The following is a 57,671-nucleotide window of genomic DNA, read 5'->3' on the forward strand; positions in this document are numbered from 1 at the left end:
TTTACCTGCAATCACAGGATTGAACTCATAGAACGTCTTCCCCGGAAATCTATGGCACAATTTAACCTGGATAAAAATGACGACGATTCCAAGCAGAGTTGCCAGCAAAAGTCCCTGCCACACGTCGGGCGTTTGCGTCTTCTCTGCAATGGTTCTTGGTAAACTGACAATACCCACAGCATACACGGTCGAAGTGACGGTAAATAAGGCTTGTATTGTGGATATTTTTTCATGTTTCATGGAAGGTATATTAGACATTATTCACCCTCTCCTTTTGTATAAGCACCAGTTCGCTCTATCTGTACTTCAGCCTTAACATCGATTGGTATTTGACTGAATGTATCTTGCCAATTTTCCTTTACCCGATCCCAGTAAGCGGGATAGTTCACTTTTACTTTTGTGCCAAAACCGACCACATCTGCTCTCATTTCTTTCTGGAGTGTGTTTAGCGATTGGGATACGTTATATTTGATTTCATCCTGCGCCTCTTGTTTAGCGGTTTGAATGAATGATTCCTTCAGGAAGTCTTCAGAATTAACCGTGCTTTCGTTTAGTTTAATATCTGCTTTAATACGAACTGTGAATGAGAGGTCCTGCCCGTTGAGGTGAGGAATAAGTTTAGTGTGGACATCCTCAACTTCAAACACCACGGATTGATTTGACTTTGAGCTCTCAATTCTAATAATTGAGCCCTTCGTTTTTCCCAGCATCCAGTTGATTCCGATGACATCCTCTTCGTCCAGCCAATAAGCAAATTTCTTCGTTTTGCCGCTGATCAGAGCTGCGCCAGAGAAGTGGTTGCCTCCATTGGTTTTTATGCCTTGAACGAGGAAGTCAGCTCCTTGTGAGATATGCGTAGAAATTTCCCCTAATGTTATTCTATAAGGTATTTTTGAGTTTAAATTGCTGTTTTTAGCCATTGCTTCAAGGTCAATAGAAGGGATCTCTTGATGTTTACCGATCTTATTGAGCGCTTCTTTCGCATCGCCTTTTATGATCATAACAAGTGATTTTCGACTTGGTTTATAGGAGCGAGTAAATGTATCTAACAACTGGTCGATTCTTCTTTTTTGTATAGCTTGGTCACTAATCAAAATCAGGCGAATAAAACTATATAAAGGAGCACGGGATACCTGCTTGGCCTGTTCCCTGGAAGCAGACTGGATGGAATCCTTGTTAAAGGTTGTTACGTTGCTGTACATATTTTTTCTGGATTTCTGCGCGATTAAGTGCTGATAGGTAAGTTCCAGCATATTCTGCTGATCCATATCAATGGCGACACCTTGAATAATACTCAAGTTATCGATCTCTCTGCTATCCCAACAACCGGTGAGGAGAGCACACACGATCCATGCGGCAAAGCATTTTTGCACCCAGAGGGTGCGACGAAGCAGAAAGGCGTAAGAAATCATAGGTTTACTTCCTTTTCCGGTTAGAATGTGTTTCGTCCTGTGTTTTTAGCATCATAGGACGCTTTCTGAGGTATTTAAAAGGAACCCGTACCAAGGTGTCTTGTTGATCTCTTAGCCGAACAGGGGCTAGGGGTGACATGTAAGGAACTCCAAAGCTTTTGATCTGGACCATGTGTACGCCTAAACAAATAAAGGCTAAAATTACTCCATAAAGCCCATAAACCCCCGCGATCATCATAATGGGAAAACGAAGAAGCCGGATTCCGATACTGCCGCTGTACTGCGGGCTTGCAAAGGAAGCAATGGCAGTAAGACCAACAACAATAATTAGAAAAGCACTTACAACCGCCGCCTCGACAGCTGCTTGTCCAATAACCAGGCCGCCTACAATCCCAATAACCTGTCCTATCCCTTTGGGTAGCCGCAGACTTGCCTCACGTAATATTTCCAATGCCACTTCCATAATCAAAGCCTCCACAAAAACGGGAAAGGGAATCCCTTCCCTTGAGGCAACGATAGATATGACCAGCTCAGGCGGGATTAATCCAGGATGGAAAGAAATGAGTGCAACGTACAACGAAGGCAGGAATGTTGCAATGAACAAAGCCATTAAACGAAGCATACGGAAAAATGTTCCTAAAGGAAAACGCTCATAATAATCCTCTGGGGATTGAGCCAGCATCCAGAAGGTCATGGGAGCAATTAGGACAAAAGGGGTGCCATCTAGCATAATGACAACCCTCCCTGACATTAAGGCCGTTATCGCTTTATCCGAGCGTTCAGAGGCTTGAATCTGGGGAAACGGAGACCATGGATGTTCCTCGATCCATTGCTCAATAACCCCGGTATCAGAAGCATCATCCACATCAATCGTCTCGACTCTTCGCTTCACTTCCTGAACTAGCTCCGGATTTGCGATATCCGATATGTACAAGATTGCTAATTTACGGGAGGATCTCCTTCCTATGGTTATTTTGTCTATTCTGAAACTAATATCTTTGATGTGCCTTCTAACCATTGCCAGGTTACTTTCCAAATCCTCAATAAAACCTTCCCTTGGTCCTCTAACCAAAGTTTCGGTGCTGGGTTCATCAACACTTCGCGAAGGAAATTTGCCTGTAGAAGCAAAAAAAACATCATCCGTTCCTTCGATCAGCAGACAAGTATATCCCGATAATACTTTGCTTACACACGTCTCAAGGTCTGTCCCTTCTGTCATATCGATCGTAAATGCTGTCTGCTGTATCAACTCCTCCTTTATTTTCTCAGGATTAACTGGGGAGTGGTTTTCACGGACTCCAGTTAAAATGAGCGGCTTGACGATTTGTTCGTTAATCATACTTGTATCCGCAATACCGGAGAGATAGATCATAATGACATGAATTCCCGTTTGGCCTACATTCATTTTTTTGAAGACGACATCAGGAAGATGACCCAGGGTCTTTTTTAGATGGTCCAATTTCGCCTCGAGTGGTCTTGCCAATGACGTTTCCCCCTTCAAAAAACTTAAGCATGATATGCATGTAATATGTGTAAAATAGTGATAAATATTCATGAATCCTTTTGTACAGTACAAGAAAAAAACGAACACCTAATGGTGTTCGTCTCTAGTCATACATAACGTCATATGAACTTAATCAGAATGAGATCATTTTTTGAACTCGTAAAAATGTTCCTCCAGCATACTCAAAGAAAGCTCGGCTGTAGTGGCTACCACGATATCCGCACCTTGCATTTGCGAAGGCGTTCCTACACCAACTGCGAACATCCCGGCGCCCTTGATCGCCTGAATGCCGGCCTGTGCGTCTTCTATGCCAATACAATCGGCAGGCTGAACGCCCAAATTCGCAGCTCCGGCGAGGAAAATTTCTGGGTCAGGCTTGCCATTCCGAATGGACGTAACATCCACCACACTGTCAAAATAGTGTGCTAGCTCCAGCCGATCCAGTATAAACGCTGCATTTTTGCTCGCAGAGGCGAGCGCGATGCCGATTCGGGCTTCACGAAGCTCCTTCAGAAGCGCTTTAATACCGGGAAGAACGTCTGCGGGAGTTAAAGCTGAGATAAGCCGCTGATACTCGGTGTTTTTTTGCATGGCCAGTTCTTGCTTGCCTTCTTCTGATAACGTATCGGACAGGTTACCACGCACTAGTATTTTTTCGAGTGATTCCGTACGGCTGATTCCTTTTAACTGTTCATTAAATTCCCGATCAAAAGGGATGCTGAGCGCTGCCGCCAAGCTGCCCCATGCCTGAAAATGATATTCAGCCGTATCTGTAATGACTCCGTCCAGATCAAAAATAACTGCTTTCATATGCTTTCCCCCTGTCTGGTCCATTTATGAAGCACTGTTCGCCATTAACGATTGCCCACTGGTAATGTGCGTTGGCTGTCCATACAGCTCCAGCGTCAGCGGTTCTCCGTCCAGCAGGGTAATGACTACTTCACCCTCCTGTACGAGAATACTTAGCAAGCGGCCGCGATAGTTGATTTTAAACGTATATTTGTTCCAGTCCTTCGGTAGAAAAGGGGAAAAGCTGAGTGTTTCATTATAGGTTCTCATCCCGGCAAATCCCTGTACAATCGCCAGCCAGCTTCCTGTCATAGAGGTGATATGGAGTCCGTCTTCGGTGTCGTTATTATAGTTATCCAGATCCAGACGGGCCGTCCGTTTATACATTTCGACTGCCTTATCCTCCATTTTGAGTTCAGCGGCCAGCACGGCATGAATCGAAGGAGACAGACTGGATTCATGAACGGTCATTGGCTCGTAAAATGCAAAATTGCGCGCTTTTTCCTCCAGCGTGAACTGGTCTCCAAAGAAATAGAGCCCTTGCAGCACATCTGCTTGCTTAATGAAGCAGGAACGCAGGATTTTATCCCATGACCATTTCTGATTAAGTGGCAGATTGCTAGGATGCAAAGTGGATACAGGCTGCAAATCCTTATCCATAAAGGTATCGTGCTGTACGAAGACGCCTCGCTCTTCATCATACGGATAATACATGTTGTTGATGATATCTTGCCAATGTGCAAGCTCATCAGCTGTAACTGCCAGGCGCTGCGCTTTCTCAGTCGAAATTTGAGGCAAGACCGATAATGTATATTTCAGAACCCACGCAGCCAACGTATTGGTATACCAGTTGTTATTGACGTTATTCTCGTATTCGTTCGGCCCAGTAACCCCGTGGATCATATACTGCTGACGACTGTTGGAAAAATGAACCCGATCGGCCCAGAAGCGGCTAATTTCGACCAGTACATCGATTCCGTAGTCATGCAGATAGGTCAAGTCCCCCGTATAATTGGTGTAATTGTAAATGGCATAAGCAATCGCACCGTTACGATGAATTTCCTCGAAGGTAATTTCCCATTCGTTATGGCATTCCACGCCTGTAAAAGTGACCATAGGGTACAATGCCCCTCGAAGCCCTTGCTGGGTTGCGTTATGTTTGGCACCCTCCAGTTGTTGGTGACGATACAGCAGCAGGTTTCGTGTTACATCTGGGTCTGCAAGTGCGAGGTACATAGGTACGGCATATGCTTCTGTATCCCAATAGGTGGCACCGCCATATTTTTCACCCGTAAAGCCCTTCGGTCCGATATTCAGACGGGCATCTTCACCGTAGTATGTAGAGAATAGCTGAAAAATGTTAAAGCGTATTCCCTGTTGGGCCTCCGTATCCCCCTCGATTTCGACATCTGCCTTGTCCCAGCGTCTGGCCCAAGCGTCGATATGCTCTTGCTTAAGAGAGGTGTAGCCTTTGTTCACAGCTTCTACAGCGATGCGTTCACCTTGCGGAATCAATGCATCCTTTTCCATATCGCGTGAAGTGGTGACGGCTACAATTTTTTGCAGTTGGATACGGTCCCCTGGTGAGACGTTATATTGATAGTGGCGTGCAGCATACAAAAAGCCCTCTTCCGTCGTCTGCTCATCTTGTCCCTCGGTTACAATACCCATGGTAGCGTTTACGGTAAAGCGCGGAATACCGAAGGGATTATCTATCGTCGTTGTGGACAGGCTGATGAATTGCTCTTGAACCTCACGGGCCTCTTCCAGCCAAAATACCTCGTCATAGTTGGTGTCCTCATTTTTCGTATTGCCGTCCAAATAAGGAACAAGCTCAATGCTTAAAGGCTGATCGCTTATATTTTCGACCTGATAATCAATCAGGCATAATTCACGTGTGGTAATGCTCAGAAAACGCTCTGTAGTGATACGAACCTGGTCGTTCACAGTACAAGCGCGCCGCAGGATTCCCTGCTTCATGTCCAGCTCCTGCACAAAATCGCTGATCTGTGCCGTAAATAAGTCCACTTCCTCTTGGTTTACAATCAGACGGATGCCGATGAAATTCATAGCATTGATGACCTTGCCAAAATATTCAGGATAGCCGTTCTTCCACCAGCCTACCTTTGTTTTGTCAGGGAACCATATACCGGAGATATACGTCCCTTGATGATGATCCCCTGAATAAGTTTCTTCAAAATTGCCGCGCATGCCCATATAACCGTTGCCTATGGACGTTAAGCTTTCCTGTAATCGCATGTGTGTGCTATGTAGAGTGTGTGTTGTCAGCTTCCAACTATCTACGTCAAATAATCGGTTGTAAACCATGATTGCGTACCCCTCTCGGAAAATGAGATCGTTGTTTTAACGGAACCAATATATGAGCGAGTTCAGTATATAGTGCAACCGTTTGCCCTGTCAACGCAAAAAAACTGATTTTATGAATATCCACAAAATCAGTTCTTGTTCATTTCTTAGAGATTCATAGTGTCTGGCTTGATTTGCGCTCTACAATTCGGTGGGGAACAATGATGTGCTTGGTCAATTCTTTCGGGTCTTTAATTTTTTCGATCAGACTTTTGGCAGCCTGATAACCAAGGCTGAAGATATCAATATCCACGGAAGTAAGAGGGGGATTCATCAGCTCAGCCAGCATCAAGTTATTAAAGCTCACCATGGAAAGCTGCTCTGGCATGGATACGCCTAACTGAGCAAGCATTTTCTGTACGGCCATGGCTACAAGGTCATCGCTAACGATCATCGCTGTAGGTGGCGGGGAAGCCTGTAATAACGTGCGCATGTCCTCCAGATTAAAGGGCTCCCTAACCACGTATTCTTTTGGTAGAGGCAAGCCAGCCTCTCGTAGCGCATCTTGGTAGCCTCGGAGTCTTTCAAGATTTACGATGTGTTCCTGATCACCGCCAACATAAGCAATGCGCTCATGCTTCAGCCCCGTCAAATAAGTGACCACATCTTTGGCAGCCTGGTAGTTATCGTTGTCTACATGGGTAGTTTCACTGACAAACTGCTGAGGCTTGCCGATGACGGTATAGGGGATTTTCTCTTTATGAAGATACTCCACGATGCTGTCCTTTTGCTTGGAGTACAGGACAATGTAGCCGTCAACGCGTCCGGTCCGGGTCATCAACTTTACGCGGGATAGCAATTCATCACTCGTCTTGCCTGTGACAATCGACAGTGTATAGTTGTGCTCGTTTACCCATTCGCTGATCCCGCGTAGGCTTTCCGGAAAGAAAGGATTCTGAAAGATCGCCACGTCCGATTCAGGCATAATAATGCCTATCGACTGTGTGACACGGTTAGCCAGGCTTTGAGCGGAATAGTTGGGTTCATAGCCAAGCGCCTTCATTTCTTTGCGAACGCGTGCCTTGGTGGCTTCGCTGATTTTGGGGCTGTCTTGAATGACACGGGATACGGTGGAAGTAGCAACTTTAGCACGTTTTGCGACATCTTTGATGGTTACTGCCATCGTCTTCGTCTCCTTTTGCTATCTCAAGCAGAAAATATTATGTTCTATCATACGATATTGCTCCAATTTCAACAAATTAGCGGCTTTTTCGAGTATTTCTATCATCATTAACCAAGATATTTATAACTAGGGTATTGCCAATAGAAAGCGATATCATTATAATAATCGTGCAACCGATTGCATAATATTTTTTATTGAGCACTACCCATGCTATACATACTATAAGGGATGGAGACTGAACGAGCATGAAAAAACTTCTATCATTTGATTTTTGGCAAAAGCTTGGGAAGGCACTTCTTGTGGTTGTTGCTGTCATGCCAGCAGCCGGGATTATGATTTCACTTGGTAAAGTAGTGGCGATGTTGGCTGGCGATATTCATTTCTGGGTGACTGTCGGCGGGGTCATGGAGAATCTGGGCTGGGGCATTATCAACAACTTACACATCCTGTTTGCCGTGGCGATTGGTGGTTCCTGGGCTAAGGAACGAGCGGGCGGGGCTTTTGCGGCTCTAATTGCCTTTGTTCTCATCAATATTTCAACAGGAACGATTTTGGGCGTATCCTCGAAGATGCTAACCCAGGAAGGAGCAACCACTCATACCCTCTTCGGTGCAACGATTCCGGTTAGTGGTTATTTCACCTCTATTTTGGGGGCTCCTGCACTCAATATGGGTGTGTTTGTCGGTATTATCTCCGGCTTTGTCGGGGCCGTGGTGTTTAATAAATACTATAATTATCGCAAGCTCCCCGATGCTCTAGCCTTTTTTAACGGTAAGCGTTTTGTTCCTTTTGTCGTGATTTTATGGTCTGTAATCGTTAGTTTGATCATGTCTGCTGTCTGGCCATTTGTCCAAGGAGGGATTAACCAATTTGGCGTCTGGTTGGCGACTTCGGGGGAGTCGGCTCCTTTTGTAGCGCCGTTTGTCTATGGTACACTAGAAAGACTGCTGATTCCTTTTGGTCTTCATCATATGCTGACCGTTCCTATTAACTATACTCAACTTGGTGGCGTTTACACGGTGCTCACGGGTTCTGGAGCAGGAAGCGTTGTTGCTGGGCAAGACCCGCTGTGGCTGGCTTGGGCTAGTGATCTCAGTGCGCTTCGTGGTACGGATCCGGCAGCCTACAACAGCTTGCTGGGAGACGTAACGCCTGCCCGCTTCAAGGTAGGACAGATGATCGGCGGAGCGGGTATCCTTATGGGGCTGGCCGTGGCTATGTATCGCCGCGTAGATAAAGATAAACGCAGCAAGTACAAGTCAATGATTTTCTCTGCAGCAGCAGCCGTCTTTTTAACAGGGGTGACGGAGCCGCTGGAGTTCATGTTTATGTTCGTAGCGCCCGTGTTGTATGTAGTTTATGCTATTCTTACCGGAATCGCGTTCGGAATGGCTGATATCATACATCTGCGTTTACATTCATTTGGTATGATTGAACTGCTGACTCGATTGCCATTGTCTATAAATGCGGGGTTGGTACAGGATATAATCAACTTCGTGCTGACTTGTGTTGTGTTTGCGGTAGCAACCTACTTTATCGCGTATTTTATGATCGGTAAATTCAAAATGGCTACGCCAGGAAGACTGGGGAACTATACGGATGAGGAGCCCCAAGCGACTTCCGAGGCAGAGAGTACATTAACGGATGGTGTGGCAGCGGTTTCAACTCAAAATCAATTGGCTGCGGATATCATCAAGACACTTGGGGGTGAGCAGAACATTGTCGAGGTGGATGCTTGCATGACCCGTCTGCGTGTGACGGTGAAGGATACAGAAGCTGTCGGGGATGAAAAGACGTGGAAAGCGCTAGGCGCCTTGGGCTTAATTAAAGTAGATAATGGGGTACAAGCGGTTTACGGACCAAAGGCCGATGTGCTTAAATCAGATATACAAGACATACTCAATAGGTGATTAGCTTGAAATTGTTAACCTTAAATGCACATGCTTGGATGGAAGAAAACCAGCACGATAAGCTAAAGCAATTGGCTGCTTTTATTGATGAACAGCAGTTTGATGTCATTGCTTTGCAGGAAGTGAATCAGTCCATGAAAGAGACTCCTTTGTCAGCGGACGATTTGGGCGCGTACTATAGTGCAGATCCTGAAGTTGTCATTAAACGTGATAACTATGCTTATGTGCTGAATGGGCTATTGTCCGATGCCTATCACTGGACGTGGGCTCCTGCGCATGTGGGTTTTGCCAAATATGACGAGGGTTTGGCGATTCTGTCCAAAGCACCGATTACAGCTACGGTGAACGAATATGTTTCCTCGGTACAGGACTATGACAACTACCGCTCGCGTAAAATTGTGGGCATTCAGACTGTGGTGGACGGAGTGCAGGCCTGGTTTGTCAGTGGGCATTATAACTGGTGGAATGATGAGGAATCCTTCCGCGGACTATGGGATCGTACAATCGAAGTGCTCGCTCCTTTAGCTCCGGCTCCTATGTTTGTGATGGGGGATTTCAACAACGCGGCTGAAGTGCGCGGAGAAGGATATGACTATGTATTGCAATCCGGTTGGTCAGACACCTATCCGAATGCAGTAGTACATGATGCAGGACACACGGTCATCAAAGCTATTGCAGGCTGGGAAAGTAATGCGGAGCCGCTCCGTATTGACTATATCTTTTCCAATAAGACAGTACAGGTTCAATCCTCAACGGTCGTACTGAACGGGAAAACAGGACCCGTTGTATCCGATCATTTCGGCGTTGCAATCGAGTTGGAACTGTGATGAACACAAAGGAGGCCATTTGCTTATGCAAGTGGCCTTTTTCTTATGGATTTTGATTTTAATCGAATAACATATTGAATAACAATCGCAATCAATACTAACATCATATTGTAATAAAAGGGGGTATTGAGGCTAAAACGGTCCATGAGCGCGCCTGCAATGATTGGAGACACAATGGCCCCCACTTCGGACAAAGATACGACGTTGCCGATAAATGAGCTTCTATTGTCTTCAGGAATAACATCTCCTAGCTGCGAGTAAAAGGAATCCAGATAGCTGGCTCCTCCTATACCTCCGATGAACATCCCTAAGTATACGATCCACGGTTCTGTGAACCACAGAAATAGGATGATTTCCATCATGATCAACAATAGACCGATGATACATAGCAGCAAGCGATCCTTGAGTATATCAGATATTTTGCCAATAAAGGGTGCTGATACAAAGGTTGATATGCCGATGATTGTAAAGGCTACGCTGATTTCTGCTGGATTCCAATGGAGCTTGTAGGTCGCATATACTGAGAAGTATGTTAAAAATATAGCAAATGCACTCATTTCAAGAAAATGAACGGTGGAATAAAGCAACAACTGTTTCGTTAATTTGATTCTTCTCTGCGATTTTTGAAAGGGGGGATGCTGTGGCTGTGGCTTTAAGAGAGAATTAGCGAAAGTCATTCTTGAAACGGCAACGAAGGATATACAGGCAAAAAAAGCAACGAAATAGAATGGAAAGGATAAAGAAAAATAAGAAACGATAACTCCACTTATAAGAGGGCCTAAAATCATACCAGCACCTTCACTGCTGCTGATATATCCATTGAGCGTGCCTCGATTCTCTGCGGTGCTCATATGGTTGATCGTGACTCTGACGAAGACGGTTAGCCCTATAGCCACCAAGCCTTGAAGAAGTCTAAGTATAGATAAAACAATGAAGCTTCCTGCAACCGGGAACAGAAGCATACAAACAATTTCGGCGATGAGTAAGCTCAACCCCAAGCGTTTTGCACCGATCTTTTCATATATTTGTCCTGCCATGCCTCCACCAAGAAATCTTCCCACATAAAACAAAGAAAATAAAATGCTCATGCCAAGTGAAGATATCCCGGATTGCTCTACATAAATAGCAAAGAGTGGAAGGATCATGCTTCCACTCATGTTAGCAATAAGGCTGATCACGATCATACAGGCAATATTACGATTTAAATATAAGTGTTTTACCATATCCTCGGAGCCTCTCTTTGAGCTTGCATTATGGGAACCGTTATTCGGTTTACACCTGATTACGGATGAACGGCTTCAAGTCGAGTTAGTCGGTTCCCATATAGAGTACGCAAGTGAGTTCCTCGCGGTACCCAAATCCCAATGCATTGATGGAGGTATGAGCAGCGGATAAGAGGAATTCTTTTGTTTAATTTATGCTCTGTTCGTATGACAAGGGAGTGGTGTAGCCTTTAAGCAGGGAAGCCGCCTCCTGGTGGTGGCCAAGCTCCATAAATACGGCGCAGCAGTACAATTTCACCCAAATGATAGGAATTGTGGGAAGCGATATTTCGCAGCAATCCCGCTTTTGTTTCACCTGGGAAATGAGCCAGTGATTCATCCAGTTGCGCGGTTTCGGCAATTTGCACAGCCCGATCTACGCCTTGTAAAAATTCATTAATGACAGCCTGCCATGCCTCTTCGCTTTGCGGTCCAGTTTCTTCGGGCCAGCTTTCCATGACATTGCCCGGAAGCTGGGGCTTCCGTCCTTCCAAATGCTCCAACATAAATTGCTGCCAGTAAATCATATGTTTCAGTAGTTGATAAATGCTGTAGGGCATTTCTGCGTTTTTCTTCCCTGCTAGCTCGACGTTAATATCTGGCAAAGCCCGAGCCACGCGAATATGTCCACGTTCCCCGACCAGTGATTTAACCAGCGCTTGACCGAATAATTGGTTGGCATCCGACATGTAGGATCATCCCTTCTATGAGAGCTTGTTTCTAGCTTAGTCTTATTTTACGATTATACAATTATATTTTCCAAAATGTAAATGAATACGTGGTTTAAAGTAAAGGGCAGAAATCATTTTAATAAAGTAGTTGATAATTGTTCTCAATTAAATTACAATAATATTGTTTCAGGAGAAACAATAAACGACATTTATATGTGTTGTTTAGTATATACGGAAACGTTAAGGGGAGCTTTCTGTATATATATATTGTTTCTGTTGAAACAATAGGTGGTGGGAATAAAGTTTTTAGATAGGGGTGTGAACATGGATTACGAAGTGATTGTTGTAGGCGGCGGACCCGTTGGGATGTGGTTGGCTGCTGAGTTGGCATTGGCGAGGGTAAGCGTATGTGTAATTGAACGTTTGGAGGAGCCTATTCGCCAGTCGCGTGCGCTTACGCTACATCCACGGACACTTGAGATGTTTGATATGCGTGGATTGAAGGAGCGGTTTATGAAGCACGGCAGACCTATACGTACAGGTCACTTTGCAATGCTGGATACCCGCTTGGATTTTTCTGCGCTTGATAGTTCCTCCAATTATACATTGTTTATCCCACAGGTGATTACAGAGCAGTTGATTGAGGAGCATGCGCTCAAGCTGGGAGTTATCGTCCATCGTGGCATGGAAGTGGTATCTGTACGGGAGCAGGAGCAGGGCGTAGAAGTGGTGAGTGTACGCGCGTCTGGACCACAAGCCAATGTATCGGTGATGACTGCTGCCTATGTCGTAGGAGCGGATGGGGCCGGTAGCATCGTGCGGAAACAAGCGGGGATTGCTTTTCCGGGCACGGATACTACTCTGACTGCTGTATTAGCGGATGTAGAGTTAGCCAATCCGCCTGAAAATGGCGTACATTCCGAATATAGTAAACGAGGCGGGGTGATGATTGCCCCCGTGTCTTCAGGTATTTATCGGGTTATTTTGACTACACTTCGATTGATGGATGTCCCGAAAGACGCACCTGTAACGCTGGAAGAAGTGCGCACAGAGCTGTACGATCTGCTTGGTACAGATCTTGGCGTATCCAATCCTCGCTGGTTATCTCGATTTGGGAATGCAACGCGGCAGGCGCAGACCTATCGTAAAGGGAGAATCCTGCTAGCAGGTGATGCTGCGCATATCCACTTCCCGGCAGGCGGACAGGGAATGAATGTTGGCTTGCAAGAGGCTGCGAATCTGGGATGGAAGCTAGCAGGAGTGATTCGTGGCTGGGCTCCAGACACGCTGCTGAATAGCTATCATGACGAACGCTATCCGGTTAATACGCAGTTTTTACGGAATACCGAGGTTCAGACCCGCTTAATGGATTTTACGCCTGCTGTCTTGGCGCACCGCCAATTACATGAGGAATGGTTCCGCCATCCGGAAATTAATCGGTCTATGGCAGAGCAGATTAGTGCACTGGATGTATGTTATCCAGGGGCTGGCAATATACCGCAGCATCCGCTGAACGGGAAACGGTTTGCTGATTTTGAATTGCGGTTGCCTAACGGAGTGACATCGTATGCTTACGATCTTCTTCATGAAGGCCGATTTGTACTTCTCCATCTTGCACAGGATACTAAGGTATCGAATGAGTTTCGCCATATCTCACTTTCACATATTTCATATGTGGAGGCCATAGCTGAAGAATTGCCCGTTGGATGGAGAGATGTGCATACGGTTCTCATCCGTCCGGATGGGTATATCGCTTGGGCTGTTTCTGTGAAACAAACGGATATATTGAGTGTTATTAAGGATGCATTATCACGTTAATATAAAGGAAAAAGGTATGATCATGACCATATTGTTTCCTGCGAAACAAATGTGGGCTATAATGAAAGGAGGAGTATGCCAAAGGAGTGACTACTTGTTCGTATGGAGAAGGCGACATCGGTTCAGCATGTCTATGATTTGCTTATTAAGATGAATCACCAACTGGAGCAGCATCAGCAGAGAGAGGGCATGATCTTTCTCGAGGAAATCCGCGAGCACTTTGACGGAATGACTTCGCTCAATATGACGGATGTGCACGTTATGGATTGTATTGGGAGGCATGAGCCGATCAATGTTACAACCTTAGCGGAACGAATGGAGCTGAGCAAGGGGACCGTTTCGAAAGTTAGCACCAAGCTGCTCAAGGAAGGCTGGATTCGCAGAACCCAGCTGAACGACAACAAAAAAGAGATTTATTTTCGGCTAACCCCGTTGGGGAAAAAGCTCTTTCTTGTACATGAGCGGCTGCATGCTAAGGCACAGCATCAGTTATTTGAATTTTTAGATCGTTACAGCTCGGAAGAACTAAATGTCTTGAAGCGTCTGCTGTCCGATGGTGTAGGTTTCTTGGAAGCTATGGAGTAGCAGAAGATGAGTCTCAATTCCAAAGGACATTTAAATCATCGACAATGTGCACCTGTTTATTCTTCATGTGATAGCTACATGGAGAGATGCGGGTGCTTTTCTTTTAATGCAATAGCCGTTTTGCTTCCATATAGAGCACCTGCACGAACTTTTTCGTATTAATGCGGGCTTGAGATAGTGAAGGCTCCACATTGTTTTGCAGCTCCAACATTTTTTTGCGGATTTCTGTAAAATCAAAAAACTTGGATGCATAATTTTCGAACTTAGGATGGGTATAGTCGGTCAGCCCGAGCGATACAATATGGCTTAATGTCTGGAAAATAGCGCGGCGGACACGCTGCTCCGATGCCTTGATTTCCTTGCTTAGCTCTATTGCTGAAGCTGAGTCTCCTAATCGTTTCAACGCTATATTGGCAAATATATCCTTTAGCGAGGGAAACAGATAGGGGGATAGATTGCCTGTTTCCTCCTCATATTGGTCCAAGTATTCCAACATATCCAGTAAATCCACACTTCCGGCTTCGCCGATCATTCCCATTTCGGAGAGCAGAAACTGTCCCGAACTCACAATGTTTCGGGTCGGTTCCAGTGTCGCTGATGGGCCATTCGATGTGAACATCGACAGTCCTTGCAGTGTGCGCTGGATATCTGTAATCGATTGCTGCATACGCAGGCGTTCGGTTACTTTTTGGATAACTGCAATAATTTCCAGTCGGTTTAAGGGCTTGGCAATATAATATTCAATACCGAGTGAGTACGCCTCACCGATCATGTTTTTGGATTCAATCCGAGAAATCATAATGATTTTTCCGCTAAATTGATCACCGAGTGCACGCACGGTCTGAATGCCGTCACGAAGCGGCATCAGCAGGTCAATCAGCAATACATCAATTCGGTTCAGCTCCAGCAGGCCGCTATTCACGTAGGAACCATCCTCCGCTTCCCCAACAACCTCTCCTAAACCCTCGTCTTCAATAATGTCTGCCAGCATCGAACGAATCCCCTGATCGTCATCTACAATATAAAAACGCATCCGGGCTATCTTCCTTTCTCCGTCAGTTTCCGTAAAGGTAATATGATTCTAAAAGTGGTCTGTAATCTATCTGTATGCTCATCTTCATTCTGTAGTAGTTCAAGCGTTCCATCAAGACTCTCCGCGACTTCACGCACATAAAATAAACCCATGCCGGTCGAAGGCTGTCCTCCCTCATCATACTTGGTTGTGTATCCCGGTGTGAAGATCATTTCCCGTTTGCGCTGAGGAATACCTGGACCGTTATCGGTGACACTAAAGGATATTATATCCTCTTGTCCTGGTAGAAAATGAATGGAGACGTCAATCCTTCCACTGTCTTTCATCGCTTCTACTGAATTGGAGGTCAGGTTGTTAATCAGAGTGAGAACTGTATAAACATGCAGTTTGGGCAACAAAGGATCGAAATTCAGCGTGAAACGGATAGACTTGCCTAACGATTGGGCGTATTTGCTGTTTGTTCGGACGATCAGCTCGCCAAGTTCCTGTGAGGTCATATAATGCACGTCGCTTTCCGAATCAATGAGCTTGGACAAGCCGGCAAAAATCCGCTGGCTGTCTTTTTTAATCTCATGGACTTGTCCGGAAATACGAAGTGCCTGTCTGGCGTAATGTTCTCTATCTTTCAGAGATTCATCCTGCTGCAGCTCGCGGTATAGCTCATAGCTTTCACGGGTGATTTGCTCTGCATGTGACAAAGTTTTGCCTAACTGGACTGACTCCTCATACAAGTCCGATACCAGGAGTAAAATTCGCTCCGTTTGCTGTCTTTGTGCCTCTTCATGCTGAACAGATTGATTTAATCGAATCATATTATAGAACCCAAGCACAAAGAAGCTGCGGATCATGGCCATAAAAGCCACTTTGCTGATCTTAACAATGTCCCAGAAATCACCATCAATGCTTCGCCGGACACTAAGCTCCGCCACACTTGCGGCAACCTCAATTCCCACAGAGAGGATGCCCACACGCAGTGCGCGGTAAGGCTCAGCATTAATGTTAAGAACCTGAAAGAGCAGGCCATAAACCATATAATAAAAAAAGGTAGGTCCATGCAAGGTCATTAATTCTTCAAAGGAAGAGCCGGGATGAAGGTAATGATTGAGTGAAATACGAAATGCAACTACTGCTATCCCTGCAAATACTCCCGATAATGCAGGTGGAATATGACGTATAGATAACAGAAAGAAAAAAAATACGGGCGTACCAAAGCTGAGACGAAATGTATTATCGAACGGGTGAATATTCAACTCACCTGCTAGGGGTACAAAGATAAGCATCAGCAGGAAAAGAAGGGTATTTAGCTTCATCCATATTCACCTCCGGGTATTTGTTTCAGAAAGTCAATGTAAGATAAATTCACAGGCTTAGCATTAATACTTGTGAATTTATAGAAAAAAACAAATACATGTGTAGATAACTGTCGGTTTTTATAGTTCGGATTGTAGTATAAATAACATCATTTGAATATTAAGAGCTGCATACTGCAAAAATATACAAACCAGCCAGGGGGGACATGAAGTGAAAAAGATTAATTTAACAATGCAAATCTTTATCGGTCTGGCTTTAGGTATTATTGTTGGTGCCTTATTTTACGGCAATTCAGGGGTGGAAGTCTACTTAAAGCCGATCGGTGATATTTTCATCCGCTTAATCAAGATGATTGTCGTACCTATTGTAATCTCAACGCTCATTATTGGTGTAGCCGGCGTCGGAGATATGAAGAAACTGGGGAAACTCGGCGGGAAGTCGATTCTGTACTTCGAAATTGTAACGACCATTGCGATCCTGTTTGGTCTGCTTGTTGCCAATCTGGTTCGCCCCGGTGAGGGCGTGGACATGTCCCACCTGGCCAAGAGCGATATCCATTCCTATGTGGAGACTGCGGAAAAGTCAGGCCATAGCTTTATAGATACGATTGTGCATATTGTACCTACCAATGTTATTCAAGCCCTGGGCGAAGGAGATATGCTGGCTATTATATTCTTCTCCGTGTTGTTTGGACTAGGAGTAGCTGCGATTGGTAACAAGGGCAAGCCTGTGCTGAATTTCTTTGAAGGTGTAGCCGACGCCATGTTCTGGGTAACCAATCAGGTCATGCGCCTCGCTCCGTTCGGTGTATTTGCACTGATTGGCACGACAGTGGCCAAGTTTGGATTAGCCTCGTTATGGCCGTTATTGAAGCTTGTACTGTCAGTGTATGGCTCCATGTTACTGTTTATTGTGATTGTCTTTGGAATTATCGCCAAGCTTTGCGGTACCCGTCTCTGGACTATGGTTAAAATTTTGAAAAGTGAGCTGTTGCTTGCATATTCGACGGCCAGCTCGGAAAGTGTCCTGCCTAAGATCATGGAGAAGATGGAGAAATTCGGGTGTCCGAAGGGAATCACATCCTTTGTCATTCCGATCGGATATTCTTTTAATCTGGACGGCTCCACTCTGTATCAAGCACTGGCTGCAATTTTCATTGCCCAAATGTATGGCATTGATTTGCCGATCACGACCCAAATCACGCTGGTACTCGTGCTGATTATTTCCTCCAAAGGTATTGCAGGCGTGCCGGGCGCTTCCTTTGTCGTGTTGCTCGCTACGCTGGGAGCAGTGAATCTCCCGCTGGAAGGTCTGGCCTTTATCGCTGGTATTGATCGTATTCTGGATATGGCGCGTACGGTAGTCAATGTTTTAGGGAACTCGCTTGCGGCTGTAGTCATGTCCAAATGGGAAGGACAATATGATAAAGAAAAAGGCGAGGAATACGTTGCTTCAATTAAATAAGATACATTGAACCGAATAGTGGATACCAAGAGCACCTTTGCGAAGTAATGCAGAGGTGTTCTTTTTGTTTCCAAACTTGTTAACACACTTCCTTTTTCGACATTTTTCGATGTTTTTTGTATGGATATATAGGTATATGGACACGAAAAATAAGTCTTAATACCTATGTGATTATAGATTTATTTATAATGATTCTTAATAAAATTCCGATATTAAATTATACCGTTTTATATAACTGGCTTAGAAGGGAAGATCATATATGTTTCTCAAGAAAAATGAGTCTCAATCACTTGCTCCTTTAGTAGAAGAAAGCCGCAAACTCTCACAAAGAATACAGCAAAAGGATTATTCTGCTGCAATACAGGTTTCCTCAGCATCTCCTGAAATTCAAGAAATCGCAAACAATGTCAACCAAGCGATAGAGTCCATGAAAAATGATGCTCAACATGTTGATATCCGTTTGAAGCTTGTTACTAAGGCGATAGAGATTGGCTTATGGGACATGGAGGTCATTGCGGGTGATCCCGTCAATCCAAGTAATACGTTCACATGGTCAGAAGAATTCCGTTCTATGCTGGGATATCAGAGCGAAAAGGAATTCCCCAATGTATTGGACAGCTGGTCATCTCGACTACACCCCGAAGACTATGACAGATCTTTGGCAGAATTGTCTGATCATTTACTGGATACTACGGGAAAAACCCCTTATGACGTACAGTATCGTTTGAGGCTGAAGCATGGAGAATATCGCTGGTTCCGGGCTACCGGAACGACGATCCGTGACCAGCAGGGAGTGCCACTTCGTATTGCGGGCGCTCTGTTGGATGTGCACGATCAGAAGATTAAGTCAGAGGAGCTTCAGGCGCTAGTTACAAGATATGATCTCATCAACCGTGTTTTGGTGGAGGCGCCATATGACGTCATTCTGGCTGATGGAGACATTGAGAACCCGGATAATATATTTTGGTGGTCCCAGCAATTTCGCCATACCTTGGGCTTTAGGGATGAGCAGGACTTCCCGAGTGTACTAAGCAGTTGGAGTTCACGCATACATCCTGACGATGCCGAGCATGCGTTTAAGGCTGTAGTTGATCATTTAAATGACTATTCAGATCGTACGCCATATGATATGGTATGTCGCTTACAAAGTAAAAATGGAGAATATCGCTGGTATCAAAACAGTGGAAGAAGCATACGCGATAGCAAAGGAGTGCCTATTCGCATTGCCGGAACCATCCGTGATATCACAGTGGAAAAGGAAAAGCAGGCTGTTGCAGACGAGCTTACGCTCAAAATTCAGCATCTATCCGATTCCATTACAGAAATGGTGAACGGTGTTAACTCGGTTAGTAACCAGGCACAGGAATTGGCTACGGCTCAAGAGCAATCGACAGAGGCAGCGAATCAGGCCAAAGTCAGTGCAGAAGAGACGCAAAACATTTCGAACTTCATTAAAGAGATTGCGAATCAAACGAATCTATTGGGTCTGAATGCTGCAATCGAGGCATCGCGTGCAGGCGAGCAGGGACGGGGTTTTGCAGTAGTTGCAGATGAAGTCAGAAAACTTGCCATCCATAGTGCGGATGCGACCGGGAATATCGAGACCAGTCTGGACGAAATGAAAACACTCATCGAGCGAATTCTGCACAACATCGGGAATATGTCTACGCTGACACAAACACAAGCCGCGCTAACACAGCAAGTCAATGCATCTACGGACGAGATCAACAGTATGTCCAAAGCTTTGTTGGATTTTGCGAGAACGATGTAAGGCTTTAGACTTCATGTAAATAGTAGACCGGGCCATAGGCTCGGTCTCTTTACTGCTTTTGGTAGATGAACTATACTTTTGAGGATCAATCTAAGATGACCTCAGAGTAATTTCATGTGGAAAAGAGGAAGCGATTTGAGCCTACTTAGTTCAATATTGGTTGGAATTGTAGCGCTGGAGCACGTGTACATTTTAGTATTGGAAATGTTTTTGTGGACGACTCCACGCGCGATGCGTACGTTCGGTACCTCGAAGGAACTGGCAGGAGTGACCAAACCCTTGGCAGCCAATCAGGGGCTGTATAACGGATTTCTGGCTGCTGGATTGGTGTGGGGCTTGTTCTATCCCAATCCTGTGATCGGGCGGCAAATCGAATTATTTTTTGTCATTTGCATAGTAGTGGCTGCAGTGTATGGTGCATTAACGGCTAATAAGTCTATTTTATTAAAGCAAGGTCTGCCTGCCATCTTGGCATTAATCAGTTTGCTGGTCTTCTAAAAGACGCCCTTAACGGGTGTCTTTTTTGCTAATTCGATCACATAATGTCTGCAATGCTAATGACAAGGGGAATAAACAGTTTTTGAACGATTGTAAATCCGACTATTCCGATTTATAATATTTTTCAATACATACTTAAAGAATTTGGAGGCTAGAGCGATGCGTCGTAATTTGACAGGTATATTCGTATTCATCGTATTAATGTTGGTAGTAAGTGCATGCTCCGGCGGAAATTCGGGATCTTCGTCTGCGACGAATGGTAGTGCGTCTGGCACAGATGCAACTACAGCGGATAACGGACAGCCCAAAGATGGTGGCAGCCTGATTATCGGCGTGCAAGCCGATCCGGTGGTGCTGAATCCGAACTATGCGGGTGACCGGGTAAGTCTGACGATAGATCAAGCGATATTTGCACCTTTGTTCCAAGTGAACAATGGCAAGAAGACGTTTTATTTGGCAGATAGCCTGACTCCTTCGGCAGACAAGTTGACCTATACACTAAAACTGAAAAAGGATCTGACTTGGCATGATGGCGAGAAGCTGACAGCTGACGATGTCGTTTTCACGATTAACAAAATTTTAGATGAGAAGCAGCACAGCTTCTTGAGAAGTAATTTTATGGTCAACGGCAAGCCGGTACAGGCGAGCAAGGTTGATGATACGACGGTGGACTTCAAGCTTCCTCAGCCAGCCCCAGCTTTTGAGGCGGCCCTGGTACAGGTATCCCCGATTCCGAAGCACATTTTTGAGAATGAAGCGGATATTGAGAAAAGCACGAAAAACAACACTCCGGTTGGATCAGGTCCTTTCAAATTTAAAGAGTACAAAACTGGCGAGTACGTTACACTTGAACGGTTCGATAACTATTTTGGCGGCAAGCCGCATCTGGATTCTGTGACATATCGAATTGTTAAAGATTCGAATGCTGCCAATTTGGCCCTGCAAAATGGTGAAATCAATGTAAACTATCTCGACCCACAAAACGTAGACACCATTAAAGCGACAGATAAGTTTGACATTTTCCCTTACAGCGAAGGACGCTTGGCATACCTGATGTTTAATGAAAACAGTGATACGAAGCAGTTGAACAAAAAAGAAGTACGTCAGGCACTTTCTTATGCACTGAATCAGGATGAATTGATCCAGGTATCGTATGGCTCCAAAGATTATGCAGATACTGCAAAGTCCGCTTTGACACAGGATGTACTGTATCACACGAATGATGTTGCATTTTTCAATAATGATGTGAACAAGGCGAAGGAGCTGCTGAAATCGGCCGGCGCTGAAGGGCTGAAGCTGCGCATTATCATTCCGGGCGGCAACAAGGTACAGGAAGCACAGGCGCTGTATATCCAGCAGAAGTTCAAGGATATTGGCGTTCAGCTGGATGTGAACAGTATGGATTCCTCAGCGTGGTCGCAAAAATTCGTTGATACGAATGCCAAGGATTTCGATCTGGCGATCAGCGGCTATATCATGGGGTATGACCCTGATGCGTATCGTATTTTGTATAGCACGGGATCGTCCTCCAACTATTCGCATTATTCTAATAAAGAAGTAGATAAGTTGTTGGAAGAGGGCGCGGGTGAGTCGGATACGACTAAACGTGGAGAAATTTATAAAAAGGTACAAGAAATTTTGGCTGATGATGCGGTTATCTACCCGATTGCATACACCAAAACGATTGTGGCCTTCGACAAGCAGTATGGCGGTATTGATCAGGCTGTGTTGAAGCCGGTCGTGATTTTCGAGGATTTGTCCAAAATTTATCACAAATAAGACAGGGTTTTCAAAAAATAAGCTGGGGTAACCAGCTTATTTTTTTCGAAAACAGCAAGGGGAAGGAAAACGTATGAGACAACTCATCGCCAGAAGGTTGCTGCAAGTTATACCGATGCTATTTTTTGTGTCCGTCGTCTGCTTCGGCTTGATCAAGCTGGCTCCAGGTGATCCGGTTCTCTCTTTTGTTACACCGAATATGCATCTGGAAGATATTGAAAGAATGAGGCATAGCTTGGGGCTGGACCAGCCCGCTTATGTACAGTACATATTATGGCTTAAAAAAAGCCTGACAGGAGATCTAGGTTATTCGCTAATTAATCATCAGCCTGTACTGGATCAGATTCTCGACCGTCTCCCGGCGACAGCGGGGTTAATGGGCGCCTCCATCATACTCGCTGTGTTGATTGCAATTCCACTTGGTTTGATTGCTGCGGCCAATCGGAATCGCTGGATCGACAAGCTCATTAATCTAATGTCGTACATCGGTATTTCTGTCCCATTGTTTTGGCTTGGCATTTTGCTTATTTATCTATTTGCAATTTATTTGCATTGGCTTCCAAGTACAGGGATGCGTACGATCGGAACGGACTCGGTGCTGGATGTAATCAAGCATGGAATTTTGCCATGTTTTGTACTGGCCTTTGGCTTTCTATCTGTCTATGTGAGGTACATCCGTTCCAGCACGATTACGCAGCTTAAGGAAGAGTACGTGCAGATACAGTACGCGTTCGGATCTGGACAGCGACTGGTTTTGTTCCGACACGTGCTCAAGCATGTGCTGCTGCCCATCATTACGCTGCTTGGTATGTCGGTTGCGGATCTGGTAGCGGGAGCCATTGTGACGGAGACGGTATTTTCCTGGCCGGGTATTGGCTCGCTGGGCATGACGGCTGTAAAAGGAATGGATTATCCCGTCATTATGGGGATTACTTTATTTTCCGCTTTGCTGCTGATCCTGGGCAATCTGCTGGCAGATATCTTGTACAGCATGGCGGACCCGAGAATTAAATCAACGAGGTGAAAACATGAATCGGAGCAAATGGCGCAACATCGGGATCGAGCTGATGACGAGCAAAATGGGCGCCGTCGCCCTCATACTATTGATCGTATTCTCGCTGGGAGCGATTTTCGCATTTTTATCACCGCAGGACCCGAATAAGCTGAACGTACTGGAGCGCCTCCAACCACCGGGAGGCGCACACTGGTTTGGAACGGACGATTACGGTCGGGACTATTTTACAAGAGCGCTGTATGGCGGTCGTGTATCCTTGCTGGTGGGCTTTGCCTCTATGATTATTGCGACCAGTATTGGTGCAGTGGTAGGCATTGTGAGCGGCTATTTTGGCGGGTGGATTGACAACCTGCTTATGCGGATTTTGGAGCTAATCATGTCGATTCCGTCTTTTCTAGTTATATTGCTGCTTAGTGTGTTTTTGAAGCCAGGCGTTGGCAATATCATTGTCATTATCGCCCTGCTCATGTGGATGAATATTGCCCGGGTGGTGCGGGCAGAGACGATGACGCTGCGCGAACGGGAGTATGTGCTTTATGCCAAAGCTTCCGGACAAAGTACATTTGGCATTATCCTGAAGCACATCGTTCCCAATCTGATTCCAGTCATTATCGTAGGAGCGACGAACAATATCGCTTCAGCCATTATGATGGAATCATCACTGAGCTTTCTCGGCTTTGGTGTTCAACTGCCGAACGCTACGTGGGGCAGTATGCTGAATAATGCCCAAGGTTATATTGCACAGGCACCATATATGGCATTGTTTCCGGGACTGCTTATTTTACTGACCGTGTTGAGCTTTAATGTACTGGGAGATGTACTGCGTGTAGGCTTTGAGCCCAAATTAGTAAAACGGTGATTCACAGCATAGATCCATTAACAATGGCTCCAGGAGCGACAGGAAGGGGCGAAAACACAATGACAGAACATCTGCTGTCCGTCGAACAGCTGGAGGTCTCGTTTTTCACTCGTGAGGGGGAGAATCAGGCCGTTCGAGGGGTTAGCTTTCATATTGATGCTGGAGAAACGGTAGGAATTGTAGGAGAATCCGGTAGCGGCAAAAGCGTTACGGCGAAAGCGATCATGTCGATGATTGCCCCGCCCGGCAAGCGGCTGAACGGCGATATCCGTTACCGTGGAGAAAGTTTGACCGCGCTGACAGAAAAACAATGGCGTAAAATACGCGGTAACCAAATCGCAATGGTGTTTCAGGACCCGATGACTTCGCTGAATCCAGTCAAAAAAGTAGGCTATCACCTGGTCGAGGTGATTCGTAGGCATCGAGGACTGAGCAAGGAAGCAGCTACGCAGGCAGCTGTGGAGCTACTGCGACAGGTAGGTATTACTGAACCGGAGCGTCGAATGAATCAATACCCGCATCAATTCAGCGGAGGGATGCGCCAGCGGGTGATGATCGCAATGGCGCTCTCGTGCAGCCCGGAGCTACTGATTGCTGATGAGCCAACTACAGCGCTGGATGTGACGATTCAGGCGCAAATTTTGGAGCTGCTCAAGACGCTCAAGCAGCAATCTGATATGGCGATTGCCCTGATCACCCACGATCTGGGCGTCGTCGCTCAGGTGTGCAGCCGTGTCATCGTAATGTATGGCGGCATGGTGATGGAGGAGGGGCGTGTGGACGATATCTTCTATCGTCCTGGGCATCCATATACGCAGGGTCTGCTGCGCTCTGTACCCCAGCGTACGAACGGCTTCCGTGAGCGGCTGGTGCCGATTGAGGGCACGCCCCCGGATCTGGTGAACCCGCCATCAGGCTGTCCGTTCATGGAACGGTGCCCGCACGCGTTTGCCCGCTGTGCGGAGCGGCCGCCGATGGTGGAGCTGCGCCCAGACCAGCGAGCAGCCTGCTGGTTGAACGAGCCGGACGCCGTGCCTGCCGGAGTCTACGAGACGTCCGAAGCGGGTCGTGCAGAGGAGGGGAATGACGGTGAATGAAGCGTTGAGAGAGGCCAACCATGTGGCGGGTGAGGATCAGCCCTTGGTGGAGGTACACCAGCTTAAGAAGCATTTTGTGACCGCAAAGGATTTGTTAGGGCGCAGCTCCGAGGTGCTCAAGGCGGTTGACGGCGTAAGCTTCCACATCAAGCGTGGCGAGACGTTCGGACTGGTCGGTGAGTCCGGTAGTGGCAAATCGACAGTTGGACGCTGCCTGACACGGTTATACGATTATACGGAAGGTACGGTACGCTTTGACGGTCAGGATATTTCCAAGCTGAATGACAAGCAGCTCAAGCCGCTGCGTCGGCGTATTCAGAGCATTTTTCAGGACCCATATTCCTCGCTTAATCCGGGTATGAACGTGCTTGACCTGATTGGTGAGCCGATGGATATTCACAGATTGCATCAGGGCAGTGAGCGTAAGGATGCCGTAGTGACTTTACTGGAGAAGGTAGGGTTGAAGCGGGAGCACCTGTACCGCTATTCGCACGAGTTTAGCGGCGGTCAACGCCAGCGGATTTCCATCGCTCGTGCCTTATCCGTGAATCCCGAGTTCATCGTCTGTGATGAACCGATTTCGGCCCTGGATGTGTCCATCCAGGCGCAGGTCATTAACACGCTGGAGGATCTCCAGCAGGAGTTCGGGCTGACGTATCTGTTCATCGCTCACGACTTGTCGATGGTGCGGCATATTTCGGATCGTATTGGCGTGATGTATCATGGACGGTTGGTGGAGGTAGCTGATGCAGATGAACTGTATGAGCAGCCTGCTCACCCCTACACACAGGCGCTGCTCTCTTCCATCCCTGTGCCTGATCCGAGAGCGGTCGGCGAGCGGCAGAATAGCTTGGCTCAACCCGACGGTTCATGGGTATGGGACAAGGATAGCAACGATGCTGGCGAGCTAAAAGAAATTAGTCCCGGACATTATGTGGCGTACCCGGTTAGCCGTTAGGTTAAGATTGGTTGTACGTGTACATAACCCATAGGAGGTAAAAAACGATGACTGAATCAACGAAAAGAGTACGTATTTCCCAGTGGGACGCGCTCATGCTGGAATCTTTACGTTCATTAGGCTGGTCCCCTGAGGAACTCATCCGTCGGGTGCAGCAAAATGAGCTGCCAACGGACGGACAATTCGATTATGCGGAGCTTGCCACCGGGCTGGCGGCCAATGAACCGGAGGTGTTTGTCAGCGCGGTAACAGACGGGTATCAAATCAAATATAATACGATCCGTGGCATTCGTACGTGGATTGCCGTGGCGCTTGGAGGTGAGCCAGAGCTGTCTCTGGAGGAAGGAAGCGAAGCTGTCACATCCGAACTGACGCAGGCCGAATATGATCGGCTGGAGCAGGTGCTGTCGTTAGGTTGGGTCATTCAGGAGGTACGGCCCGCAACTGGCGATACTGCAGGATTGTACCGCATTGTGCCTGCTGCACAGACGAATTAAATTGTGAATATGGAGCAACACACTTTACCAGGAATTGAAACGAGCTGACCGGGAGGTCAGCTCGTTTTTTTAATACGATGCTTCTTCATTATTTTCATACTTTAGAAGATACGTTTACGGCTTGGCACCTCATTCACGTCCCTTCCATCTTTCCTCATATGGATATCATCAGTTGAAATGATTAGAAAGGTTACATTTTTCACCATATATGACCGATAAAAGTATAGTGTTATTTATATTTTATGGGAAATGAGGAAAGGGGACCTTTTAAATCTGATGAGTGAACAAGAAATACATGTGGGTGAACGTAAAGATGAGACGATTGCCGCCGAATCGAACGCAGCTCCACCACGTCCACAAAGAATAGTTTTGACTCTGGTTACAGGGTTTGCATTATTGATCTTTAGTTTGTTCCTGTCGCTAACCACAGGTATATTTCCTATCAGCTATGCAGAGTTTTGGGAAGTGTTGTTTTCTTCCAATCCTGATCCCCTATTGAAGGAAGTTGTATACCAAACTCGTTTGCCATTTGCCTTGGATATGTTGTTGCTCGGAGGAGGTCTGGCCGTTTCAGGCACTCTTTTACAACTACGAATAGCTAATCCATTTGCATCACCCACCTTAACCGGACTTATGCCTGGGGCAATGGTGGGGTTATGTGTTGTCCTTTTACTGGGAATGAACATAGACTCTTTTGGTGGTATGGCCCTTTGTATTGCAGGGGCGGTATTTGGGGGATTCATTGTATTTACATTAAATAGAATCCGTTTCATTCGAGGACGGTCTGCGGGAATTCATTTATTCATGATTGGTTTCATTATTGATGTAGCCCTTCGTTCAATCTCTGGATTTATTGTGCTATTTGGAGAAAATCAGCAAGAGTGGGCAATGTCTGTGGGAGGGAGGGGAATAAGAGAAGGGTCATTCACGTTTTGGCTTACCTTGGTTACACTTCTCGCCGCAGGATCTGTCTTCGCATTCCCCAAGCAGCTGAAACCGCTGTACATTCCCTTCGCAATTGTGTTGACCGCCATTACGGTGTGGGCATGTGGTACCATCGGATATATAGGGCTTATTGTGCCTTATTTCATGCGTTGTATGATAGGAAACCGTCCACGGCTTCTCATGTTGGGCTCCATCCTTTGGGGAGGCGGGTTGTTGATGCTGGCCAAAGTCATTTCCGCTAGAATCCATGAGCCGGTTGGGTTGCCCTTAACCCCAGTACTGGCCTGCATCGGCATACCCCTTTTGATCTTTATGATGTGGAGAGAATGGAGAAGAAGCGTTATGGAAATGGTAAATTCTGAACGCTATTAGCCAGAGCATCAAACTCTCTTTTTTTATGCTATATTTTATACATAAAAAAATAGAGTTGAGGTGCAGCATGACATCAATGACGATTGTCGATCCATCCGTCAAACCAGGAATAGTGGCTTATCAGGCAAGTAATGAAGATCAGGCTGAGATTCAGGAGTTAATTTTAAAGACGGCCAGATGGCTGCACAGCAAGGGTTCCACGCAATGGGGCAAATTACTAAAAGGAGAAGATGATCACAATCTGGGTGGCGCTATTGCACGCGGAGAAGTGGTTATTTTCCGAACCTCAGACGATCATCGCTTGGCAGGCGCAGTGATCTTGCAGCAGCAGCCCAGTGCTTGGGATTGTAGATTGTGGGGATTAGACGGGATGAATTCCGAGGGAGGTACCTCCGTGTATCTGCATCGTTTGGTTGTAGATCGCGATAACACGGGGAAGGGACTGGGCCGTGAGCTTATGCAGTGGATTGAGCAAGGTATCCGCTTCGCAGGCAAGGATCGAATCCGTCTGGATTGTATTGCGGGCAATGACAAGCTTAGCGGTTTTTACCAACAATGTGGCTATACTTATATAGGCGAAACAAATGGCTATAACACTTTTGAAAAGATGCTAATAAAGTCATAGAAAACGAAATCATAATTGAAGGAATACAAAAGAAGGAAGCAGGTGATCTGCATTCTTCTTTTTTTGTTGTGCAGACCTTTACGTCCTCGTGATGTCTTTCTCTTGGTTACTGTCATATCAGAGCCACTCAAAAGAAAAAAATTTATATAAAAATGAAAATGGGGATATCGCGCTTTCTCCTTCTACATATGATGATAGGGAAAGTTTTGTAAGCGCTTCAAAGAAGGGCGATATACAACCATGCGAAGCTACAGGAGGCGGTTAAGGTGGACAATTACATGAGTTGGATAAAAATTGGATTTTTCCTCAGCATTCTGTTTTTACTTGCAACGGCATGCAGCACTTCTCCCAAAATAGAGAATACAGATGGAAAAAAGGTGCGGCTTACGATGCAGGTTTGGGGTAACCCTGCGGAGGTGAAGGTGTATCAGCGGGCACTGGATGCATTTGAAAAAGAGAATCCGAATATCGAAGTTAAGCTGGTACCAGTACCGGGAGACCAATATGAGCAAAAGCTGTTGACACAGCTACAAGGAAGTCGCGGACCGGATGTCTTTTATTCATATGAGTCGACGATTGCGCGTTTGATCGGAGCAAAACAGGTGCAGCCTTTGGGTGAATTTTTAAAAAGTGAGGCAAGTGACGTGAAGGCCGAGGATTTTCCGGAAGGATTATGGGGTCCGGCCAAGCGTGATGGGGAAATCTATGGGGTCACTCCTGACTCAAACCCGATGGTCATGTACTACAACAAAAAGGTATTTAAGGAAGCAGGTGTGAAAACACCGCAGGAATACTATGATGAGGGCAAGTGGAACTGGGACGCCTTTGAGGAGGTTACATCCAAGCTGAAGGCCGCCGGAAAGCAGGGCTATATTGCGGAAAACTGGTGGGCTCACTGGTATTCATGGGTGTGGTCGAATGGTGGCCGGATCTTTGATGAACAAGGCAAGTATGTGCTGGACCACAATGAAAAGGGCAAGGAAGCGTTCGCTTTTATGTACGATATGGTGAAAAAGGGAAATGCGGTATACCTTGGCTCACTCCCAAAAGGGCAGGGGGCAGATGCCATGTTCATGTCCAATCAGGTCGGCATGCTGGCGGCAGGAAGATGGCTGGAGCCCTTGTTTAGTCAAAATAAAAGCCTCGACTTTGATTATATCTACTGGCCCTCCAACACTGGTAAAAATGAGCCTGTCGCCATCCCGGTTGCATATGTAGCTGTCAACAAAAACAGTCCGCATGTGCAAGAGGCCATGAAGCTGGCAGCCTTCTACGTCTCTGTGAAAGGGCAGGAGGCGCGGCTGGTTGAAGGTGGCAATGCCATGGGTACGCTTGCTGCCGCAGATGAGAGCATCATGAAAAAGGCGACGATTGAGCACTCGGGCTATCTGACTGAGGGACGTGATAAAGGGCATGCTTATGGTTCTGCATTGGCGTATGATGCACAGGTGCCGGGGTTGAACTCCGATATCACGGAAACCATTGACCTGATGTTCCTGGGCAAGCAGGATGCTGCGACAACCATTGAAAAGTTGAATCAGATCATATCCAAGGCGGTCAAGTAAACACGGGATGGGCCGTGACCAGGGAGGAAGGTGACAAGATGCAGAAAAAGCATCAAGCGCTGTGGGGCTATCTATTTATTGGCCCCCAGTTTCTTGGTCTGTTATGTTTTTCACTGCTGCCCTTGCTGTATGCGTTTTACTTAAGCTTTGTCAATTGGGATGGTTTTGGGGTGCCTTTGTTTGTCGGCTTGGACAATTTTAAAGGTCAATTATCTGATCCTGATTTTTGGAAGGCACTCATTAATACGGTGTACTATATGGTGCTGGTCATTCCGGTGGGGATTGTGTTGGCTCTGCTCGTAGCCATCGTACTCAACAAAGTGAAGGGCAGGGAAATCTATCGCTTGTTTTTTTTCATGCCTGTCGTAACCAGTTCGGTATCGGTGGGGGTCATCTGGATGTGGATACTGAATGGTGAATTTGGCATTTTAAACCACTTGCTGCGAGCGATTGGGATTGTAGGCCCGATGTGGCTTACCGCTACGCATTGGGTGATCCCATCGATTGCCCTACTTAGCATATGGCTGGGACTGGGATACAACATGGTCATTTTTTTGGCAGGACTTCAGGGCATCTCCAAAAGCTATTACGAGGCAGCCGAAATTGACGGGGCCAGCAAGTTCCAGCAGCTAAGGTATATCACATTGCCGCTGTTGTCACCAACAACCTTTTTTGTCACCATCATGATGGTCATCAGCTCTTTTCAGGTGTTCGATCAGGCGTTCGTCATGACAAACGGCGGGCCAGCCAAAGCAAGCTATACGCTTGTGTATCACATTTACGATCAGGCATTCATTGATTTCACGATGGGAGAAAGTGCGGCAGCGGCAATGATTTTGTTCGTGATTATTCTCATATTTACACTGCTGCAATTTAAAATGCAAAAGAGGTGGGTGCACTATGGAGATTAGTTGCAGAGGCAGGATGCTCCTGCGCCATGTGCTGCTCGCTGTCGGCTCTTTAATCATGTTTTTTCCATTTCTATGGACCATCCTCAGTTCTTTAAAGGATATCTCTCAAATTTTTGTCGTTCCGCCACAATGGATTCCCGATCCGTTTGTATGGAGCAACTATCCGGCATCGCTGGAGGCCATGCCCTTCGTGCAGGCGTACATGAACAGCTTTTACATTACGTTTATCATCGTGACAGCGACGCTGATTAGCGCATCTATGGCAGCGTATGCCTTTGCTAAAATCCGTTTTCCGGGTTCGGATATATTGTTTATTTTGTTCCTCGCTACGATGATGGTGCCTAAGCAGGTAACGATGATTCCGCTATACTTGGTGATGGATCGTATCGGCTGGCTGGATACGCATTGGTCTCTGATTGTACCTGGAGCCTTGTTTAATGCATTCGCGGTGTTTTTGCTCCGTCAATTCGTCATGGGAATTCCACGCGATCTGGAGGAAGCAGCAGTCATGGACGGGGCGGGATACATTCGCATTTACTGGAGTGTCATTCTGCCACTCATTCGTCCGGCATTGGCGGCGATCGGGATTTTCACTTTTTTGGGTGCCTGGAACAGCTTTCTTGATCCGCTGATCTATCTCAATACACCAGAGAAATTTACAGTTCCACTTTTGCTCAACAATTTCAAAGGCCTTTATACCGCCGATTGGTCACTGATGATGGCAGGTACCACCATCTCTGTCGTCCCGGTGCTCATCGTCTACATCATTGCCCAAAAGCAAATTATAGAAGGCATTACCTTAACAGGTATCAAGGGGTAGGGGCTTTTCCCTACTCCTTTTTATGTGCTTTCCGATACTGTAACGGAGTACGCCCGGTGAAATGCTTGAATACACGGCCAAAGTGAGCAATGCTGTCAAAGCCCGTTTTTTCAGCAATGGCGGTCACTTTCCAGTTTGTTTCCTTCAAATACGCCCGAGCCTGCTGGACCCGTACATCCTGAAGATACTCGACCAACGTAAAACCTGTGGTCTGCTTGAAAATGCGGCACAGATAGGTGCTGCTAATATAAAAGTGTCCTGCCAGTTGCTCCAACGATAGCTTCTCGGCATAGTGGATATGCAGATACTCAATCACCGAGTACACGCGCTGCTGCTTCTCGCTGCGCTCAGGCGCTATGGTGTCCGGAGCCGTTGATTGTATGCGGCGGATTCGTATCAGTAGCTGCAGTAGCAGGCTTTGAAGATACATATATCGGTAGGCATGCTCTTGATGGTATTCATCCAGCATTTGCAGGAACAGATGCTCCAACTCGCGTTGTTCTGCTGCAGAGGGGCGAAGCAAAAAGCTTTTTTCAGGCAATAGCAGGTGATTCTGATCGCCGGATGGAGTGACAGACGTGGACGAGCCTACAAACGCTTCATCAAAGTTGATCAAAATTCGCTCATGGCTGCCGTTCCCTTTGTTACTCGTACGGTGGAAATCATGTTTGCTAATCCAGATCAGATCGCCCTTTTGTAGTGCGTATACACGCTGATTAATGTAGTAGTAACGCTCTCCTGCCAGCAGATAATAGATTTCATGCGCTTGATGGACATGGTCAGCAGACATGCTAAATGGCACCGTCCGAAGCGCTTGCTCGATAGCAAAATGGGGAGTGGCGATCATAACGACGTGCTCCTTTATGAAAATATTCATGAGGATAATATATGCATACTTTTTGGACCGATTCACAATAAAAGCGAAGATTTCGCTCTTTCTTATACTATAAAATAGAAGTAATTCATGTAAAGGGTGTGAACCTATTGGCTAAAATCAAATATGCACTTGTGGGCACCGGAGGAAGAGCTGAATTTTTTTACGGTGAAGTTGTTACCGTTTTCAAAGATACATCAGAGCTAGTCGCGTTCTGTGACGTCAACCAGACGAGAATGGACTATGCCAATCGGCTGTTGCAAGAGAAATACGAGCACCAGCTGATTCCAACCTATAAAGCTCACGAATTTGATCGGATGATCGCGGAGGTGAAGCCCGATATCGTCATCGTCACTACCATTGACCGGGTGCATCATCGGTATATTATCCGGGCGATGGAGCTGGGCTGTGATGTCATTTCCGAGAAGCCGATGACAGTTGACGAGGACAAATGCCAAGACATTCTGGATGCTATAGAACGCACGGGACGGAAACTGCGCGTCACCTTTAACTATCGCTATGCCCCGCATAATACGAAAATCCGTGAGGTTATCATGGACGGGACACTGGGTGACATCTTATCAGTCAATTTTGAATGGCTGCTGAATACCCAGCATGGCGCGGATTATTTCCGCCGCTGGCACCGGGACAAGCGCAATAGCGGCGGTCTGTTGGTGCACAAATCAACCCATCATTTTGATCTGATGAACTTCTGGCTTGGCTCGAAGCCGGAGACGGTGTATGCGCTGGGTGATTTGAAATTTTATGGCCGGGAGAATGCGGAGCAGCGTGGCGTGACGGAGTTCTATCAACGGGCTTACGGCAGCAAGGCGGCGGAGAATGACCCTTTTGCCTTACACCTGGATCGTAACGAGCATCTAAAAAGTATGTATCTGGATGCGGAGCATGAGGATGGATATGTGCGGGACCAAAGCGTATTTGGCGACAATATCAGTATTGAGGATACGCTCAGTGTCATGGTGAAGTATCAGAATAAAACGGTAATGAACTATTCACTGAACGCTTATATGCCTTGGGAGGGCTTTATCATCGTATTTAACGGCACCAAGGGACGGATGGAAGTTCGGGTGTCCGAGCAATCCTATGTTAATTCCGGTGGCAGCAAGGCAGATGAGGGGGCGCTAAAAGAGAAAACCATCACGATCTATCCTCACTTTGCAGCACCTTACGAGGTCGAAGTAGAGGAAGGCGTGGGGGGACATGGCGGAGGAGATCCGGTCATGCTGCGGGATATTTTCGATAAGCCGGCAGAGGATCGGTTTCATCGTGCGGCCTCCCATATTGATGGCGCATGGTCCATTTTAACAGGCATCGCTGCCAACCGCTCTATGCGCACAGGTCTGCCGGTGAAGGTGGAGCAACTGGTGCGATTATAACGATGGTAAGTAGACAGCAACTTTAATAACAAGAAGCCTCCTCTAATCAGGTGAACAGAGGAGGCTTCTGTTTGTATTTAAAATGCACCTTATATCTTTATGTCTTAGGGCACTATATTTTATTATTTATCGGTCTTCAGCTCACGGGTTCCCAGCTGTTGTACAGGACGATGGTTATCGGGAAAAATGGCAGCAAACTGATTGATTTGGTCTGCGGACATTTCAATAGGCTGTTCCAATACCGTCCAATTCACATGTTCTGTACATGGCGGGGTAGTCAGTGATCCGTTGTAGCGAACGGAGTGCAGGTCTTTTGGCAGCAGTGAGGCAAGATTTATTTCTCCCTCCAAGTTCGCTTCTTGAGAGATACCCTTTGGCAGTTTGGACCAGATGCGGTTGAAGGCCTTGTTTTCTTTGCCACTTTGTATAAGAACCCCTAAGACAGCTGTGCTTCCGTTGTCGCTTTGATGAACAAAATGAAGCTCCATTTCAGCATTTTTACCGTCTATTTGGTGTTCACTTGGATGATGAAAATGGAACTGCTTTAAGGTGAATGTAGTGCCGTCCACGACAATATTATTGCTGGGACTAGCCGCATTGACTTGGACGGTATGTCCATTATTTAGTATGGATACTTTAGTGGTTGAATAATGAACCTGCAACGGCTGCTGCGTATGCGAAGCTTCCAGATGGGAATGCTCTATGTTGATGGGAGATTGTTCCTGACCGTTACCACAAGCGACAAAATCCTTTTCCAGCTCCCCCCAATGCTCCGGTCCTTCATCCCCTTCGTAGGACCAGTGCGGGCTTTTCTGAACAACTGCATGAGCGCTGTTAGCTGATGACGATGATGCGCGAGTAGTACTAGAAGTGGTGGGTGATGTACATCCTGTTACCGACAGTGCCAAGATTATGGAAAATATGCTGAACAAGCAACCTCTCCAATGTTTTTTCATGTTTCTTTATCCTTCTTCCAAATAGAGTATGTGAAACTTTTTACATTGTAAATTATTGTACAAAGTTCCTGCAAGGGTACAAGGACTTAGGAAAAAGGTAGAAATGGTTGCTTATTATTACCGGGATGTAGAGAGAATAATGGAGTGGTGAAATATTTGTTTGTCCTCTTTGGGGGAAGTAACTATAATAGTGGGGTGTGCATTACAAAATAATTCCATATCCACTCAAAGGAGAGATCTACATGAAAGCAGCAATTGTTACAAAAGACAAGAAAGTTAGTGTAGAAGAGAAACCTTTGCGCTCCCTGAAACATGGGGAAGCGTTAGTCCAAGTTGAATATTGTGGGGTTTGCCACACAGATTTACACGTAAAAAATGCAGATTTCGGTGATGTCACAGGCAGAGTTCTGGGACATGAAGGTATTGGGAAAGTCATTGAATTAGGTGAAGGAGTGACCAGTCTTAAAATTGGCGATCGCGTAAGTATTGCCTGGATGTTCGAAAGCTGCGGTCACTGCGAATATTGTTTAACCGGACGGGAAACTTTGTGTCGTGAAGTTAAAAATGCCGGATACACGGTAGATGGTGCAATGGCAGAACAATGTATTGTCACAGCTGACTATGCGGTCAAAGTACCTGATAATCTTGATCCTGCCGCTGCAAGTAGTGTAACTTGCGCAGGGGTTACAACATATAAAGCAGTTAAAGTAAGCGATATCAGACCAGGACAATGGATCGGTATCTTTGGTATCGGCGGCTTGGGTAACCTGGCTGTGCAATACGCCAAAAATGTATTCAATGCTAAAGTTGTAGCGTTTGACATCAGTGATGAAAAACTCGAACTGGCCAAAAAAATTGGTGCTGACTATATTGTTAACAGCATGAAAGAAGATCCAGTCGCCCGAGCTAAGGAATTAACGAACGGTGCTGGTCTGGATGCAACCGTGGTTACTGCTGTTGCCAAAACACCTTTCAACCAAGCTATTGACGTTGTGAAGGCTGGCGCGCGTGTCGTAGCTGTAGGTCTTCCAACCGATAAAATGGATCTGGACATTCCGCGTCTGGTTCTGGACGGCATTCAAGTAATCGGTTCTTTGGTCGGTACTCGTGAAGACCTTAAAGAAGCGTTCCAGTTTGCTGCAGAAGGTAAAGTTGTTCCTCTTGTACAAAAACGTCCGCTTGAAGACATCAATGAGATCTTCGAAGAGATGGAGCATGGCAAAATCCAAGGACGTATGGTCATTGATTTTACCAAATAAAATGATGTCCAATTCGTAACTCTTGGAATTGTAAGAGAGAGAAAGCGCCTGCTGATCTAGTGCAGACGCTTTTTTTTGCTTTACAGCTTATTCAGAATGTTATCCTCCAAAACCGCAGATTTATCCCCGTATTCTTTAATAATATGTCTTTCTCCCCAGGCACAAAGTGAATCCAAAATGCTTTTCAAACTACATCCATATTCACTAAGCTCGTACTCCACTTTGGGTGGAACCTGATTATAGCTAATCCGATTGACAATGCCGTCTTCCTCTAATTCACGAAGCTGTTGAGTCAGCATTTTTTGTGTTATGGAAGGCATCATGCGCTTTAATTCACTTGTTCGCATCTTTCCATGGGTCAAATGACACAGAATCACACACTTCCATTTTCCCCCGATCACCTCTAATGTCGCCTCAACAGAGATATTGTATTTTTTCTTTCCCAATGCCGATCCCTCCGTGTATGTCGCCTCTAGGGTACTTTTTGGTACCTATATCACTAAAAAGTACGTACTGTTCATAATTGATTGAATAACTCATAATAACATCTGCTGGTCGAAGATTACTATAGATAGGAGTGAAAAACATGTCGCCAGAATCCAAACCAAGTATCTGGCCATTACTGGCTTTAGCCGTAAGTGCCTTTGCCATTGGGACCACTGAGTTCATCAGCGTAGGATTGCTTCCCCTGATCGCTGAAGACTTGCACATATCCGTAACAATGTCCGCACTAACTGTAACGCTGTATGCATTAGGGGTTACCATTGGGGCACCTGTGTTGACCTCGTTAACATCGAGTGTTCCTCGTAAAATGCTACTGCTGTGGATCATGATTGTGTTTATAGCAGGCAACAGCCTTGCTGCGGTCTCTAGCGGAATCACCCTGCTGCTGATTGCACGTGTCATCTCGGCATTCTCCCATGGAGTGTTCATGTCCATCGGGTCCACCATCGCGGCCGACCTTGTTCCCGATGATCGGCGGGCGAGTGCTATTTCGATTATGTTCTCCGGCTTGACCGTTGCCACCGTGACAGGGGTACCATTGGGCACCTACGTTGGGCAGCAATGGGGTTGGCGGGCTGCATTTATGGCTATTGTGGTCGTCGGTGTTGTGGCCCTCATTGCCAATCTGATTCTGCTGCCCTCTACGCTCCGAAAGGGGAATAAGACTCCTTTCAGCGAGCAGGTCAAACTGGTTACGAATGGTCGCTTGCTACTTGCATTTATCATTACTGCCTTGGGATATGGGGGCACATTCGTCGTGTTTACTTATTTATCTCCATTACTTCATGACATAACCGGTTTTGGAGAAAATACGGTAACGTTCATTCTCTTATTGTATGGAATCGCCATTGCTATCGGGAATGTCATCGGTGGAAAAGCTGCGAACCGCAGACCGCTTTCAGCTTTGTTTTACATGTTTCTGATTCAAGCTGTGATCCTGTTTCTGCTGTGGTTTACCGTGCCATTTCAAACGGCAGGTCTGGTGACGATTTTTTTTATGGGATTGCTTGCGTTTATGAATGTGCCTGGTCTACAGGTGTATGTAGTTATGTTAGCCGAACGTTTTGCACCCAAAGCGGTCGATGTCGCCTCTGCTGTTAATATTGCGGCTTTTAATGCAGGAATCGCAATCGGAGCATATGTGGGAGGAATTGTGACAGATTCACTGGGGCTTATGCATACGACTTGGGTCGGTGGGGTAATGGTTTTTGTAGCGGTTCTACTGACAGCATGGAGTCGTATGCTCGAAAAAAGGGATACAACCGCCTTGGTAGGCTAAAACTTTTAAAAAATAGAGAGGAAGATACAAAATGACACAAAACCTACAAAGCACAACAACATTGCACAACGGAGTTCGCATGCCTTGGTTTGGCATCGGGGTATTTAAAGTAGAAGAAGGTTCAGAGCTGGTCAATGCTGTGAAGGCTGCTGTAAAGCATGGCTACCGCAGTATAGATACAGCGGCAATCTATGCGAATGAAAACAGTGTAGGACAGGCTATTCAGGAAGCCCTCTCGGAGAATAATCTGTCCAGAGAAGAACTATTCGTCACGTCCAAAGTGTGGAATGCAGATTTAGGCTATGAAGAGACACGAGCAGCTTATGAAGCAAGCCTGAACAAGTTGGGACTGGACTATCTGGATCTATATCTGATTCATTGGCCGGTTCAAGGCAAATACAAAGAAGCCTGGAGAGCTTTGGAGTCCTTGTATAAAGAAGGACGGATTAAGGCCATCGGAGTCAGCAACTTCCAAATTCACCATTTGGAAGATCTCATGCAGGATGCAGAAATCAAGCCAATGGTCAATCAGGTGGAGTTTCACCCGCAGCTAACCCAAACCGAGCTGCTGCAATTCTGTCAAAAGAACAACATTCAAATGGAAGCCTGGTCCCCGCTCATGCAAGGCCAATTGCTCGATCATCCGGTACTGCAAGACATAGCGAACAAGTACGGTAAATCGGTGGCTCAAGTGATTTTACGCTGGGATGTACAGCAGGGAGTCGTCACTATTCCCAAGTCCACCAAGGCGCATCGAATCGTCGAAAATGCCGATATTTTTGACTTTGAATTGACGCGTGAGGATATGGATCAGATTCAGGCGTTAAATGCCAATCTTCGGGTAGGTCCAGATCCGGACAACTTTGATTTTTAAAATCCAGTCCATCATAAAACGCCGTTTCCTTCTTCATGGAAGGGACGGCTTTTTGTGCATAGTGAAACTGAAGCTACAGCAATCCAATCCTGCCATATGGTATTATAGAATTATATGAAATGAGAAGTTTTGGACGCTTATGAAAATGAAAATCTCCGGGGGACCTCATGAATAAGACAATTGCAGATATAGCCCAAATGGCTGGTGTATCCAAGAGCACCGTATCCCGTTTTTTGAACGGCGGATCTGTCAGCCTGGACACTAAGCGTAAAATTGAAAAGGTGGTTAAGGCCACGGGGTATGTGCCCAATACCTTTGCCCAAAGTTTGAAGGCAAAACGAACCAACATTATCGGAACCGTCGTGCCACGGCTGGATTCCTTTGCGACATCCCATACGTTAATGGGAATTGATGAGGAACTGCGTTCCCAGCATTACCAGATGCTGATCTCTAATACGAGTCAGGATGTAAAGCGTGAAATCGAAGCGATCTATGAGTTTGCACGACAAAAAATTTCAGGCATCATTCTGCTGGCTGCTCAAATTACAGACGACCACCTGACCGCGATACGAGACATCAGTATTCCGGTATTGCTGGTAGGCCAACAACATGAGCAGATCCATAGCCTTATCCATGATGATTATCGTGCCGGATATGATATCGGTGCATATGTCCTGTCACAGGGCCACCGTGAAATTGCCTATGTCGGTGTTACTGAAAGGGACGTTGCTGTCGGTGTGCAACGCAAAGAGGGCTTTAGGCAGGCTGTTCGCGATGCGTTACCTGCTACGTGTTATACGGACGAGACGATGCGAGTCGCAGGATATGATATCAGGTACTATGAAACCGGGTTTAAAATGTCCGATGCACGGATTGCCGCATCCGCCATCTTAGACCAATTCAAGCCATCGTTGATGGTGTGTGCTACGGATAATATCGCGCTTGGGGTAATCAACGCGGCTTATTCCAGAGGAATTACCATTCCGTCGGATTTGTCGGTCACTGGCTTTGGGGGATACGATATTACGGAGGTCATTCACCCTGCGCTAACAACTGTTCAATACCCGTATATGGAGGCTGGACGTGTAGCAGCCCAAAACATTGTACGGCTGGTAGAACATAAAACGGTAGAGCAAGTGACGGTCATGGATTATACCCTTATTGAAAGAGAAAGCGTTGACAAACGCTGAGCAGGTGGATTATAATTTCTTCGAAACCGGTTCCATTGCACTCTTGCACAATTGGAATCGGTTGCAAATCCATGGATGAGTATATTTTTTTCATTGTATAGGAACCGGTTCCGTTTAATTTTTTTCATTACATTGGAACCGGTTCCCAAAAATCTAAGTTTTAAAAAAATGAGGTACACCTATGAAAATGACAAAAGAACAAAAGTATCGATTAATCGAGCAGGCTGAGCCCGGTGAAATAGCAAGCTTGCAGAAAAAGGTGGAGCAATGTCCGTGGCGGCAGTCGTTTCATATCCAACCACCGACAGGCTTGCTCAATGATCCGAATGGATTTTCATATTATCAAGGCGAATACCACTTATTTTATCAGTGGTTCCCACTAGGAACCGATCACGGAATGAAATATTGGTATCATTTGAAATCCAAAGATTTGGTCACATGGCATAGTGCAGGCATTGGCATCACACCTGGAGACTACTTCGACTCGCATGGGGCTTATTCCGGCAGCGCGCTGGAGCATGAGGGCAAATTATACATGATGTATACAGGAAATACACGTGACGAAAACTGGATCAGACATCCTTATCAATGCATGGCTGTTATGGATGAGAGCGGTCACATTACCAAGTGGGAGCATCCTGTTATTGGCCATGTGCCAGAAGGTTATACAGACCATTTTCGTGATCCCAAGCTGTGGAAGGACGGCGATAGTTTCTACTGTGTGATTGGTGCACAAAGAACAGATTCAACAGGCTGCGTTGTCCTTTATCGTTCAACGGATCTTCACACTTGGCAGTTCGAGGGAGAACTGAGCACGGGGCTGGAATCGTTTGGATACATGTGGGAATGCCCGGATTATTTTGAACTGAATGGAGCGGGTGTGTTGGTCTTTTCTCCACAGGGCTTGGAGTCTTCAGGGGATGAAAACCACAATATTTATCAATCGGGCTACGTCATCGGCAAACTGCTGGATACAGAGACAAGAACACTGGAGCACGGCGCATTCCACGAGCTTGATCGGGGCTTCGACTTCTATGCACCACAGACGATGATTGACCCGCAGGGGCGTCGTATTATGGTGGCCTGGATGGGGCTACCGGATATCGAATATCCGACAGATCCGAACGGATGGGCCCACTGTCTGACATTACCGAGGGAACTTACGCTTCATGAGGGAAAACTCTTGCAGCGGCCTATCCCCGAATTAACCACGCTGCGTAGAAATAGTGAGGATCGGGTAGCTGACACGTTGTCCTCAGAGAGCAAAACCTACGAAGGATTTAAGGGTACTGCCTATGAGATGATCTGCGAAGTAGATCTTTTGGATGCCAAGGCATTCGGTATTGAATTCCGTGCAGGTGAGACGGAGAAAACGGTGATTAAATATGATGCCATTAGCCGTAAACTTGTATTGGATCGTACGCAATCGGGTGAGCCTGTAGCCACTTCGTACGGTGAAGTACGGCAGTGTGCATGGGACAAGGATCATATTAAACTTCATCTGTTTGTAGATACATCTTCAGTTGAGATTTTCGTCAATGATGGGGAAGAAGTGTTCACCAGTCGTATTTTTCCGCACCCAGAGAGTGACGAAATACGCTTTTTTGCCGACAAGGGAGAGGCTCTCTTCCAAGCGGTAAAATGGAATTTTACATGAGTAGGCTAATTCATCAAGTGGATCGTTAATCATCAAACATAACGGAATGAACGAGGGGATGAACATCATGGCGGAAAACAGAGAGATAGCTAAAGAAGTGATCGAGGCGATCGGTGGAAAGGAAAATATCGCTTCGTTTGCTCACTGTGCAACGCGCCTGCGCATTATGGTGCATGATAAAGAGAAAATTGATCAGAAAAAGGTTGAGGAGATCGACAAGGTTAAGGGGGCTTTCTTCAATTCAGGTCAATATCAAATTATTTTTGGTACAGGAACGGTAAATCGGATTTTTGATGAGGTTGAAAAGCTTGGCGTGACGGGTTCATCTAAAGAAGAGGTGAAGAGTCAGGCGAAAAAGGAGGGCAACGTCTTCCAGCGGTCTATCCGCACCTTTGGCGACGTGTTTGTACCGATTATTCCAGTGCTGGTCGCTACGGGGTTGTTCATGGGACTGCGCGGTTTGCTCACTCAGCCGCAAATTCTCGCATTGCTCGGCATGACGCCGCAGGATATTTCACCTAACTTTTTATTATATACACAGGTATTAACGGATACGGCTTTTGCCTTTCTGCCTGCGTTAGTTGCATGGTCAGCCTTTAGAGTATTCGGCGGCAGTCCGGTGCTGGGTATCGTTCTCGGTCTGATGCTGGTAAACCCGGCTTTGCCTAACGCGTATAGTGTTGCGGACGGCTCAGCCCATCCGTTGACGATGTTCGGTTTCATTCCTGTGGTGGGCTATCAAGGCTCGGTATTACCAGCCTTCTTCGTGGGCTTGATCGGAGCCAAGCTGGAGCGGGCGCTGCGCAAACGGGTGCCTGAAGCGCTGGATCTGATTCTCACACCATTTTTAACACTGTTGATTATGATCACTTTGGGACTGTTTGCTATCGGTCCAGTTTTCCATTCACTTGAAGAATGGGTGCTGCACGGAACCATATTTGTACTTGATTTGCCTTTCGGTATTGCAGGGATCGTCATCGGCTTTTTGCATCAGATTATCGTCGTTACAGGTGTGCATCATATATTTAATTTCCTGGAGATTCAACTGCTTGAAAAGAACGGCGTAAATGCCTTCAATGCTATTATTACCTGCGCAATGGCTGCACAGGGAGCTGCCTGTCTGGCAGTTGGTCTGAAAACGAAGGACAGCAAGCTGAAAGCGTTGGCGCTTCCTTCTTCGTTCTCTGCTTTCCTAGGAATTACAGAGCCGGCTATCTTCGGGGTCAACCTGAGATATATGAAGCCTTTTGTCATGGGTCTCATCGGCGGAGCGGTTGGTGGTTTTATTGCTTCGGTCTTGCATTTGGCGGCTACAGGGATGGCGGTTACGGTTATTCCAGGTACGTTGCTTTACATGAACCATCAGCTTCCGTTTTATATTTTGGCGAACTTGGCTGCTATGGCAGTATCCTTTGTCCTGACTTGGATGTTTGGCTTTAACGATAAAATGCTGGACAAAGTCAAAACAGCGGGTTCCTCCAAATAATATCATTCAGTCAGCACCAATACATGCAGATTCATGCGTGTAACTATAAATATAATGGTCGCTTTTATACGGAGCGCTCTTGTCCCTTAATGAAAAGGATAACTAGAGCAGCATTCGATGTGAAGCGGCCATTTTTTTATCTATGAAATTCCGCTTCAGGCTATCAGATTAGACGATGGAGGAACGTTCATCCAGAAACTCGGACGGGGAACAGCCTGTTAAGCGTTTGAAGATCCGATGAAAATAGGACACATCACTATAGCCCACATACTCCGAAATTTCACGAATCGTTAGCCGCGACTCCGTCAACATGTAGATAGCGGTTTTAATACGTTGCGTATGTACATGCTCGCTGATCGTTTGGCCTGTAACCTCACGCAGCAGTGTCGCGGCATAATTGGGGGTTTTGCGAATGGCATCACCAAGCTCTTCTTTGGTTACCTTTTCCCTGTAGTGATTCTGAATGTACTGTTTCATATGTTCTACATGCCGTTCTTTATCGCGAGGAACGGTACCTTTGTCCCATTCCTGGTTCATATAAATCATGGCTTCGGTCAGCAGACAGTCAGCCATCAGGGCGTAGTAGCTTGGGTGTTCAGTCCATTGATAATACATCGATTTGATCCGTTCATGCAGCAAATCGTAGCATCCGGGCTTGATCCATAACGGCTGGTCTGTATTCAGTATGGGAAGTGTGCTGTTCGTACATGTTTTGCGGCAATGTATCACATACTTGGTATGGAAAAGCGTAGGAATGCTCTTGCCATAGTAATTCAGATGAGCGGGTAAAAGCAGTGCTTCACCCTTGCCCAGAATGATCTTGCTATCGTTCACCCAATATACACATTTGCCAAAGGTGACCAAAATGAATAGCAAGTCATCGTTGTCGGTATTTGCACCAGCCTTTTCATACCAGTCTACGCCATTGTCCTGCCGTATACCCGTCAATGTAATCACAAAACTCACTCTCCAATGTCTTCAACATTCATCATACTGTAATACATCCATCATACTATAGTTCATAGTCTTGGTGAACGGGTACAGGTAGAATAGGACTATATAAGTTTAATGTAGATAGAGAAGCAAAGTGGAGAAGAAGTTATACAGTAAAGACATTCAGGAGGATGACATTACTATGCTTAAAACGAAAATTATTTGTACTATGGGACCTGCCTGCGACTCCATTGATTTGTTAAAAGAAATGATCCAGGCTGGTATGACTGTAGCTCGCTTGAACATGGCTCATGGGGAGCTGGAGGATCATGTTAAACGTATTGAAAATGTGAGACAGGCAGCGAAGGAAATGAATACCTGTATCCCTGTCATGATGGATATTAAAGGACCGGAAATACGGATTGGCAAGCTGAAAGAGGCATCTGTTCTGTTGAAGCCAGGCAGCCAGCTCATTCTGACCACGGAAGAGATTTTGGGGGACGAGCATCGTATTTCGGTGAATTACCCAGATATGCCGAAGGATATCAAACCAGGTGACCGCATTCTCATCGACGACGGTTTGGTTGATCTGACTGTAACCTCCATCGAAGGTACCGAGATGATTTGTAATATCGTAAGCGGCGGTATTTTGAAGCCGAGAAAAGGTGTTAATCTGCCAGGGATTCATACAACTCTTCCAGGCGTAACAGAGCGCGACGTGAAGCACATTCAATTTGGGGTGGAGCAGCGTATCGAGCTTATTGCGGCTTCTTTTGTGCGTAAAGGCGACGACATCCGTGAAATCCGTGAGATTTTGAAGGGACATCATGCCGAGCATGTACAGATTTATTCCAAAATTGAAAATGCCGAAGGTATGGAAAACCTGGATGATATCATCGAAGCTTCGGACGGTATTATGGTAGCTCGTGGCGACCTGGGCGTGGAAGTGCCGATTCAAGACGTGCCTGTGATGCAAAAAGAAATGATCGACAAGTGTAATCTGGTCGGCAAGCCCGTTATCGTTGCTACTCACATGCTGGAGTCCATGCAGGTGAACCCGCGTCCGACAAGAGCTGAAGTTAGTGACGTGTTCAATGCCGTTATGCAGGGAGCTGACGTAGTGATGCTGTCGGGCGAATCTGCTGCAGGTAAATACCCTGTTGAATCCGTACGGACCATGGCTGCGGTAGCTGCCAGTGCAGAATCACAATTGGATTACCAGGAGCAGTTCGATAAGCGCAGAGCACGCCAAAGCACCAACATTACTGAAGTCATTAGTCAGGGTGCGGTGAGTTCGTCTCTGGAGCTGGATGCCAAAGCGATTATTACCTCGACTGCCAGTGGATTCACGGCTCGTATGGTGTCCAAATATCGTCCGAAGGCGCCGATCATTGCGGTTACTCCGAATAACACGGTATTCGCTAAAATTTGCCTGTTGTCCGGTGTATTCCCGATTAAAGGGGATAAGGTAGCCACAACGGATGAAATGTTCGAATCTTCCATCCGTAACGCGCTGAATGCAGGATATATCCATAAAGGAGATACTGTAGTCCTGTCAGCAGGCGTCCCTGTCGCTGAGGCAGGCACGACCAATCTGATTCGGGTATATCAGGCGTAAGTTATATCAAATACAGAAAAGGCGCTGATCCTCTAAGGGTTCAGCGCCTTTTTGATGTTTGGTCGTGTCTAGGCTTACAGCCCGAATACACTTTTGGCAACGACTTGTGTCAGTTCTGCCTTATGGGCTTGGTATTGCTCTGGGGTAATGCTCTTATTGGCCAGTCGTTGATCCAACTGCTCCGTCAACTGAGCTACCTGTAGATCAACGATAGCCTGAGCATCCTGATTATGGGTTTGTGCAATATCAGCCAAGGTTTGACCATTATATAACGCATCATATAATTGCTCATCCGAGGATATACCCAGTGCTTTCAACAGATCATCATCCTTGGAAGCTTCATTGTCCTGTACATGCAGGGCTCTCTCTGGAGCCAGTGCAGCAGCATTAGCCCGACTTCCCCAAGTAGATGACTGCCCAATAGATAACGCCAGCAACAGTGTGCAGATGACCAACATTCGTTTTCGATTCATAAGTGTAAATCTCCTTTTGTGTTTCATTAAATTTCTGACGGGGTGGAACGGTATATGGATATCCAACGGGAGTGATGTTTATGCCTTTAGCCCATCCGGCTTATGTAGTTACCAGATTCTTAAATACATCATACACGCCCAATCTTAGCGCCAGCTTAATACTCGTTTAAAATAAACTAAAAGAGGAGATTGTAAACAGGTAGCGCTAAAAAAATTCGCAGATAACGAAAAATGAGTGTGATTTACCCTTTGGATGCTGTTTTTTTCTTTGACCAGATTGTTCGTATCCCATGAATACAGAGCAGCAGTAAGGGGAAAAACAACCCAATGGATAGAGAATAGGGAATCCACGTCTTTGTATCATAGGTTTGTTGGTAAGGGACATTAGGATACACGATGATGGACAGGATGACTAATAACATCCCGAGAGGAAGCACCAGTTGCCGATCGCTTTTCAGACAAAAGATTTGGGCTATTGCTGTCACTGTGGTGTGCATATACAGTGTGATTCTAAAAAAAAGTGAAATAAACCACATTGTAGCCATGATGGCTTCGATGCGCTGTAGAAAGTTGCCAATGCTAATTTTTTTGGCTAACGCATAGCTAGGATATATATTTCTTGCCGTTAAGTCAGGACCAAATACCAAAATTGTCAATGCAACCACCACGACCAGCATCAATCCGCCAATCAGGCTTCCTATGAAAAAAGCTTTACGGGTTTGATCGGAGCGATTTATAGAAGAAGGGAAGATCATGAGCAAAATAATATGAGGTATAAATACTGTGCTAAAAAAGGACAGGGCAGCAGGCCAAATCGGCCCTACTCCTGCCTCCAATACAGGTTGGACATTTTCCAGCTTAATGTTGGATACCACTAAACCTACAAAAGAAATATACAGCAGAGTAAATAAAGGAAACAACAGTTCGGCCGAACGAGCCAGGACTTCGAGACCCAGCCGAGCAGCGAATACTATGATAAGTGCAAAAAGAATATTTACCGCTAGAATCGGCGTTTCCGGTATCATTTGAGTAGTCATAAAATTCCCTAAATAAAATAACACCGGTACAGGAGCATTAATGAATAGTAGGGTGAAAAATAGAAAACCTACGGTTTTGCCTAACCATTTTCCGAGTAGGGTTTCCATCATCTCAACCAGGGTCATCTCTGGATAAAGCGCCGCAAGCTTGCTGTACATATACAAGATAAGAAGCCCAGCCCCGACCCCCACGAGCGCGGCAATCCACGCATCTTGTTTGGCTACAAGTGCCATCCCTGAAGGGACGATGAGGATTGCACTTCCGACCGTAAATAAAGCAGATATGATCATGATTTGTCGTGCTGAGATTTTGATTTGTGCGGGCACCCGTTTTTCACCTCCTCTTATTTTATTAGGCCCATATGGATCAGGAAATTGCTGAATGGTCTATATATGGCTGTTATCCAATCCAGGGGGGTGGGAATGAGCCAGTGTAATACCTTGGCACAACTAATTCCGACCGCAAAAAAGAGTAGGATGAAAAATAACCAAAGCTCTTTTTTAAATCCTTTTTTCCACATGTCGGGGACTTCAATTAAGCTAATTACAGCAGCGACGAGGAATATGCCGATGATTTTTACGATTTGAGATAGCAATTTGGAAAACACCTTCTTTTGTAGAGTGAGGAATTACTCTTTCATATCATTCATAAAGGAGCTACCGATGGTGCCCAAGCGCCGAATCTTGAAATCGACTTTGATCGTTACGGGTAATTCTGTAAAGTATTCCTCATCCCAGTTTTGCTTCAGTCTGTTCCAAGTCTTCGGAGCAGCGCGGTGAATGGCTTCACCGAATCCGAATATGTCCGTTTTGTATGATTGTTGGGCCTTTCTAACGGCCGACTTCATAATATTTTCTATTTTTTCTTCTTCTTGCTTTTCAATGTCATAAATCGTTCCTACCTTGGTCAAATCGAGGTCAGTACACTCGACTTCTCCCACGTTGGCCTCAACCTGCATTTTAATATGAATCTGGGGCTCTCCCCTATAGGTGCTTCCTTTTACAGTGGTTTGGGTGCGAATGATTTCGGAGACGACTTTGCCGCCTCTGGGGCAAGCAACGTAGCCGACAGAGCTTTGCACTTTGCCAAGGATAAAATTATAGCCCCTACTTTCAGTTTCATCTAACCATCCGATTAGTCGATCTTTTCTGAATACAGCAAGTCCTGAATACTGTAAACGACTGAACGGAGCGATCTTTTGCACATTGTCGCTGGTTTCTCCCATTTCTTTATTGCCAATGATCCGAAGTCCTGTCAACACAGGCTGCTTTCCTTCACTAGTCATAGCTGCAATCAATTCATCCAAGGTTACCGTCGTAGTAGGCGACCAGTTTTTCTGTGATGTTTCTAGGGAAGAAAAAAGGTCATTGGCGGGAATCGGATTTAAAGGCGTCATAATTTTCAACGTATCCTCCGCACTAACGTCCTTGGACACTACAATATAAAAATCAGTGCGGAACTGATGATATCTGGAGAGTAAATCTAAAGATTTTGCCATCCCTTCGGCAGCTAACGACTCACCGATAACACATATGCGCAGGTGAGAAAAATACATTCTCCGGGGGCTAATTGTTGTTATTTTCCGGATCGCTTCAAATATGGTGTCCGCCTCCTCTGTATACAAGGTGGCTGGAGCCCCACCTCCTGCTCCTTTTTTAGCCGATGCTTTGCCAGGGTCCACCACTTGGATAGAGACCCGGAATTGGTCTCCTTGCTTATCGATTCCCATACCGACGGCGATGGCAAGCTCATTCAACTCTCTACGATTCCAACAGCCTGTCAGAAGTAAGACGAGTGCAAGAATCAGGAAGAGAAACGCCTTCTTCCGCTTCATGATGATCCACTCCTTTCTGACGGTTTCTCTTTTTTCTATTCCCGTGATTTGCGGGGCGGAGTGCTGTTTCGACGTTTGACATTTTTCTGATCGACTAACCGGGGACGTGACATCATCATCCAGTGAGGGAATCGAAAGATGGTATCTTTGGTGTCTGCCGGTATGAGAGGTGCAAAAGGAGTCATATAGGGAACGCCGAATGAACGAAGGCTGCACATATGCAGGATCAGGGCAATGCCTCCGACGATAATTCCGAACAGCCCAAAGGAAGCGGCAAGCCCCATTAAGGGAAACCGCAGCATGCGAAAAGCGATAGACATATTGTAGGCAGGAAGAACAAAGCTGGAAATAGCAGTAATCGATACAACAATAACCATTGCCGCAGATATGATGCCCGCCTCGACAGCAGCTTGTCCAATGACGAGTGTGCCGACGATAGAGACGGCTGCCCCGATGTACTTGGGCATGCGAACGCCAGCTTCCCGCAATATTTCAAATGTCAGTTCCATCATGAGTGCTTCAATAAAGGCAGGGAAGGGGACCGCTTCGCGCTGTGCCGCTAGACCGATTAGCAGTGAGGTCGGCAGCATTTCCTGATGAAACGTAGTGATGGCAACATATAAGGACGGACCGAGCAGGGAAATAAAAACTCCGGTATAACGAAGGACACGGATGAAGCTGCTAATGTCTGCACGCTGATAATAGTCCTCCGCCGCATGCAAGAAGGAAACAAATAATGCAGGCACGACAAGCACAAAAGGGGTACCATCCACTAGGATCGCAATTTTTCCCTCCAACAGTTCGGCGGCGATCACGTCTGGGCGTTCTGAATTGTATACTGTCGGAAAGGGGGTGAAGGTTTTGTCTTGGATTAATTCCTCGATATATCCGCTTTCGAGAATGCCGTCTACATCAATGCGATTCAATCGTTCATGTACTTCCTCAACCAATTTAGGGTTCACAATCCCCTTTATATACATGACAGCGACATCGGTCTGGGTTACACGACCGATTTGTTTGGTCTCCAGCCATAGATTCGGATCTTTAATTTTACGTCGAATCAAGGCTGTGTTCGTACGCAATGTCTCAGAAAATCCTTCCCGAGGCCCACGGACGACATTTTCTGAGGCAGGCTCGGTGACCCCCCGATCCTTCCATCCACGTGCGCTGGCCGATATTGCCTGCGTCTCACCCTCAATCAAAATGATTGCATCCCCCGACAACAGCGCGTTATACAAGGCTTCAAAGTCAGTAATATCCCGAATGCTGCCGATAGTAAGGGCGTAATCTTTCAACATTTGCATGACATTAGAGGAGGCTTGAATCCGGCATTCCACGTCCTTGGACAAGCTGCTGTCCAGCATCATTGATTCCATAATGAAGTCGGAGACTATATTTTGGTCCACCAAACCGTCGGTATAGAGGATCGCAATGGTCTGGTCACCGTCCTTGCCGATTCGAATTTCTCTGATGACGATGTCGGTGCTGTTGCCGAGCGCTTGTCTGATCTGCTGAAGATTGGTTCCGATATTTGCACTGAGCTGTTCTGCGGAATGTTCAGACTTACTCTCGCTTTGCTGAACGGGTGCCTTTCTAAATTTGTTAAGGGGGGTTCTTTTCCGAAAACGCATGCACGTTCTTCCTCTCTTTGAGGATACTTTTTAATCCAGTATGGACGCTGGAGTCTCTTGGTAAACTTATAGCTGGAATTTCGATAGGGGAAAAGCGGGTATAAAAAAAACCTCCTTCACAAAAGTGAAAGAGGTTTTAGACCAACTACATCAAATTACAATTTAGGATTTTTCCCATACTTATTGTCGCCAGGCTGACTGTCTAGGCATGTGAATACAAGCAGCACAATGCTCCCAAAAGGAACCAATGCGATCAGAATCCACCACCCGGTTTTGCCGGTGTCGTGTAGTCTGCGGAAAAGAACTCCCAGAGACGGTAACAAAACAGCCAGACCATAGATAGATGACAATACGAAAGGAAGTCCCAAGAGGAAATCCAACAAGTATAATACCAGACCAGCTATCGCATTGAACAGAGTAAACATCCAGTATTCTGTTCGTCTTGCTCTGCCTTGAAATCCTACATAGTTTTGAAGCACTTTTAAATACCATTGCATAAATTTTCACCTCCTCATAAAATGTGAATATTTGTATTATGTTCATCGTAAAACAATTCTTTTTAGATATATCGGCAGGTAACATATAGAATTTTACTTGTCAAATTATAACTTTAAACTAGGAATTAAAGCAACACATTTATTAAGATTAATAATTAAACGAATAATTTATAAAAATATAAAATTACATATTGAATTTTCCATATTCATTGAATAATATAGAGATACGATTAACCGCCAGGTTTGAATCGTCCTTCTTAACAGAAGGAGGTTTTATTTTTCACATTATTTGAAAGCGCTTTAATTCAGAGAGGGGGATGATCAGCATTTAATTTAAGAGTGAGAGAAGTTAATACAAACATAATCCTGACCGTCTTATTCATTATTGTTTTATGTTAGCAGGAATGTTCAAAACGAGAGGAGATTGATTTATGAAGCAATTATTTGTTCGTAAAGTAACGGCTGCTTCTCTGGCAGGTGCACTGTTGTTGCCTGCTTCTTTGGTGGGCGCCGAGTCCACACTCAATTCAGATACAGCTGGGATTCAAAGTCTGGAGCAAACCACCCTTCAAGCTCAAGGTCTGGATAACATTTTAAGCCAAAGTAAAAAGGCTGTTTCCTTCAAGGAGACTTCCGTACATGATCCATCCATCCTGAAAGTGAAAGATACATTTTACATTTTTGGTTCACATCTGGCGGCTGCCAAGTCCAAAGACCTCATGAATTGGGATACAATTGCGACAGGTGTGGCAAATGGTAATGTATTGATTCCCAACGTCAAAGAGGAATTAAAGGAAGCGCTGGATTGGGCGCGGACAGACACGCTGTGGGCAGCGGATGTCATTCAACTGGCGGATGGCAAGTTTTATATGTACTATAACGCTTGTAAAGGAGACTCCCCGCGTTCAGCTATGGGCCTAGCGGTTGCTGATAAAATTGAAGGACCTTATAAGAATAAAGGAATTTTCCTGAAGTCCGGTATGTGGGATCAACCGAGTGAAGATGGGACGATCTATGACGCAACCAAGCATCCCAATGCCGTAGACCCTGACACTTTCTATGATAAGAACGGCAAGCTGTGGATGGTATATGGCTCCTACTCCGGAGGCATTTTCATTATGCAGATGGATGAAAAAACAGGGAAGCCTTTACCAGGCCAAGGCTACGGGAAAAAACTGACGGGCGGTAACCATGCTCGTATGGAGGGGCCGTACATACAATACAGTCCACAAACGGACTACTATTACTTGTTCCTGTCCTATGGCGGATTGTCAGCGGATGGCGGATATAACTTGCGTGTGGCTCGGTCCAAAACACCGGATGGTCCTTTCTACGATGCTGAAGGAAACGACATGATCAAGGTTAAAGCGAATCCTGACAAACCTCTTTTTGATGACGCTTCCATTGAGCCATACGGCGTCAAGTTAATAGGTAATTACCTAATTCCAAGAGAAATTGGTGATCCGGGAACAGGGCTGGGAACAGGCTATGTGTCGCCCGGACACAACTCGGCTTATTATGATCCCAAGACGAAAAAGCATTTTGTCATTTTTCATTCCCGTTTTCCGGGGAGAGGTGAGCAGTTTGAAGTGCGGGTACATGAAATGTTCATGAACGCTGACGGTTGGCCTGTAGTTGCTCCTTATCGTTATTCAGGAGATGAGGATTCACTGAAAAAGCTGTCAGAGAAGGATGTCATCGGCCAATACTCGTATGTAAATCACGGGAAGGAAATTTCGGCCAATATTAAGCAAGCTGTTACCGTCAATCTGGATCACGGTGGCAAACTGTCTGGCGGAGTGAACGGTACATGGAAGCTGGGGGCAGACAATCAGCTGGAAATTACAGCAGATGGTGCGAAGTACAAAGGGGTATTCCTGCGGCACCGTGATCCAGACACGGGAGCCAAAACCCTTGCTTTTACCGCACTGTCCTCCAAGGGTGTTGCAGTATGGGGTTCGCTAAAGCCTGACCTGAAGGCCAGCAAGATTGTAGCTGCGGTGCAGAAGGATCTGAGTCTAGGCGACACAAGCAACGTTTTTTATGATCTCACGCTACCTACTCAAGCTGCACAAGATACCACGATTTCGTGGGAATCTTCCCGCCCTGAGATTATTTCTGTCACTGGTGAAGTGTACCGTCCAGAAGCCGGTTCCCAGCCTGCAGCAGTTACATTGACGGCGACTATTAAAAAGGACAAAGCTACAGCAAAGAAAAGTTTTAGTGCCATTGTTCCCGAGCAGGCTCAAGGCCCTCAGCTCGCACGTTACTCATGGAGTGAGGATCAAGGAACTTCGGTTGTCGACAGCACATATAATCAACTCGACGGTAAGGCCTATGGTGGTGCCACATGGGATAAAGATGGGAAGCTTGGCGGTGCTCTTGCCCTGAACGGCAAGGATGGTTACGTGCAGCTGCCCAACACGGTAACGGATGCGAAGGACTTTACCTTTTCCGCGTGGGTGAACTGGAAGGGCGGAGCCGCTTGGCAACGGATTTTTGACTTCGGCAACGGCCAGGCTCGCCATATGTTCCTCACCCCTTCCCAAGGAAACGGTGTACTCCAGTTTACAATCCATGAAGGTACGGATCAGAGCCTGCTCTCCAAATCATCATTACCTCTAAACCAGTGGACCCATGTGGCGGTTACACTGGAGGGGAATACAGGGAAGCTGTATGTAAATGGTGAAGAAGTAGCTGTAAATGACGGTATTACCTTTAACCCTAATGAGTTGCTGACAAACGAAGCGTATCTCGGTAAAAGCCGCTTTGTCGCTGATGCCTACTTTAACGGCAGCATGGACGAGGTACAGTTATATAACAAAGCGCTGACAGCAGAGGAAATTAAAGCACTAGCGGATTTGTAATTAAAATGAGCAAACAAAGCAGGGGATGGACTTTTTCTCAAGAAGTTCATCTCCTGCGCAACGTTGTGTATATTTATTTCTTGATTACTGGTATAATAGGAAGCAATTGCGGATATAATGTTTTAAGTAGGCGTTAATGACTCACTCTTGTCTAATGGAGACAGCTTGAGGCAGCAATAGATGACATAAGCACTCTGCATAAATTAAATTCTCCAGTGCTTGCGTTTTCAATACACTTATGGTAATATGAGTATATTGAAATTGTGACCTGAGATTCACATATTGTAGAGGGTTATTGTTTTAGGTTGAAATAACCTTGTGCAATATGTGAATTTTTATTTGTAAAAAATAAAGGTCATATAAATATATTTTGGAGGTAATTCCATGCAAACAGGTACAGTTAAATGGTTTAACGCAGAAAAAGGTTTCGGTTTCATCGAAGTTGAAGGTGGAAGCGATGTATTCGTACACTTCTCCGCAATCCAAGGCGAAGGTTTCAAATCTTTGGACGAAGGCCAACGCGTAGAATTCAACGTAGTTGAAGGAAACCGTGGACCACAAGCTGAGAACGTTGTAAAACTGTAATTTTAAATTACAGCCTACTTCAGATGCCCCGAACATAGCGTTTGGGGCATTTGTTTTTATCTGTTCACAAGACCGTTTTTGAACTGATTACATCTTATCGCTTTATAAATCATGAAGAAAGAGGGATGTTTATGTACAATTCACGGAAAAAGCCAATGGATGAAATTCCTGAGGAAATTACAACTGTTTGGAATTGCGCCAGTGATACATGCAACGGCTGGATGCGGGATAACTTCGCTTTTTCTGTCGAGCCGACATGCCCCATTTGCGGTTCTGCCATGGTGAAGGGCGAGAAAAAGCTGGCTGTTTTAAACAATACGAGCTTTAATCATACCAAACAATCCTAAGCGGATACATGTTTGTAGTAAAAGATGCCCCATAGCCATAACGGCGCTGAGGCGTCTTTTTTGTTTTTCTGAGAACAGGCTTTCAATTAGGGTGTATAGAGGATGGGGATAGTATGCTCAGTAAGGTGGAATTAAATTCAGGTAGTGCCTCATAAAATACACCGTGACCACTTCGTTCGAAAGGAATAAGCCTGGAGCCGGCAATTCCTTTTTGAGTTTGGAGCGCTAGAGGGAAAGGGCAGACCCGATCCAGCTTGCCGTGTAGAATCCACGTAGGCACGTGTATACATGGCAAATCGGGCCGTAAATCAGAGTCACGCAGTGAATACAAAGTACAAGCCATGCTATGAACCGAAGCCGCAAAGCCCTGATCACGTAACCAGTCACGTAAACTCTGGCTGACGGGTTTGGCGAACAACATTTCGCCAAATGATGTTACCAGTTGCGGACGATCTGTATAGGCTTGTGTGATGAGTTTATCTACCTCTGCGACAGGAGTGCCGTAAGGAAAGTCGCTGGTTGGGGTAAACCGAGGCGTGGCAGCTCCGATCAAAATTAGCTGATCAACACCCCATCCCCTATGTCTGCTCATGTAGCGCGTGACAATTGCTCCCCCCATAGAAAAACCGATCAGCCGTATATGGCTTAATTGGAGGGCCTGTATAACAGCCAGGAGATCGTCTGCCAGTCGATCATAATTGTAGCCATGCCATGGTCGATCAGACTTCCCGAACCCCCTAAGATCAACTTGAATACAGCGGTATCCGTAAGCAGGCAACTGGGCAACCTGGTATTCGTACATTCGATGGTCCAGCGGCCAGCCGTGCACCATCAAAACGGGGATGCCTTCTCCTATATCTTCTACATACAGCTTAACGCCACGTTCCACTTCAATATAATATCCCATGATGCTCCCCCCTTTAAAAATCACGAAATTTCGTTCTCTCTCACATATATGTAGTCAGGGCTTAGCTCATTCGGAAAAGGGGTGAGATCGCCGCTATACAAGTATAGAATTAGTAAAATATGTATGTCATCCTGCATGGGGATAGGATATACTTATGGAATGAAACAGCATTGGGAGAGTGGAACAATGACACCATCAAAAACATTAAAATGGATTACGGGCGGATTGGAGCTATTTTTTGCTATTCCTGTTTTGGGCGGGCTGCTCGTCATAAATTCTGCGTATACTGTATTGTTCTTTATGTTGATTTTCCACATTGTTACGTTGGTACTATCGGTGACTAATAAAGAGACTTATTATGGATCTATTTTAGGGATTGTGACCTCGGTTGTTGGGTGGATTCCATTTGTAGGCTGGTTAATGCACCTGCTCTCAGGCATATTTTTGATGATTACCGCAGCCCAACAGCCGCGAGACCATTATCGTAATCGCAATCCCTACGATGATTATCGCTACTAGGGCCAATATCGCCTCGAAATGATGAAAGATCCTGTGGAACAGGATCTTTTTTAGTTATGGAATCTTCCCATGATTATGGTGTTGTAGTATTGACCATCTGAGAGAATCTTGTCGTTTTTTAATAACCCTTCGATTTCAAATCCATGCTTTTTATAAAGTTCAATGGCTTTATTATTGGTTTCTAGAACTTGTAGGTTCATTTTCTGGATGCCGTTAGAGTCTGCCCAGGAAATAGACTCTTTCAAAAGATTCGTCCCGATTCCATACCCCCAGAAATCCTTTAGTACACACACACCGAATTCAACTTTATGAGCGAATCGACGCAGAACATGACCTTCACATCTTGAAAATCCAACGACTTTATCATGAACGACCGCAACTAAAAATAGATTTTTGGCGTGCTCTGTATCGGCTTTAATAAGCTGTTCAAAACCGGATGTACTTATGAATGCTTCTCCCTTTTCTCTGTCTAAATTTTCAGTCTCTCCATCCATCCGTAAGCGGATTTCAGACAAATTCATCGCATCTTGAATCATAGCCGATCTAATGATATAGCTTACTCCTTGTGCATGAAATTCCTGTTTATTTATTTTCATTACATACTCCTTTTGCTGAATCAGGATAAAAAATGTGATCTCTGGCTTAAGTTAGTTTACCACATATTGTATGAAGTGCATGAAAAATAAGCCTGTCCTCTTCTGTTGTATCGTAGCAGAGGGCAGGCTTATTCATTCTCGATCCGTACAGGGAGGCCGGATGGAGATTTATTATTGTGGAGTGGCTGTGTCAGATTAACAAATCGTTCTTATGAATGTGACTTATCGAGCTACAGCTTTTGGAAAACAGAAGCTGTAGCTATTTTTGCTTATCAGAGGCTTTAGCTGCATTTGGCTTAGCAGGAGCCTTAGCCGCATCTGTTTTAGCTGGAGCTTTACCTGCTTCTCCTTTAGCCCCGTCTACTGGTGGCTTAGAGGGCTTAACGCCATTCACCATATCGGTAATCATTTGCTTCAGATTGGAAACACGCTGATTATATTCGCTTGCGGTAATCTTGCCATTTTGTTTTTCCGTAGCGAGTTTTGACTTCATATCCGAAACCATCACATCAATTACGGAGTTTACGCTCACGCCTTGTGCTTTGGCGATCGTAGCAAGGGA

52 protein-coding genes (2 of these 52 only partly in view) are annotated in these 57,671 nt (G+C 45.8%); 30 read left to right on the forward strand and 22 right to left on the reverse strand.

Translation table 11 applies throughout. The annotated features are described in order from the left end of the window. The 6 genes from MKX36_RS01215 to MKX36_RS01240 form a co-directional block, all read right to left on the reverse strand. Nucleotides 1-258, reverse strand: the 5' end (the start) of a protein-coding gene (locus MKX36_RS01215) for a GerAB/ArcD/ProY family transporter (protein WP_016820172.1). It extends 861 nt beyond the left edge of the window; only the first 258 of its 1,119 coding nucleotides appear in the window; the start codon lies at nt 256-258; the stop codon falls past the left edge of the window. Beyond that, nucleotides 258-1,412 (reverse strand): Ger(x)C family spore germination protein, encoded by a 1,155-nt coding sequence (locus tag MKX36_RS01220; RefSeq protein WP_340864077.1) that lies wholly within the window; start codon nt 1,410-1,412, stop codon nt 258-260. Before MKX36_RS01220 ends, MKX36_RS01215 begins: the two co-directional genes overlap by 1 nt. Nucleotides 1,413-1,416: 4 nt before the next feature. Then, the gene (locus MKX36_RS01225) at nt 1,417-2,895 is read right to left on the reverse strand and encodes a spore germination protein (RefSeq protein ID WP_016820174.1); all 1,479 of its coding nucleotides are present in this window, start codon (nt 2,893-2,895) and stop codon (nt 1,417-1,419) included. Between the two features lie 165 nt (nt 2,896-3,060). Further along, nucleotides 3,061-3,726: a beta-phosphoglucomutase gene (gene pgmB / locus MKX36_RS01230; protein ID WP_016820175.1), complete on the reverse strand. Its 666-nt coding sequence runs from the start codon at nt 3,724-3,726 to the stop codon at nt 3,061-3,063. 24 nt (nt 3,727-3,750) lie between these two features. Beyond that, nucleotides 3,751-6,033, reverse strand: a complete 2,283-nt coding sequence (locus tag MKX36_RS01235) for a glycoside hydrolase family 65 protein (RefSeq protein ID WP_340864078.1) — start codon at nt 6,031-6,033, stop codon at nt 3,751-3,753. A 154-nt stretch (nt 6,034-6,187) separates the two neighbouring features. Next, nucleotides 6,188-7,195 carry a LacI family DNA-binding transcriptional regulator gene (locus MKX36_RS01240; protein WP_017425636.1) on the reverse strand — a complete coding sequence of 336 codons (1,008 nt, stop codon included), beginning with the start codon at nt 7,193-7,195 and terminating at the stop codon, nt 6,188-6,190. Nucleotides 7,196-7,440: 245 nt separating this feature from the next. On the opposite strand from MKX36_RS01240, the gene MKX36_RS01245 reads away from it, so the two are divergent. Together MKX36_RS01245 and MKX36_RS01250 are read left to right on the forward strand one after the other, a co-directional pair. After that, nucleotides 7,441-9,105: a PTS transporter subunit IIBC gene (locus MKX36_RS01245; protein WP_016820178.1), complete on the forward strand. Its 1,665-nt coding sequence runs from the start codon at nt 7,441-7,443 to the stop codon at nt 9,103-9,105. A 5-nt stretch (nt 9,106-9,110) separates the two neighbouring features. Beyond that, nucleotides 9,111-9,932, forward strand: a complete 822-nt coding sequence (locus MKX36_RS01250) for an endonuclease/exonuclease/phosphatase family protein (RefSeq protein WP_016820179.1) — start codon at nt 9,111-9,113, stop codon at nt 9,930-9,932. A gap of 23 nt (nt 9,933-9,955) precedes the next feature. Here MKX36_RS01250 and MKX36_RS01255 read toward each other — a convergent pair whose 3' ends face one another. Together MKX36_RS01255 and MKX36_RS01260 are read right to left on the reverse strand one after the other, a co-directional pair. Continuing rightward, entirely contained in the window at nt 9,956-11,215 is a 1,260-nt protein-coding gene (locus MKX36_RS01255) for an MFS transporter (RefSeq protein ID WP_340866058.1), read from the reverse strand. A 170-nt stretch (nt 11,216-11,385) separates the two neighbouring features. Next, nucleotides 11,386-11,883 (reverse strand): DinB family protein, encoded by a 498-nt coding sequence (locus MKX36_RS01260; RefSeq protein ID WP_016820181.1) that lies wholly within the window; start codon nt 11,881-11,883, stop codon nt 11,386-11,388. A 306-nt stretch (nt 11,884-12,189) separates the two neighbouring features. On the opposite strand from MKX36_RS01260, the gene MKX36_RS01265 reads away from it, so the two are divergent. Next, nucleotides 12,190-13,683 (forward strand): monooxygenase, encoded by a 1,494-nt coding sequence (locus tag MKX36_RS01265; protein WP_025363746.1) that lies wholly within the window; start codon nt 12,190-12,192, stop codon nt 13,681-13,683. A gap of 102 nt (nt 13,684-13,785) precedes the next feature. Continuing rightward, a complete protein-coding gene (locus MKX36_RS01270; protein ID WP_025363747.1) occupies nt 13,786-14,268 on the forward strand; it encodes a MarR family transcriptional regulator in 483 nt (160 codons plus the stop codon). Nucleotides 14,269-14,371: 103 nt separating this feature from the next. On the opposite strand, the gene MKX36_RS01275 is transcribed toward MKX36_RS01270, so the two are convergent. After that, nucleotides 14,372-15,301: a response regulator gene (locus MKX36_RS01275; RefSeq protein WP_016820184.1), complete on the reverse strand. Its 930-nt coding sequence runs from the start codon at nt 15,299-15,301 to the stop codon at nt 14,372-14,374. A 5-nt stretch (nt 15,302-15,306) separates the two neighbouring features. Next, nucleotides 15,307-16,611: a sensor histidine kinase gene (locus MKX36_RS01280; protein ID WP_016820185.1), complete on the reverse strand. Its 1,305-nt coding sequence runs from the start codon at nt 16,609-16,611 to the stop codon at nt 15,307-15,309. 211 nt (nt 16,612-16,822) lie between these two features. Here MKX36_RS01280 and MKX36_RS01285 point away from each other — a divergent pair, with 211 nt between their 5' ends. The 14 genes from MKX36_RS01285 (at nt 16,823) to MKX36_RS01350 (ending at nt 31,788) form a co-directional block, all read left to right on the forward strand. Then, a complete protein-coding gene (locus MKX36_RS01285) occupies nt 16,823-18,076 on the forward strand; it encodes a cation:dicarboxylate symporter family transporter (RefSeq protein WP_039276598.1) in 1,254 nt (417 codons plus the stop codon). 259 nt (nt 18,077-18,335) lie between these two features. Next, nucleotides 18,336-19,847 carry a methyl-accepting chemotaxis protein gene (locus MKX36_RS01290; RefSeq protein WP_025363748.1) on the forward strand — a complete coding sequence of 504 codons (1,512 nt, stop codon included), beginning with the start codon at nt 18,336-18,338 and terminating at the stop codon, nt 19,845-19,847. A gap of 135 nt (nt 19,848-19,982) precedes the next feature. After that, on the forward strand, nt 19,983-20,345 hold the full coding sequence (locus MKX36_RS01295) for a DUF1304 domain-containing protein (RefSeq protein WP_340864079.1): 363 nt from the start codon (nt 19,983-19,985) through the stop codon (nt 20,343-20,345). 159 nt (nt 20,346-20,504) lie between these two features. Next, nucleotides 20,505-22,124, forward strand: coding sequence for an ABC transporter substrate-binding protein (locus MKX36_RS01300; RefSeq protein ID WP_019685838.1), 1,620 nt, complete (start codon nt 20,505-20,507; stop codon nt 22,122-22,124). A 73-nt stretch (nt 22,125-22,197) separates the two neighbouring features. After that, nucleotides 22,198-23,148, forward strand: a complete 951-nt coding sequence (locus tag MKX36_RS01305) for an ABC transporter permease (protein ID WP_025363750.1) — start codon at nt 22,198-22,200, stop codon at nt 23,146-23,148. Between the two features lie 4 nt (nt 23,149-23,152). After that, nucleotides 23,153-23,998 carry an ABC transporter permease gene (locus tag MKX36_RS01310; RefSeq protein ID WP_016820191.1) on the forward strand — a complete coding sequence of 282 codons (846 nt, stop codon included), beginning with the start codon at nt 23,153-23,155 and terminating at the stop codon, nt 23,996-23,998. A gap of 59 nt (nt 23,999-24,057) precedes the next feature. Next, the gene (locus tag MKX36_RS01315; RefSeq protein WP_025363751.1) at nt 24,058-25,095 is read left to right on the forward strand and encodes an ABC transporter ATP-binding protein; all 1,038 of its coding nucleotides are present in this window, start codon (nt 24,058-24,060) and stop codon (nt 25,093-25,095) included. After that, a complete protein-coding gene (locus tag MKX36_RS01320; protein WP_185093996.1) occupies nt 25,082-26,053 on the forward strand; it encodes an ABC transporter ATP-binding protein in 972 nt (323 codons plus the stop codon). The genes MKX36_RS01315 and MKX36_RS01320 overlap by 14 nt, the downstream gene beginning before the upstream one ends. 47 nt (nt 26,054-26,100) lie before the next feature. After that, on the forward strand, nt 26,101-26,550 hold the full coding sequence (locus MKX36_RS01325; RefSeq protein WP_016820194.1) for a hypothetical protein: 450 nt from the start codon (nt 26,101-26,103) through the stop codon (nt 26,548-26,550). Between the two features lie 276 nt (nt 26,551-26,826). Beyond that, nucleotides 26,827-27,867, forward strand: coding sequence for an iron chelate uptake ABC transporter family permease subunit (locus MKX36_RS01330; RefSeq protein WP_340864080.1), 1,041 nt, complete (start codon nt 26,827-26,829; stop codon nt 27,865-27,867). Between the two features lie 67 nt (nt 27,868-27,934). After that, nucleotides 27,935-28,492: a GNAT family N-acetyltransferase gene (locus MKX36_RS01335; RefSeq protein ID WP_290410182.1), complete on the forward strand. Its 558-nt coding sequence runs from the start codon at nt 27,935-27,937 to the stop codon at nt 28,490-28,492. A 266-nt stretch (nt 28,493-28,758) separates the two neighbouring features. Then, on the forward strand, nt 28,759-30,057 hold the full coding sequence (locus MKX36_RS01340; protein WP_340864081.1) for an ABC transporter substrate-binding protein: 1,299 nt from the start codon (nt 28,759-28,761) through the stop codon (nt 30,055-30,057). A 38-nt stretch (nt 30,058-30,095) separates the two neighbouring features. After that, nucleotides 30,096-30,968 carry a carbohydrate ABC transporter permease gene (locus tag MKX36_RS01345; RefSeq protein ID WP_340864082.1) on the forward strand — a complete coding sequence of 291 codons (873 nt, stop codon included), beginning with the start codon at nt 30,096-30,098 and terminating at the stop codon, nt 30,966-30,968. Further along, on the forward strand, nt 30,958-31,788 hold the full coding sequence (locus MKX36_RS01350; RefSeq protein ID WP_017425663.1) for a carbohydrate ABC transporter permease: 831 nt from the start codon (nt 30,958-30,960) through the stop codon (nt 31,786-31,788). Before MKX36_RS01345 ends, MKX36_RS01350 begins: the two co-directional genes overlap by 11 nt. A gap of 10 nt (nt 31,789-31,798) precedes the next feature. On the opposite strand, the gene MKX36_RS01355 is transcribed toward MKX36_RS01350, so the two are convergent. Then, on the reverse strand, nt 31,799-32,635 hold the full coding sequence (locus MKX36_RS01355) for a helix-turn-helix transcriptional regulator (RefSeq protein ID WP_340864083.1): 837 nt from the start codon (nt 32,633-32,635) through the stop codon (nt 31,799-31,801). A gap of 137 nt (nt 32,636-32,772) precedes the next feature. Here MKX36_RS01355 and MKX36_RS01360 point away from each other — a divergent pair, with 137 nt between their 5' ends. Continuing rightward, complete coding sequence (locus tag MKX36_RS01360) at nt 32,773-34,059, forward strand: Gfo/Idh/MocA family protein (protein WP_017425665.1); 1,287 nt, start codon at nt 32,773-32,775, stop codon at nt 34,057-34,059. Nucleotides 34,060-34,181: 122 nt separating this feature from the next. Here the strand turns inward: MKX36_RS01360 and MKX36_RS01365 are convergent, their stop codons facing one another. Further along, on the reverse strand, nt 34,182-35,015 hold the full coding sequence (locus tag MKX36_RS01365) for a carbonic anhydrase (protein ID WP_045244955.1): 834 nt from the start codon (nt 35,013-35,015) through the stop codon (nt 34,182-34,184). A gap of 242 nt (nt 35,016-35,257) precedes the next feature. Here MKX36_RS01365 and adhP point away from each other — a divergent pair, with 242 nt between their 5' ends. Next, entirely contained in the window at nt 35,258-36,274 is a 1,017-nt protein-coding gene (adhP, locus tag MKX36_RS01370) for an alcohol dehydrogenase AdhP (RefSeq protein ID WP_016820203.1), read from the forward strand. Nucleotides 36,275-36,354: 80 nt separating this feature from the next. Here adhP and MKX36_RS01375 read toward each other — a convergent pair whose 3' ends face one another. Beyond that, nucleotides 36,355-36,720: a winged helix-turn-helix transcriptional regulator gene (locus tag MKX36_RS01375; protein ID WP_013368959.1), complete on the reverse strand. Its 366-nt coding sequence runs from the start codon at nt 36,718-36,720 to the stop codon at nt 36,355-36,357. Between the two features lie 140 nt (nt 36,721-36,860). Here MKX36_RS01375 and MKX36_RS01380 point away from each other — a divergent pair, with 140 nt between their 5' ends. The 5 genes from MKX36_RS01380 (at nt 36,861) to MKX36_RS01400 (ending at nt 43,264) form a co-directional block, all read left to right on the forward strand. Next, on the forward strand, nt 36,861-38,057 hold the full coding sequence (locus MKX36_RS01380) for an MFS transporter (protein ID WP_340864084.1): 1,197 nt from the start codon (nt 36,861-36,863) through the stop codon (nt 38,055-38,057). A gap of 31 nt (nt 38,058-38,088) precedes the next feature. Continuing rightward, entirely contained in the window at nt 38,089-38,931 is an 843-nt protein-coding gene (locus MKX36_RS01385; protein WP_340864085.1) for an aldo/keto reductase, read from the forward strand. 167 nt (nt 38,932-39,098) lie between these two features. Next, nucleotides 39,099-40,121 (forward strand): LacI family DNA-binding transcriptional regulator, encoded by a 1,023-nt coding sequence (locus MKX36_RS01390; protein ID WP_090890786.1) that lies wholly within the window; start codon nt 39,099-39,101, stop codon nt 40,119-40,121. A gap of 181 nt (nt 40,122-40,302) precedes the next feature. Next, nucleotides 40,303-41,778, forward strand: a complete 1,476-nt coding sequence (locus MKX36_RS01395; protein ID WP_340864086.1) for a glycoside hydrolase family 32 protein — start codon at nt 40,303-40,305, stop codon at nt 41,776-41,778. A 67-nt stretch (nt 41,779-41,845) separates the two neighbouring features. Continuing rightward, nucleotides 41,846-43,264 (forward strand): sucrose-specific PTS transporter subunit IIBC, encoded by a 1,419-nt coding sequence (locus MKX36_RS01400; protein WP_016820208.1) that lies wholly within the window; start codon nt 41,846-41,848, stop codon nt 43,262-43,264. 168 nt (nt 43,265-43,432) lie between these two features. Here the strand turns inward: MKX36_RS01400 and MKX36_RS01405 are convergent, their stop codons facing one another. Then, complete coding sequence (locus tag MKX36_RS01405; RefSeq protein ID WP_016820209.1) at nt 43,433-44,221, reverse strand: AraC family transcriptional regulator; 789 nt, start codon at nt 44,219-44,221, stop codon at nt 43,433-43,435. Between the two features lie 178 nt (nt 44,222-44,399). On the opposite strand from MKX36_RS01405, the gene pyk reads away from it, so the two are divergent. Beyond that, entirely contained in the window at nt 44,400-45,815 is a 1,416-nt protein-coding gene (pyk, locus tag MKX36_RS01410) for a pyruvate kinase (protein WP_019685852.1), read from the forward strand. 74 nt (nt 45,816-45,889) lie between these two features. On the opposite strand, the gene MKX36_RS01415 is transcribed toward pyk, so the two are convergent. The 5 genes from MKX36_RS01415 to MKX36_RS01435 form a co-directional block, all read right to left on the reverse strand. After that, a complete protein-coding gene (locus tag MKX36_RS01415; protein WP_090890782.1) occupies nt 45,890-46,288 on the reverse strand; it encodes a hypothetical protein in 399 nt (132 codons plus the stop codon). A gap of 242 nt (nt 46,289-46,530) precedes the next feature. Then, the gene (locus MKX36_RS01420; RefSeq protein WP_025363763.1) at nt 46,531-47,652 is read right to left on the reverse strand and encodes a GerAB/ArcD/ProY family transporter; all 1,122 of its coding nucleotides are present in this window, start codon (nt 47,650-47,652) and stop codon (nt 46,531-46,533) included. A gap of 302 nt (nt 47,653-47,954) precedes the next feature. Next, on the reverse strand, nt 47,955-49,160 hold the full coding sequence (locus MKX36_RS01425) for a Ger(x)C family spore germination protein (RefSeq protein ID WP_340864087.1): 1,206 nt from the start codon (nt 49,158-49,160) through the stop codon (nt 47,955-47,957). 35 nt (nt 49,161-49,195) lie between these two features. Then, nucleotides 49,196-50,791, reverse strand: coding sequence for a spore germination protein (locus MKX36_RS01430; protein WP_340864088.1), 1,596 nt, complete (start codon nt 50,789-50,791; stop codon nt 49,196-49,198). A 155-nt stretch (nt 50,792-50,946) separates the two neighbouring features. Then, nucleotides 50,947-51,288: a DUF805 domain-containing protein gene (locus MKX36_RS01435; RefSeq protein ID WP_016820212.1), complete on the reverse strand. Its 342-nt coding sequence runs from the start codon at nt 51,286-51,288 to the stop codon at nt 50,947-50,949. Between the two features lie 431 nt (nt 51,289-51,719). On the opposite strand from MKX36_RS01435, the gene MKX36_RS01440 reads away from it, so the two are divergent. From MKX36_RS01440 to MKX36_RS01450, 3 genes are all read left to right on the forward strand, one after another. Continuing rightward, the gene (locus MKX36_RS01440; protein WP_340864089.1) at nt 51,720-54,155 is read left to right on the forward strand and encodes a LamG-like jellyroll fold domain-containing protein; all 2,436 of its coding nucleotides are present in this window, start codon (nt 51,720-51,722) and stop codon (nt 54,153-54,155) included. 384 nt (nt 54,156-54,539) lie between these two features. Continuing rightward, nucleotides 54,540-54,740, forward strand: coding sequence for a cold-shock protein (locus MKX36_RS01445; protein WP_007428290.1), 201 nt, complete (start codon nt 54,540-54,542; stop codon nt 54,738-54,740). 131 nt (nt 54,741-54,871) lie between these two features. Beyond that, nucleotides 54,872-55,087, forward strand: a complete 216-nt coding sequence (locus tag MKX36_RS01450) for a cold-shock protein (RefSeq protein ID WP_013308357.1) — start codon at nt 54,872-54,874, stop codon at nt 55,085-55,087. 82 nt (nt 55,088-55,169) lie between these two features. Here the strand turns inward: MKX36_RS01450 and MKX36_RS01455 are convergent, their stop codons facing one another. Then, nucleotides 55,170-55,994, reverse strand: coding sequence for an alpha/beta fold hydrolase (locus MKX36_RS01455; RefSeq protein WP_017425678.1), 825 nt, complete (start codon nt 55,992-55,994; stop codon nt 55,170-55,172). Between the two features lie 186 nt (nt 55,995-56,180). On the opposite strand from MKX36_RS01455, the gene MKX36_RS01460 reads away from it, so the two are divergent. After that, complete coding sequence (locus MKX36_RS01460; RefSeq protein ID WP_016820215.1) at nt 56,181-56,513, forward strand: hypothetical protein; 333 nt, start codon at nt 56,181-56,183, stop codon at nt 56,511-56,513. A gap of 50 nt (nt 56,514-56,563) precedes the next feature. Here the strand turns inward: MKX36_RS01460 and MKX36_RS01465 are convergent, their stop codons facing one another. Beyond that, a complete protein-coding gene (locus MKX36_RS01465; protein WP_340864090.1) occupies nt 56,564-57,109 on the reverse strand; it encodes a GNAT family N-acetyltransferase in 546 nt (181 codons plus the stop codon). Between the two features lie 259 nt (nt 57,110-57,368). Beyond that, nucleotides 57,369-57,671, reverse strand: the 3' portion of a protein-coding gene (locus MKX36_RS01470; protein WP_340864091.1) for a hypothetical protein. It continues 270 nt past the right edge of the window; 303 of the gene's 573 nt are visible here — the last part of the coding sequence; its start codon lies off the right edge, out of view — the gene reads right to left on this strand; its stop codon occupies nt 57,369-57,371.

Source organism: Paenibacillus sp. FSL W8-0439, from assembly GCF_038008995.1.
GTDB classification, from domain to species: Bacteria; Bacillota; Bacilli; order Paenibacillales; family Paenibacillaceae; genus Paenibacillus; species Paenibacillus polymyxa.

Bases quoted from the DNA above. Each gene is read 5' to 3' on its own strand.
- MKX36_RS01430 (WP_340864088.1), bottom strand. From the start codon at position 50,791: ATGCGTTTTCGGAAAAGAACCCCCCTTAACAAATTTAGAAAGGCACCC.
- MKX36_RS01280 (WP_016820185.1), bottom strand. From the start codon at position 16,611: ATGAAGCTAAATACCCTTCTTTTCCTGCTGATGCTTATCTTTGTACCC.
- MKX36_RS01390 (WP_090890786.1), top strand. From the start codon at position 39,099: ATGAATAAGACAATTGCAGATATAGCCCAAATGGCTGGTGTATCCAAG.
- MKX36_RS01365 (WP_045244955.1), bottom strand. From the start codon at position 35,015: ATGAAAAAACATTGGAGAGGTTGCTTGTTCAGCATATTTTCCATAATC.
- MKX36_RS01305 (WP_025363750.1), top strand. From the start codon at position 22,198: ATGAGACAACTCATCGCCAGAAGGTTGCTGCAAGTTATACCGATGCTA.
- MKX36_RS01320 (WP_185093996.1), top strand. From the start codon at position 25,082: ATGACGGTGAATGAAGCGTTGAGAGAGGCCAACCATGTGGCGGGTGAG.
- MKX36_RS01315 (WP_025363751.1), top strand. From the start codon at position 24,058: ATGACAGAACATCTGCTGTCCGTCGAACAGCTGGAGGTCTCGTTTTTC.
- MKX36_RS01235 (WP_340864078.1), bottom strand. From the start codon at position 6,033: ATGGTTTACAACCGATTATTTGACGTAGATAGTTGGAAGCTGACAACA.
- MKX36_RS01415 (WP_090890782.1), bottom strand. From the start codon at position 46,288: ATGAATCGAAAACGAATGTTGGTCATCTGCACACTGTTGCTGGCGTTA.
- MKX36_RS01395 (WP_340864086.1), top strand. From the start codon at position 40,303: ATGAAAATGACAAAAGAACAAAAGTATCGATTAATCGAGCAGGCTGAG.
- MKX36_RS01455 (WP_017425678.1), bottom strand. From the start codon at position 55,994: ATGGGATATTATATTGAAGTGGAACGTGGCGTTAAGCTGTATGTAGAA.
- MKX36_RS01245 (WP_016820178.1), top strand. From the start codon at position 7,441: ATGAAAAAACTTCTATCATTTGATTTTTGGCAAAAGCTTGGGAAGGCA.
- MKX36_RS01425 (WP_340864087.1), bottom strand. From the start codon at position 49,160: ATGAAGCGGAAGAAGGCGTTTCTCTTCCTGATTCTTGCACTCGTCTTA.
- MKX36_RS01345 (WP_340864082.1), top strand. From the start codon at position 30,096: ATGCAGAAAAAGCATCAAGCGCTGTGGGGCTATCTATTTATTGGCCCC.
- MKX36_RS01460 (WP_016820215.1), top strand. From the start codon at position 56,181: ATGACACCATCAAAAACATTAAAATGGATTACGGGCGGATTGGAGCTA.
- MKX36_RS01435 (WP_016820212.1), bottom strand. From the start codon at position 51,288: ATGCAATGGTATTTAAAAGTGCTTCAAAACTATGTAGGATTTCAAGGC.
- MKX36_RS01355 (WP_340864083.1), bottom strand. From the start codon at position 32,635: ATGATCGCCACTCCCCATTTTGCTATCGAGCAAGCGCTTCGGACGGTG.
- MKX36_RS01310 (WP_016820191.1), top strand. From the start codon at position 23,153: ATGAATCGGAGCAAATGGCGCAACATCGGGATCGAGCTGATGACGAGC.
- MKX36_RS01350 (WP_017425663.1), top strand. From the start codon at position 30,958: ATGGAGATTAGTTGCAGAGGCAGGATGCTCCTGCGCCATGTGCTGCTC.
- MKX36_RS01275 (WP_016820184.1), bottom strand. From the start codon at position 15,301: ATGCGTTTTTATATTGTAGATGACGATCAGGGGATTCGTTCGATGCTG.
- MKX36_RS01240 (WP_017425636.1), bottom strand. From the start codon at position 7,195: ATGGCAGTAACCATCAAAGATGTCGCAAAACGTGCTAAAGTTGCTACT.
- MKX36_RS01300 (WP_019685838.1), top strand. From the start codon at position 20,505: ATGCGTCGTAATTTGACAGGTATATTCGTATTCATCGTATTAATGTTG.
- MKX36_RS01385 (WP_340864085.1), top strand. From the start codon at position 38,089: ATGACACAAAACCTACAAAGCACAACAACATTGCACAACGGAGTTCGC.
- MKX36_RS01440 (WP_340864089.1), top strand. From the start codon at position 51,720: ATGAAGCAATTATTTGTTCGTAAAGTAACGGCTGCTTCTCTGGCAGGT.
- adhP (WP_016820203.1), top strand. From the start codon at position 35,258: ATGAAAGCAGCAATTGTTACAAAAGACAAGAAAGTTAGTGTAGAAGAG.
- MKX36_RS01265 (WP_025363746.1), top strand. From the start codon at position 12,190: ATGGATTACGAAGTGATTGTTGTAGGCGGCGGACCCGTTGGGATGTGG.
- MKX36_RS01290 (WP_025363748.1), top strand. From the start codon at position 18,336: ATGTTTCTCAAGAAAAATGAGTCTCAATCACTTGCTCCTTTAGTAGAA.
- MKX36_RS01400 (WP_016820208.1), top strand. From the start codon at position 41,846: ATGGCGGAAAACAGAGAGATAGCTAAAGAAGTGATCGAGGCGATCGGT.
- MKX36_RS01465 (WP_340864090.1), bottom strand. From the start codon at position 57,109: ATGAAAATAAATAAACAGGAATTTCATGCACAAGGAGTAAGCTATATC.
- MKX36_RS01450 (WP_013308357.1), top strand. From the start codon at position 54,872: ATGTACAATTCACGGAAAAAGCCAATGGATGAAATTCCTGAGGAAATT.
- MKX36_RS01325 (WP_016820194.1), top strand. From the start codon at position 26,101: ATGACTGAATCAACGAAAAGAGTACGTATTTCCCAGTGGGACGCGCTC.
- MKX36_RS01335 (WP_290410182.1), top strand. From the start codon at position 27,935: ATGACATCAATGACGATTGTCGATCCATCCGTCAAACCAGGAATAGTG.
- MKX36_RS01380 (WP_340864084.1), top strand. From the start codon at position 36,861: ATGTCGCCAGAATCCAAACCAAGTATCTGGCCATTACTGGCTTTAGCC.
- pyk (WP_019685852.1), top strand. From the start codon at position 44,400: ATGCTTAAAACGAAAATTATTTGTACTATGGGACCTGCCTGCGACTCC.
- MKX36_RS01270 (WP_025363747.1), top strand. From the start codon at position 13,786: ATGGAGAAGGCGACATCGGTTCAGCATGTCTATGATTTGCTTATTAAG.
- MKX36_RS01220 (WP_340864077.1), bottom strand. From the start codon at position 1,412: ATGATTTCTTACGCCTTTCTGCTTCGTCGCACCCTCTGGGTGCAAAAA.
- MKX36_RS01330 (WP_340864080.1), top strand. From the start codon at position 26,827: ATGAGTGAACAAGAAATACATGTGGGTGAACGTAAAGATGAGACGATT.
- MKX36_RS01445 (WP_007428290.1), top strand. From the start codon at position 54,540: ATGCAAACAGGTACAGTTAAATGGTTTAACGCAGAAAAAGGTTTCGGT.
- pgmB (WP_016820175.1), bottom strand. From the start codon at position 3,726: ATGAAAGCAGTTATTTTTGATCTGGACGGAGTCATTACAGATACGGCT.
- MKX36_RS01260 (WP_016820181.1), bottom strand. From the start codon at position 11,883: ATGTCGGATGCCAACCAATTATTCGGTCAAGCGCTGGTTAAATCACTG.